Annotated in this window: 57 protein-coding genes, 1 rRNA gene, 1 other RNA gene and 4 pseudogenes (2 of these 63 running past the window's edge); 34 read left to right on the top strand and 29 right to left on the bottom strand. The window is 33.3% G+C overall.

What is annotated here, in order from left to right:
- Positions 1–217: the 3' end of a helix-turn-helix domain-containing protein gene (locus tag ACFE3K_RS05700; RefSeq protein ID WP_375358543.1), read on the top strand. It extends 284 nt beyond the left edge of the window; only the last 217 of its 501 coding nucleotides appear in the window; its start codon lies beyond the left edge, outside the window; its stop codon occupies positions 215–217.
- On the top strand, positions 211–744 hold the full coding sequence (locus tag ACFE3K_RS05705) for an IS630 family transposase (protein WP_375358603.1): 534 nt from the start codon (positions 211–213) through the stop codon (positions 742–744). Before ACFE3K_RS05700 ends, ACFE3K_RS05705 begins: the two co-directional genes overlap by 7 nt.
- Here ACFE3K_RS05705 and ACFE3K_RS05710 read toward each other — a convergent pair.
- Complete coding sequence (locus tag ACFE3K_RS05710; RefSeq protein ID WP_375358604.1) at positions 741–1,208, bottom strand: helix-turn-helix domain-containing protein; 468 nt, start codon at positions 1,206–1,208, stop codon at positions 741–743. The genes ACFE3K_RS05705 and ACFE3K_RS05710 overlap by 4 nt on opposite strands.
- Before the next feature lie 114 nt (positions 1,209–1,322).
- Between ACFE3K_RS05710 and ACFE3K_RS05715 the strand changes: the two are divergent.
- Positions 1,323–1,766, top strand: a pseudogene (locus ACFE3K_RS05715) (UbiA family prenyltransferase); the annotation flags it as partial.
- A gap of 165 nt (positions 1,767–1,931) precedes the next feature.
- On the opposite strand, the gene ACFE3K_RS05720 reads toward ACFE3K_RS05715, so the two are convergent.
- On the bottom strand, positions 1,932–3,947 hold the full coding sequence (locus ACFE3K_RS05720; RefSeq protein ID WP_375358605.1) for a hypothetical protein: 2,016 nt from the start codon (positions 3,945–3,947) through the stop codon (positions 1,932–1,934).
- Between the two features lie 666 nt (positions 3,948–4,613).
- Between ACFE3K_RS05720 and ACFE3K_RS05725 the strand changes: the two genes are divergently transcribed.
- Together ACFE3K_RS05725 and ACFE3K_RS05730 are read left to right on the top strand one after the other, a co-directional pair.
- Positions 4,614–5,063 carry a helix-turn-helix domain-containing protein gene (locus tag ACFE3K_RS05725; RefSeq protein ID WP_375358606.1) on the top strand — a complete coding sequence of 150 codons (450 nt, stop codon included), beginning with the start codon at positions 4,614–4,616 and terminating at the stop codon, positions 5,061–5,063.
- Positions 5,057–5,641 (top strand): IS630 family transposase, encoded by a 585-nt coding sequence (locus ACFE3K_RS05730; RefSeq protein WP_375358607.1) that lies wholly within the window; start codon positions 5,057–5,059, stop codon positions 5,639–5,641. Before ACFE3K_RS05725 ends, ACFE3K_RS05730 begins: the two co-directional genes overlap by 7 nt.
- A 356-nt stretch (positions 5,642–5,997) precedes the next feature.
- Here ACFE3K_RS05730 and recJ read toward each other — a convergent pair whose 3' ends face one another.
- Positions 5,998–7,806, bottom strand: coding sequence for a single-stranded-DNA-specific exonuclease RecJ (gene recJ / locus ACFE3K_RS05735; protein ID WP_375358608.1), 1,809 nt, complete (start codon positions 7,804–7,806; stop codon positions 5,998–6,000).
- Positions 7,807–7,822: 16 nt separating this feature from the next.
- Positions 7,823–10,486, bottom strand: coding sequence for a DNA mismatch repair protein MutS (gene mutS / locus ACFE3K_RS05740; protein ID WP_375358609.1), 2,664 nt, complete (start codon positions 10,484–10,486; stop codon positions 7,823–7,825).
- 456 nt (positions 10,487–10,942) lie between these two features.
- Here mutS and recF point away from each other — a divergent pair, with 456 nt between their 5' ends.
- Entirely contained in the window at positions 10,943–12,025 is a 1,083-nt protein-coding gene (gene recF, locus ACFE3K_RS05745) for a DNA replication/repair protein RecF (protein ID WP_375358610.1), read from the top strand.
- 518 nt (positions 12,026–12,543) lie between these two features.
- Here recF and ACFE3K_RS05750 read toward each other — a convergent pair.
- From ACFE3K_RS05750 to ACFE3K_RS05765, 4 genes are all read right to left on the bottom strand, one after another.
- A complete protein-coding gene (locus ACFE3K_RS05750; protein ID WP_375358611.1) occupies positions 12,544–13,104 on the bottom strand; it encodes an IS630 family transposase in 561 nt (186 codons plus the stop codon).
- Entirely contained in the window at positions 13,098–13,598 is a 501-nt protein-coding gene (locus ACFE3K_RS05755; protein WP_375358453.1) for a helix-turn-helix domain-containing protein, read from the bottom strand. The genes ACFE3K_RS05750 and ACFE3K_RS05755 overlap by 7 nt, the downstream gene beginning before the upstream one ends.
- 44 nt (positions 13,599–13,642) lie before the next feature.
- The gene (locus ACFE3K_RS05760) at positions 13,643–13,993 is read right to left on the bottom strand and encodes a hypothetical protein (RefSeq protein WP_375358612.1); all 351 of its coding nucleotides are present in this window, start codon (positions 13,991–13,993) and stop codon (positions 13,643–13,645) included.
- Positions 13,994–14,399: 406 nt separating this feature from the next.
- Positions 14,400–15,863 (bottom strand): UDP-N-acetylmuramoyl-L-alanyl-D-glutamate--2,6-diaminopimelate ligase, encoded by a 1,464-nt coding sequence (locus tag ACFE3K_RS05765; RefSeq protein WP_375358613.1) that lies wholly within the window; start codon positions 15,861–15,863, stop codon positions 14,400–14,402.
- Between the two features lie 265 nt (positions 15,864–16,128).
- Here ACFE3K_RS05765 and ACFE3K_RS05770 point away from each other — a divergent pair, with 265 nt between their 5' ends.
- The 6 genes from ACFE3K_RS05770 to ACFE3K_RS05795 all read left to right on the top strand — a co-directional run bounded on the left by ACFE3K_RS05770 (position 16,129) and on the right by ACFE3K_RS05795 (position 23,329).
- Positions 16,129–17,463, top strand: coding sequence for an MFS transporter (locus tag ACFE3K_RS05770; protein ID WP_375358614.1), 1,335 nt, complete (start codon positions 16,129–16,131; stop codon positions 17,461–17,463).
- A 22-nt stretch (positions 17,464–17,485) separates the two neighbouring features.
- Positions 17,486–18,736 (top strand): MFS transporter, encoded by a 1,251-nt coding sequence (locus tag ACFE3K_RS05775; protein WP_375358615.1) that lies wholly within the window; start codon positions 17,486–17,488, stop codon positions 18,734–18,736.
- A 99-nt stretch (positions 18,737–18,835) separates the two neighbouring features.
- Complete coding sequence (locus tag ACFE3K_RS05780; RefSeq protein ID WP_375358616.1) at positions 18,836–19,303, top strand: IS5 family transposase; 468 nt, start codon at positions 18,836–18,838, stop codon at positions 19,301–19,303.
- Positions 19,304–19,783: 480 nt separating this feature from the next.
- Complete coding sequence (gene ltrA / locus ACFE3K_RS05785) at positions 19,784–21,190, top strand: group II intron reverse transcriptase/maturase (protein ID WP_375358595.1); 1,407 nt, start codon at positions 19,784–19,786, stop codon at positions 21,188–21,190.
- 22 nt (positions 21,191–21,212) lie between these two features.
- Positions 21,213–21,578 carry a transposase gene (locus tag ACFE3K_RS05790; protein WP_375359495.1) on the top strand — a complete coding sequence of 122 codons (366 nt, stop codon included), beginning with the start codon at positions 21,213–21,215 and terminating at the stop codon, positions 21,576–21,578.
- On the top strand, positions 21,578–23,329 hold the full coding sequence (locus tag ACFE3K_RS05795; RefSeq protein WP_375359496.1) for an ABC transporter ATP-binding protein: 1,752 nt from the start codon (positions 21,578–21,580) through the stop codon (positions 23,327–23,329). The genes ACFE3K_RS05790 and ACFE3K_RS05795 overlap by 1 nt, the downstream gene beginning before the upstream one ends.
- 41 nt (positions 23,330–23,370) lie before the next feature.
- Here ACFE3K_RS05795 and ACFE3K_RS05800 read toward each other — a convergent pair whose 3' ends face one another.
- Both ACFE3K_RS05800 and ACFE3K_RS05805 read right to left on the bottom strand, forming a co-directional pair.
- Positions 23,371–23,505, bottom strand: a complete 135-nt coding sequence (locus tag ACFE3K_RS05800; protein ID WP_375358617.1) for a hypothetical protein — start codon at positions 23,503–23,505, stop codon at positions 23,371–23,373.
- Positions 23,506–23,526: 21 nt separating this feature from the next.
- Positions 23,527–23,868 (bottom strand): transposase, encoded by a 342-nt coding sequence (locus ACFE3K_RS05805; RefSeq protein ID WP_375358618.1) that lies wholly within the window; start codon positions 23,866–23,868, stop codon positions 23,527–23,529.
- A 93-nt stretch (positions 23,869–23,961) separates the two neighbouring features.
- On the opposite strand from ACFE3K_RS05805, the gene ACFE3K_RS05810 reads away from it, so the two are divergent.
- From ACFE3K_RS05810 to ACFE3K_RS05820, 3 genes are all read left to right on the top strand, one after another.
- Positions 23,962–24,411 carry a helix-turn-helix domain-containing protein gene (locus ACFE3K_RS05810; protein WP_375358619.1) on the top strand — a complete coding sequence of 150 codons (450 nt, stop codon included), beginning with the start codon at positions 23,962–23,964 and terminating at the stop codon, positions 24,409–24,411.
- Positions 24,405–24,965, top strand: coding sequence for an IS630 family transposase (locus ACFE3K_RS05815; RefSeq protein ID WP_375358620.1), 561 nt, complete (start codon positions 24,405–24,407; stop codon positions 24,963–24,965). The genes ACFE3K_RS05810 and ACFE3K_RS05815 overlap by 7 nt, the downstream gene beginning before the upstream one ends.
- 142 nt (positions 24,966–25,107) lie before the next feature.
- Positions 25,108–25,845, top strand: coding sequence for an HD domain-containing protein (locus tag ACFE3K_RS05820; protein ID WP_375358621.1), 738 nt, complete (start codon positions 25,108–25,110; stop codon positions 25,843–25,845).
- On the opposite strand, the gene ACFE3K_RS05825 is transcribed toward ACFE3K_RS05820, so the two are convergent.
- From ACFE3K_RS05825 to ACFE3K_RS05835, 3 genes are all read right to left on the bottom strand, one after another.
- Positions 25,739–27,085, bottom strand: coding sequence for an MFS transporter (locus ACFE3K_RS05825; RefSeq protein ID WP_375359497.1), 1,347 nt, complete (start codon positions 27,083–27,085; stop codon positions 25,739–25,741). The two genes, ACFE3K_RS05820 and ACFE3K_RS05825, sit on opposite strands and share 107 nt — an antisense overlap.
- A gap of 246 nt (positions 27,086–27,331) precedes the next feature.
- Positions 27,332–27,850 (bottom strand): IS630 family transposase, encoded by a 519-nt coding sequence (locus ACFE3K_RS05830; RefSeq protein ID WP_375358622.1) that lies wholly within the window; start codon positions 27,848–27,850, stop codon positions 27,332–27,334.
- A complete protein-coding gene (locus tag ACFE3K_RS05835; protein WP_375358551.1) occupies positions 27,844–28,293 on the bottom strand; it encodes a helix-turn-helix domain-containing protein in 450 nt (149 codons plus the stop codon). The genes ACFE3K_RS05830 and ACFE3K_RS05835 overlap by 7 nt, the downstream gene beginning before the upstream one ends.
- Positions 28,294–28,560: 267 nt before the next feature.
- On the opposite strand from ACFE3K_RS05835, the gene ACFE3K_RS05840 reads away from it, so the two are divergent.
- The 4 genes and pseudogenes from ACFE3K_RS05840 to ACFE3K_RS07645 all read left to right on the top strand — a co-directional run.
- The gene (locus ACFE3K_RS05840) at positions 28,561–29,823 is read left to right on the top strand and encodes a hypothetical protein (protein WP_375358623.1); all 1,263 of its coding nucleotides are present in this window, start codon (positions 28,561–28,563) and stop codon (positions 29,821–29,823) included.
- A gap of 59 nt (positions 29,824–29,882) precedes the next feature.
- On the top strand, positions 29,883–30,512 hold the full coding sequence (locus ACFE3K_RS05845) for a hypothetical protein (RefSeq protein ID WP_375358624.1): 630 nt from the start codon (positions 29,883–29,885) through the stop codon (positions 30,510–30,512).
- A gap of 112 nt (positions 30,513–30,624) precedes the next feature.
- Positions 30,625–31,989: an MFS transporter gene (locus ACFE3K_RS05850; protein WP_375358625.1), complete on the top strand. Its 1,365-nt coding sequence runs from the start codon at positions 30,625–30,627 to the stop codon at positions 31,987–31,989.
- A 128-nt stretch (positions 31,990–32,117) separates the two neighbouring features.
- Positions 32,118–32,814 (top strand): annotated as a pseudogene (locus tag ACFE3K_RS07645) (MFS transporter); the annotation flags it as partial.
- Positions 32,815–32,828: 14 nt separating this feature from the next.
- Here the strand turns inward: ACFE3K_RS07645 and ACFE3K_RS05860 are convergent.
- Positions 32,829–33,137, bottom strand: a pseudogene (locus ACFE3K_RS05860) (transposase); the annotation flags it as partial.
- A 36-nt stretch (positions 33,138–33,173) separates the two neighbouring features.
- Between ACFE3K_RS05860 and ACFE3K_RS05865 the strand changes: the two are divergent.
- From ACFE3K_RS05865 to lptB, 9 genes are all read left to right on the top strand, one after another.
- Positions 33,174–33,416: a DUF2269 family protein gene (locus ACFE3K_RS05865; protein ID WP_375358626.1), complete on the top strand. Its 243-nt coding sequence runs from the start codon at positions 33,174–33,176 to the stop codon at positions 33,414–33,416.
- Positions 33,417–33,548: 132 nt separating this feature from the next.
- Positions 33,549–34,328, top strand: coding sequence for an exodeoxyribonuclease III (xth, locus tag ACFE3K_RS05870; protein WP_375358627.1), 780 nt, complete (start codon positions 33,549–33,551; stop codon positions 34,326–34,328).
- A gap of 153 nt (positions 34,329–34,481) precedes the next feature.
- Complete coding sequence (locus ACFE3K_RS05875) at positions 34,482–34,787, top strand: RNHCP domain-containing protein (RefSeq protein ID WP_342260023.1); 306 nt, start codon at positions 34,482–34,484, stop codon at positions 34,785–34,787.
- A 334-nt stretch (positions 34,788–35,121) separates the two neighbouring features.
- Positions 35,122–35,829, top strand: coding sequence for an outer membrane protein (locus tag ACFE3K_RS05880; RefSeq protein ID WP_375358628.1), 708 nt, complete (start codon positions 35,122–35,124; stop codon positions 35,827–35,829).
- Between the two features lie 147 nt (positions 35,830–35,976).
- Positions 35,977–36,585 carry an outer membrane protein gene (locus tag ACFE3K_RS05885; protein ID WP_375358629.1) on the top strand — a complete coding sequence of 203 codons (609 nt, stop codon included), beginning with the start codon at positions 35,977–35,979 and terminating at the stop codon, positions 36,583–36,585.
- 246 nt (positions 36,586–36,831) lie between these two features.
- Entirely contained in the window at positions 36,832–37,788 is a 957-nt protein-coding gene (locus ACFE3K_RS05890; protein WP_375359499.1) for an SIS domain-containing protein, read from the top strand.
- A gap of 85 nt (positions 37,789–37,873) precedes the next feature.
- Positions 37,874–38,506, top strand: a complete 633-nt coding sequence (gene lptC / locus ACFE3K_RS05895) for an LPS export ABC transporter periplasmic protein LptC (protein ID WP_375358630.1) — start codon at positions 37,874–37,876, stop codon at positions 38,504–38,506.
- A gap of 82 nt (positions 38,507–38,588) precedes the next feature.
- Positions 38,589–38,960, top strand: a complete 372-nt coding sequence (locus ACFE3K_RS05900) for an LptA/OstA family protein (RefSeq protein ID WP_342260018.1) — start codon at positions 38,589–38,591, stop codon at positions 38,958–38,960.
- A 22-nt stretch (positions 38,961–38,982) separates the two neighbouring features.
- Positions 38,983–39,720, top strand: coding sequence for an LPS export ABC transporter ATP-binding protein (gene lptB / locus ACFE3K_RS05905; RefSeq protein WP_375331938.1), 738 nt, complete (start codon positions 38,983–38,985; stop codon positions 39,718–39,720).
- Between the two features lie 184 nt (positions 39,721–39,904).
- Here lptB and ACFE3K_RS05915 read toward each other — a convergent pair whose 3' ends face one another.
- From ACFE3K_RS05915 to ACFE3K_RS05945, 7 genes and pseudogenes are all read right to left on the bottom strand, one after another.
- A complete protein-coding gene (locus ACFE3K_RS05915) occupies positions 39,905–40,072 on the bottom strand; it encodes a hypothetical protein (protein ID WP_375358631.1) in 168 nt (55 codons plus the stop codon).
- Positions 40,073–40,205: 133 nt separating this feature from the next.
- Positions 40,206–40,817 (bottom strand): annotated as a pseudogene (locus ACFE3K_RS05920) (IS6 family transposase); the annotation flags it as partial.
- Positions 40,818–41,230: 413 nt separating this feature from the next.
- Positions 41,231–42,466 carry a tyrosine--tRNA ligase gene (tyrS, locus tag ACFE3K_RS05925; protein ID WP_375358632.1) on the bottom strand — a complete coding sequence of 412 codons (1,236 nt, stop codon included), beginning with the start codon at positions 42,464–42,466 and terminating at the stop codon, positions 41,231–41,233.
- Between the two features lie 109 nt (positions 42,467–42,575).
- On the bottom strand, positions 42,576–43,481 hold the full coding sequence (gene secF, locus ACFE3K_RS05930) for a protein translocase subunit SecF (protein ID WP_375358633.1): 906 nt from the start codon (positions 43,479–43,481) through the stop codon (positions 42,576–42,578).
- 16 nt (positions 43,482–43,497) lie between these two features.
- Complete coding sequence (locus ACFE3K_RS05935) at positions 43,498–43,734, bottom strand: DUF2312 domain-containing protein (RefSeq protein ID WP_341751598.1); 237 nt, start codon at positions 43,732–43,734, stop codon at positions 43,498–43,500.
- A gap of 123 nt (positions 43,735–43,857) precedes the next feature.
- Complete coding sequence (locus tag ACFE3K_RS05940; RefSeq protein WP_375358634.1) at positions 43,858–45,108, bottom strand: MFS transporter; 1,251 nt, start codon at positions 45,106–45,108, stop codon at positions 43,858–43,860.
- Between the two features lie 529 nt (positions 45,109–45,637).
- Positions 45,638–46,525, bottom strand: coding sequence for a DMT family transporter (locus tag ACFE3K_RS05945; RefSeq protein ID WP_375358635.1), 888 nt, complete (start codon positions 46,523–46,525; stop codon positions 45,638–45,640).
- 178 nt (positions 46,526–46,703) lie between these two features.
- On the opposite strand from ACFE3K_RS05945, the gene ACFE3K_RS05950 reads away from it, so the two are divergent.
- On the top strand, positions 46,704–47,420 hold the full coding sequence (locus ACFE3K_RS05950; RefSeq protein WP_375358636.1) for an OmpW family outer membrane protein: 717 nt from the start codon (positions 46,704–46,706) through the stop codon (positions 47,418–47,420).
- Positions 47,421–47,541: 121 nt separating this feature from the next.
- A complete protein-coding gene (locus ACFE3K_RS05955) occupies positions 47,542–48,108 on the top strand; it encodes a cell cycle transcriptional regulator TrcR (protein WP_342260013.1) in 567 nt (188 codons plus the stop codon).
- Between the two features lie 146 nt (positions 48,109–48,254).
- Here the strand turns inward: ACFE3K_RS05955 and ACFE3K_RS05960 are convergent, their stop codons facing one another.
- The 6 genes from ACFE3K_RS05960 to ACFE3K_RS05990 form a co-directional block, all read right to left on the bottom strand.
- Complete coding sequence (locus tag ACFE3K_RS05960; RefSeq protein WP_375358637.1) at positions 48,255–48,578, bottom strand: YbaB/EbfC family nucleoid-associated protein; 324 nt, start codon at positions 48,576–48,578, stop codon at positions 48,255–48,257.
- A gap of 12 nt (positions 48,579–48,590) precedes the next feature.
- A complete protein-coding gene (dnaX, locus tag ACFE3K_RS05965; RefSeq protein ID WP_375359501.1) occupies positions 48,591–50,117 on the bottom strand; it encodes a DNA polymerase III subunit gamma/tau in 1,527 nt (508 codons plus the stop codon).
- 59 nt (positions 50,118–50,176) lie between these two features.
- An RNA gene (gene ffs, locus ACFE3K_RS05970) (signal recognition particle sRNA small type) lies at positions 50,177–50,272 on the bottom strand.
- Positions 50,273–50,308: 36 nt separating this feature from the next.
- Complete coding sequence (locus ACFE3K_RS05975; protein WP_410521505.1) at positions 50,309–51,112, bottom strand: outer-membrane lipoprotein carrier protein LolA; 804 nt, start codon at positions 51,110–51,112, stop codon at positions 50,309–50,311.
- The gene (locus ACFE3K_RS05985) at positions 51,109–51,993 is read right to left on the bottom strand and encodes a bifunctional 5,10-methylenetetrahydrofolate dehydrogenase/5,10-methenyltetrahydrofolate cyclohydrolase (RefSeq protein ID WP_375358638.1); all 885 of its coding nucleotides are present in this window, start codon (positions 51,991–51,993) and stop codon (positions 51,109–51,111) included. The genes ACFE3K_RS05975 and ACFE3K_RS05985 overlap by 4 nt, the downstream gene beginning before the upstream one ends.
- Positions 51,993–52,997 (bottom strand): NAD(P)/FAD-dependent oxidoreductase, encoded by a 1,005-nt coding sequence (locus ACFE3K_RS05990; protein ID WP_375358639.1) that lies wholly within the window; start codon positions 52,995–52,997, stop codon positions 51,993–51,995. Before ACFE3K_RS05990 ends, ACFE3K_RS05985 begins: the two co-directional genes overlap by 1 nt.
- A 106-nt stretch (positions 52,998–53,103) precedes the next feature.
- Here ACFE3K_RS05990 and ACFE3K_RS05995 point away from each other — a divergent pair, with 106 nt between their 5' ends.
- The 3 genes from ACFE3K_RS05995 to ACFE3K_RS06005 all read left to right on the top strand — a co-directional run bounded on the left by ACFE3K_RS05995 (position 53,104) and on the right by ACFE3K_RS06005 (position 55,479).
- The gene (locus ACFE3K_RS05995; protein ID WP_375358640.1) at positions 53,104–53,364 is read left to right on the top strand and encodes a monovalent cation/H+ antiporter complex subunit F; all 261 of its coding nucleotides are present in this window, start codon (positions 53,104–53,106) and stop codon (positions 53,362–53,364) included.
- Positions 53,364–54,512, top strand: a complete 1,149-nt coding sequence (locus ACFE3K_RS06000; RefSeq protein ID WP_375358641.1) for an FAD-dependent monooxygenase — start codon at positions 53,364–53,366, stop codon at positions 54,510–54,512. Before ACFE3K_RS05995 ends, ACFE3K_RS06000 begins: the two co-directional genes overlap by 1 nt.
- Positions 54,513–54,690: 178 nt before the next feature.
- Positions 54,691–55,479, top strand: coding sequence for an IS5 family transposase (locus ACFE3K_RS06005; RefSeq protein ID WP_375358642.1), 789 nt, complete (start codon positions 54,691–54,693; stop codon positions 55,477–55,479).
- Here ACFE3K_RS06005 and ACFE3K_RS06010 read toward each other — a convergent pair.
- Complete coding sequence (locus ACFE3K_RS06010) at positions 55,476–56,162, bottom strand: IS630 family transposase (protein ID WP_375358643.1); 687 nt, start codon at positions 56,160–56,162, stop codon at positions 55,476–55,478. The two genes, ACFE3K_RS06005 and ACFE3K_RS06010, sit on opposite strands and share 4 nt — an antisense overlap.
- Positions 56,156–56,605 (bottom strand): helix-turn-helix domain-containing protein, encoded by a 450-nt coding sequence (locus ACFE3K_RS06015; protein WP_375358644.1) that lies wholly within the window; start codon positions 56,603–56,605, stop codon positions 56,156–56,158. Before ACFE3K_RS06015 ends, ACFE3K_RS06010 begins: the two co-directional genes overlap by 7 nt.
- Positions 56,606–57,193: 588 nt before the next feature.
- On the opposite strand from ACFE3K_RS06015, the gene ACFE3K_RS06020 reads away from it, so the two are divergent.
- Positions 57,194–57,671: ribosomal RNA gene (locus ACFE3K_RS06020) — 16S ribosomal RNA — on the top strand; it runs 1,025 nt beyond the window's last position.

Raw genomic sequence — 57,671 nt, forward strand, 5'->3', positions numbered from 1 at the left:
AATCAATACGCTCAGTGAAAGTAAAACTGGTGGGTATATAACTGGAAAGGAGCTACATATCATGTTAGTTGAGGAATATGGTGCTAAATGTGCTTTAAAAACAGTCTACAATACTATGCACCGCCTTGGTTTTAGCTGGATTACTTCTCGTTCAATGCATCCAAAATCAAATCAAGAGACTCAAAATAGATATAAAAAAACTTTCCAGACATGTTAACAAAATTATTACCAAAAAATATCGATAGATGTAAAGTTGATATATGGTCTCAGGATGAAACTAGAGTTGGGCAACAAGGTATCTTAACTCGTATATGGGCTAAGCGTGGCACTAGACCCCGTAAAGTTCGGCAACAGCAATTTATTTCAACATATATTTACGGAGCTGCTTGCCATGAGACAGGAGAAGCTTGTGCATTAATTTTACCATATGCAAACACACAGGCAATGAATAAATTCTTAGAAGAGCTTTCTCGCAGTATTCAAGGCAACCGACATATAGCTTTACTAATGGATAATGCAGGTTGGCACACAGCCAAAAAACTAACTGTGCCAAGCAATATCACTTTGATACCGCTTCCGCCCTATGCACCGGAACTTAATGCAATGGAACAAGTTTGGGAATGGATTAAAAATCATTTCTTGTCTAACCAATGTTATGGTGTATATGAAGATATCGTTACTATGGCTTGTTACGCTTGGAATCAACTTGCTCATAATAGAGATTGGATAAATACACCGTGTTAATTATTACAATTGGTATAACATGTCTGGAAAGTTTTTTTATATCTATTTTGAGTCTCTTGATTTGACTTTGGATGCATTGAACGAGAAGTAATCCAGCTAAAACCAAGGCGGTGCATAGTATTGTAGACTGTTTTTAAAGCACATTTAGCACCATATTCCTCAAGTAACATGATATGTAGCTCTTTTCCAGTTATATACCCACCAGTTTTACTTTCACTGAGCGTATTGATTTTATCAAAAATAGCAGACTCTTGTATACTGTTAATCTTCCTAGGGGCACCGCTTCTTTGTGATTCAAATAATCCTTCAAAACCATGATTCCTAAATCTTCTGAGCCATGATTGCACAGTTTTCCAGTGTGACTTCACTATTTCAGATATGGCTTTAAAAGATTTGCCTAATTGAAGGTGATACATCGCCAATAAACGTATACGATTTCGACCATGCGGCTCATGTTTCATCATTTTTATAAAATCATGACCTTCAAAACCTTGCGGTAATATTAACCTAGCTATTTGAGTACCTATTTATCAGTTAAAAACCCATTTTATAACACCGTGTTAATTATTGCAATTGGTATTATTGGAGGGGTTGCAGGTGCATTGCCTCCTATGATTGGCTGGGCAACAGTAACTAATGAGATTTCACTTTTCTCCTTTTCTTTATTTATGATTATTCTAACCTGGACACCTCCACACTCGTGGGCATTAGCAATCTTTCGCTCAGAAGACTACAAAGATTGTGGTGTCCCGATGATGCCAGTGGTAAAGGGAGAATATTATACTAAAAAGCAAATTCTTACCTATAGTATCATTATGGTTATTACTACATTTACGCCCTTTTTTTTAGGAATAAGTAATCTTGTATATTTAGTAACTGCAGTTATACTGGGGCTAATTTTTTTATACTATGCTGCCTCTCTGTTTAGTGATAAAGATCATAAACAAGCTAAAAAACTATTTGCCTATTCGATATTTTATCTTTTTAGTATTTTTTTAACATTGGACTTCTCTCGAAACTAGCCGCTTGTGGATAGCAACAGAACAATTGAAAAGCCGGGCTGTTTAAAACAGCCCAATTTTAAAATTACCCTGAGCAACTATCCCTCCTACCTCAAAAGCTGTTAATGGCTTTGAAGTAGGAGGAATAAATTATGGGACTTTTTCACTATATTATTATGAGTAGCCTTAAGAGTCGTTACTAGCACAGCTACCAAGGATATCGGCAGTATCTCCTTCATTAGGGGGATAAATATAGAGTTGATGATTCAAGCAATGAGTTCTGTATTCTGTTTGCATATCCTGACAGAATTCTGAAGATTCTTTGAAAAAAGGATAAAGCATTGAATAGAGTGCATAGACTTTGGCCTCAAACCCAGTAGGGTTTGACTCCGATATTTGCTCAATCGACTGTTGCAATTGCTCAACAATCTTTTGTCTTTTAGTAGCAGTAGCGTCTGTATGTGGGTAACAATCTAGAGCTTGTACTTTATGATGTACTTTAAGGGAAGATATACAGAACTCAGCTAAGCAATCCCTCTCTCCATCTGTATATCCATCTTGAGCAACAATCTTAGCTATTTTCATCTTCCTATTAGTATCAACTCTATACTTATTTTCTTCATATTCACAAACAAAACAAAAATTCATAACTTTACTATAAATTTGTTCAGCCTTTGGTTGATCTGAAGGTAAAAGAACTCCAGCTAAATTTAGCAAAACTATCTCTTCCACAGTAGCTTGCCATATATTTGGATCAACATCAAGAGCCTTTTTACAAACTATTCTTGCTTTCTCCATTTTATTTGAAGACAAAAGAACGTCAGCAAGAAGCACCAAAATTTTAGGATCATCTATAGTTTTATATACATCAGGATTCTCTTTAACAGCTTCACTCAAAAGACTTTTAGCCTTATCTTTATAAATCTTATACTGTTCCGCATAATGATTAAGTGACGTAATCGAGTTAGCTAACTGAATTAACTCATTTAAAACCTTCTCGTCAAGAGGCTTAACTACAGTAGCTGTAGGAGTCTTTTCAGCAACTTCCACAAATGGATAACTGACACTGCTATACGATGGTAGTAGAGATGAAGTAGGAGAAAAGTCACCGGCTTCATCCACTTTAGTATCTTTTGTAGATGAAGCTTTAGCTTTAATTGTCTCTAATTTAGTATTGTATACAGCGTTAGCTTCCTCTAATTCAGCTTTTAATTCAGTTTTGTGTTTAGCTTCAAGTTTCTCTATCTGTTCCTGATGTTCAGCACGAGTTATAGCCGTCTCTAACTTATTGGAAGCTTTTTCAAGCTTTTCTTGAAGTTTTTCAACGTCTTTTCCAGCTTTCTTTATCTCAGAGCTTACAACTGAAGCTGCAGGTGCCGTAGCAACTGTTGGATTTGGGTTGTACTTTTTGGCAGTAACTTCTTGATCATCAACTTGGTTACTAAGGTGATTTTGCCATTTTATAAGGATATCATGAATATCTTGACGTTGTGTAAGATTATTATTTGATTTGTCTTCAAAATACTTCAAAGCTTCCTTTGGATCTTTTATTGTACTAAAGTATAGATCAAATATTTGGAAATTATCGCTATTTTCATTCAAATACTTCATTTGTGCACGAGCTTGGTCATATTTTCCAAGCTTAATTAGTAACTGAACTTTTGTTGCAACCTGTTCTAATAAACTATTGTATTTTTCAGAAATGCTTGGTACTTTTGTTTGTACATCTTGATCAAAATTTGTATATATCTTTACCCATCTTTCTAGTCCTATTATAGATTCATCTATATTAGGACCATAATTTTTATATGCATGTAATAAATGTGTAATATGTTCTTTAAAATCACTTGCTCGGAAAGCACTAATAGCTTGATACTCGTATGTCTTAAATAATAATTGCTTTGTTTCCTTAGGTTTAAGGATACGATCTTTTTTGATCTCGTCATGTAAAATTTTATATTTATCCTGAGCCTCAGTATAACTGAATTCGAGAGGCGTTCTGATCTTTTGTATATCACCATATTGTTGATTTAAAGCTTCAAGCATGTCTTGGAAATATTTAGATTTGAGTGCTGCTAAAACCTGATCAGTACCAGTATCATTAACAGTACTCCTATCTAGACTAGCACTCTTATTTTGACTAGCACTCTTATTTTGACTAGCACTCTTATTTAGACTAGATTTCTTAATATTTCTAAACATAATATCCTCCTGGTATAGTTATTGTTTTATTATTTAATTATTAGCAGTTAGATTTTATATTATCTAAACCTGCTGTCCAACTGAAGTTGGACTACACATAGAGCTGTCATCCGAGTTACGGCGGGAATGACAGCATTTGTACTACTGGTACTCCAGTATTACAACTTTTAGTATGTAGAAATAGGCTCTTGCATAACTTCATTCTTGTAAGGTAATCTTATTGTCAAAATTAAGTAAGGAATTATACATATCTTGTTCCACTTATACTCCTTACTTAATTTTTTTCCAAAACTTCCTCTTTCATAATTTAGCGATACAAGATGTCTTTCAGTAGATTAAGACAGGTTTATAGCCAGTAATCAAGTAATATCAAATAACATCACGAAAATTATATTAATAACTCTAATAATAGTAACTTTTTTGTAACTTATGATATTTTTGCAAATACTTTAAGTTTTTCAGTATAGTTAACCTCAACTATTGATGTAAGACATTGGTTTAATAGCTCCGATGTCATCAACTGTTGAAAGTTAGAAGAAGAAACGGTTTTATACTAATTGCAATAATTAACACGGTGTTATAAAATGGGTTTTTAACTGATAAATAGGTACTCAAATAGCTAGGTTAATATTACCGCAAGGTTTTGAAGGTCATGATTTTATAAAAATGATGAAACATGAGCCGCATGGTCGAAATCGTATACGTTTATTGGCGATGTATCACCTTCAATTAGGCAAATCTTTTAAAGCCATATCTGAAATAGTGAAGTCACACTGGAAAACTGTGCAATCATCGCTCAGAAGATTTAGGCATCATGGTTTTGAAGGATTATTTGAATCACAAAGAAGCGGTGCCCCTAGGAAGATTAACAGTATACAAGAGTCTGCTATTTTTGATAAAATCAATACGCTCAGTGAAAGTAAAACTGGTGGGTATATAACTGGAAAGGAGCTACATATCATGTTAGTTGAGGAATATGGTGCTAAATGTGCTTTAAAAACAGTCTACAATACTATGCACCGCCTTGGTTTTAGCTGGATTACTTCTCGTTCAATGCATCCAAAATCAAATCAAGAGACTCAAAATAGATATAAGAAAACTTTCCAGACATGTTAACAACATTATTACCAAAAAATATCGATAGATGTAAAGTTGATATATGGTCTCAGGATGAAACTAGAGTTGGGCAACAAGGTAGCTTAACTCGTATATGGGCTAAGCGTGGCACTAGACCCCGTAAAGTTCGGCAACAGCAATTTATTTCAACATATATTTACGGAGCTGCTTGCCATGAGACAGGAGAAGCTTGTGCATTAATTTTACCATATGCAAACACACAGGCAATGAATAAATTCTTAGAAGAGCTTTCTCGCAGTATTCAAGGCAACCGACATATAGCTTTACTAACGGATAATGCAGGTTGGCACACAGCCAAAAAACTAACTGTGCCAAGCAATATCACTTTGATACCGCTTCCACCCTATGCACCGGAACTTAATGCAATGGAACAAGTTTGGGAATGGATTAAAAATCATTTCTTGTCTAACCAATGTTATGGTGTATATGAAGATATCGTTACTATGGCTTGTTACGCTTGGAATCAACTTGCTCATAATGTAGATTTAGTAAAATCAATTATGTATAGAGATTGGATAAATACACCGTGTTCATTATTGCAATTGGTATTAATATAAGAAAAAATGCATTCTTAAAGCGGCTAACGCGACTTATCTTCGAGATGGATAGGATCAAAATTGTGCCATAAAACGAGGTTAGTATGCGGTGTATGGAATAGAAATGGTATAGGTATTTGTAAACTTTCAACAGTTGTGCGTTAGATGCCGTGGCGATCTAGTGAAGTGAGGTGTAATACTGCATAAAGATTGCCGCTTCACCGCTTTTTCGCGACTCCTCGCAATGACGATCAGCAGCCATTTTAATAGTGGTTATATAAAAAATGTACTATGATATCCTGCACCAAAGCAGGGATGACATTTTTTTAAAGCAGAAGAGTATATCCATCCTCTTAATTTTCTATAGCTAATAAATATCATATTATCAAGTCCTTTATTTGTAATTGAATAGTATTAGACTCTTTCCAACTATTCATTTTTAATGAACCAATTACAGAAATATTATATGACTTAATATTAAGTAAAATATTTTCTATAGGACTAGATATACTATTAAACGCAATAGCATGCAGCGGTTTAGAACCAAAAGATTCCTTAGAAGGAGCAAGCAAACATCTTATATGTTTTCCTCCCACTATGTCGGCTTTCAAGACAAAAAGATTAGAGAATTTAAATATTGGCTCATGATTTCCTTGGCCAAATGGTTCGAGTTTACTTAGCTGATCCATTAGCGGTAAATTTACACTACTTGTAGTAAGTTCCGCATCATATTCTTCATAGGCAATACCATTTTGATTACTAATATCAATCTTAAAGGCGTGATTTAAGAATTCTTGTAACTCTTGTAATTTCTCTTCCAATACTGTAAATCCAGCTGCCATTGCATGTCCCCCGCCAGCTATGATTAAATCTTTAGCCTTGGCATTGATAATTTTACTACCAAAATCAACATTTTTGATAGAACGGCAAGAAGCCTTACCTATTCCATCATTTAAAGCTATAACTGCAACTGGTTTATTAAATTTTTCTTTTAATCTGCCAGCGACAATGCCGATAACACCTGGATGCCACCCTTTACCAACTATAAATAATGAACTATCATTTTCTTGGGTTAAAGCTATTTGAGTAGCTTCCTCTATCATTATCAGCTCTATTACTTTTCGCTCATTATTATGTTTCTCCAACTCCTGTGCAAGTAGATTTGCTTCTATTGCACATTCGGTAGATAAAAGACTAGCACCCAAGGATGATTTACCAACTCTTCCACCGGCATTGATCCTAGGCCCCAACACAAATCCCAAATGATAACAGTTTGGTTTTTCATTTAAACCAGCAACATCACATAAAGTCTTCATACCTAAATTTTTTCTTTGACCAAGGATTTTTAATCCTTGAGCAACAAAAGCACGATTTAAGTGAATAAGCTTCATTACATCGCATACTGTTCCAAGTGCGACTAAGTCTAAATATTGCATTAAATTTGGTAGAGTATGACATTTTGAATATACACTATTTTGTATCGAACACGAAGCTATATCGGTAAAGAAATTTTGTTTTTTTAACTCGGATAATAAGGCGGTAGCAAATAAAAATGATACTCCTACAGCTGCTAGGTACTTATATCTACTGGTCTCATCAATACGATTCGGATTAACAACTGCAACAGCTTCAGGTAATATATCGCTACTAATATGATGATCAATCACTATTACCTCAAGTCCTACTGATGATGCATATTTTAGAGCCTCATGTGCCATTGCTCCACAATCAACAGTAATAAGTAGCTCAGTAGCATTATCCTTAATTTTCTGCATAGCAGCTGGGGTCGGTCCATACCCTTCAGCAATTCTGTTTGGAACATAAATATCAGCTTCTTGCCCCAAATCTCTAAATATATTCTTAAGTAGTGATGAAGAAGTAGCTCCGTCAACGTCATAATCAGCAAATATACAGATTTTCTGTTTATTTATAATAGCTTCTATAGTCCTATCTACTGCTTTTTGCATATCAAGTAAATGAAAAGGATCTGGCAGTAAATTCTTGAGCTTAGGTGATAAAAAATCTATAGCTTGTGATAAGTTCTCTAAGCGAGGAAATAGAACCCGTGCTAGAAAATCACTGATTCCTACAGAACGACAAAGTTCTGAAACATCATCCTCGTTTACTGATCGCTGTTGCCAAATTTTTCCATTTACTGAACGTTTGGGTTCTAGTGGTACTATCATGTAAGGCAACCCTATTTTAAAAAATTAGTTTCTTTAATTTATAAACCAACTCTAAGGCTTGTTTAGGGGAGAGCTGATCAGGATCGATTTTAATAAGTTCTTCTTCTAACTTATTAAATTTTATTGCTTTTTTACTCTCTACTGGTAAGTCAAATAAACTTAAATTGTTTGATTCAGTGTTTAATATATTTTTGCTTTTGTACGTTGCGGTTTTTTCTAATTTTGTTAAAATGTCATTCGCCCTAATTATAACAGATTTTGGTAGGCCCGCTAAGTAGGCTACATGAATTCCATAAGATTTATCAGCCATCCCTGCTATAATATTATGCAAAAATAATATTTCTTTCCCTAATTCCTCAATAGCCACCGTATAATTTTGCAAGGCTGGCAAAAAATTACTCATGCTGGTTAATTCGTGATAATGCGATGCAAACAAACATCGACATTTGAGATTATCATGAATATATTCCAGCACCGCGAAAGCAATTGATACACCATCATAGGTAGAAGTTCCACGACCAACCTCATCTAATATGACTAAAGAATTTTTAGTAGATTGTGCTAAAATAGCTGATGTTTCAAGCATTTCCACCATAAAAGTTGATTGACCTGCTTGTAAATCATCCCCTGCACCTATCCTACTAAATATCTTGTCTACAATACCTATTTTGGCACTTTTAGCCGGCACAAAACTACCAATTTGAGCTAATATGGCTATTAGGGCATTTTGCCGTAAAAAAGTACTTTTACCTGACATATTAGGTCCAGTAATTAACCAAATTCTATTAGCTTCCGATAAAGTACAGTTATTGTGAATAAAGCTTTTTTTATCATTTGATAAACTTTGCTCAACGACTGGATGCCGCCCTTCAATAATCTCAAAACTCAAATCATTGCTTAATCTAGGCTTGACATAATTATATTCATCAGCAATATAAGCAAAATTACAAAATACATCAAGCTGACTCAAGGAATAGCTAAGTAATCGTAAGAATATAGCTTTATCAATAACTTGCTGGCATATTTTTTTATATAATTCTAGTTCAAGATTAATCGCTAAACTCCTAGCGTTGACCATATCACTTTCTAACTTTTGTAATTCAATAGTAGTATAGCGACTAGCATTAGAAGTTGTGTGCCGGTGAATAAATTTTGATGCGTACATTTTATCACTATGTCTTAGGGTAACTTCAATAAATAACCCAAGTACATTATTCTGAGATATTTTTAGGGTGTCAATGCCAGTATCAAGACGATATACATTCTTTAATTTTTCTACATGGGCTTTGCCATTGTTAATTAAGTCATATAATTCTTGTATTTTAGGATGATAATGATGATTTATTATCCCACCTTCATTGATAGTATTAGGTGCATCCTCTCTAATTGCTTGATCTATTAATGAATATAACTGTTCACCTCCAGATAGAGGTTTAATTAACTTCTCTATATAATCTAGCAAATTTAGCCCATAATGGGAAATAAACTCTCCTTTTATTTCCAGTGCAGCATTTAACGTATATTTCATATTTAGCAGATCTCGCCCGCAGCCACGATTCATGGTAATTCTAGCCAAGCAACGTTCTAAATCCCCAGTTTTCTTGAGTAACTTTTTAATATTTCCTACTAGTTCAATATTTGTATAAAAAAATTCTGTTATATTTTGTCGAGAATTTATTTCATCAATATCTATTAGTGGTGTTGATAAAAAGTGATATAATAAACGACTACCAGCCTTAGTAACTGTGTGATCAATAGTGGCCAGTAAACTACCCTTGGTTTTTCCTAATAAATTATTAGTAATTTCCAAATTCCGCCGAGTCGCCGAATCAATAATCATAAAATTATGGTAATTGACCAACCGAGGCAAAGGTAGCGAAGGTATATTTTGCTTTTGCGTTAGTGATAAATATTCTAAGATACTACCAATACTACTTGTTTGACATTCAGATATTTCCCCTATGGCTTTTAGATCATTGATTTTATAAAAATCTAAAATGATTTTATGGCATTTTTTAGGAGCAAAAAAACTATCAACTTGATACGAGACACGGAAATGTAATTGCTGCTGAATACTATTAGCTAATTGTCCTCCTTGCAAATTTTCGCTAAGTAAAATCTCTTTAGGCTTAAGACGTGATAGTTCGTTGATAATCTCATTCTGCGGAATCTCTATAACTGAAATTTCTGAAGTAGAGATGTCAACGTAACAAATTGATGCTCCGTTTTTTAGTAAAACTAAACTTGCCAAATAATTAGGTTCACAAACATCAATTAAAGATTCCTCAGTAACAGTACCTGGAGTGATGATACGCGTTACATCCCTATTTACTACAGCTTTATAGCCACCACGTTTCTTTGCCTCTTCCGGTGTTTCTAGTTGATCACAAATAGCAACTTTGTAATTTTCTGCAATTAATTTATTTAAATATGTCTCAAGAGCATGATGGGGTACTCCGCACATAGCAATCTCAGAGTCTCCATTAGACCCTCTTTTGGTAAGAGCAATACCTAAAACTTGGCTGGCAAGAACTGCATCATCAAAAAACATTTCATAAAAATCACCCATTCTAAACAATAGAAGACAATCAAGATTGGCAAATTTGATGTCTAAATATTGTTGCATCATCTTTGTTGATTGATCATAATTATATTTATGGCGAAATTCTTCTAAAGACATGGATAAAGTCATGGATATATTTTAGTTGTTTGAATTAGATTTGAGTATATACTCAGGTATACCCGATGAATTTCAAGAGTTGGCTAGGCGTAGTCAAACCGTTGTTCCTACGCGAAGTCCCATCGTGCCACAACGCCAACACTTAAAAGGCGAAAGGTATAGAACTTCAAGAATTAAGGTCATCGTACCCTAAATATCACAGCACAGCTAGCTCTTCTTGAAGTTATTATCGTCTACCCACTCTTGAAATTATATACTCTTCTGCTTTTAAGAATTGTTTTTTGAAAATATCATGGATTCGCATGCGTAATTATACTATATGTACACCTAGCATGCTCACCATTCATTTTCAAATCCAATTCTTCAAATCATTTGAGTATAGCAGTATATGTTTAGATTCAAAAGAGCTTTTGATTTTAATTGATTAGGTTTTTTTCTCACTATTTCAAAGAAGTTATGCATAATATTTATCTACAAAAATTAAAATTATTAAATTATCGTAATTTTCAGAATTTAGATATTAGTGCTGGTAATAATCCTGTTATACTAATAGGGGGGAATGGTAGTGGAAAAACTAACATTTTAGAATCAATATCACTATTTTCACCTGGTAAAGGTTTGAGAACAGCTAAATTAGATGATATTTGTCAAAGGGGAGAAGATCATTGTTTAGCTTATGCATTATTACACAGTAAACTTGGCTTAGTTGAAATTTCAACTAATTTAAAGCGTGAATCTAATAGACGTTTTACGGAATTTAACGGTGTTAAAATACAAAATAATGAACTAAGTAAGTTCTCTGCTATGATTTGGCTTACACCCCAAATGGAAGGTATTTTTTCTTCCAGTATTAGCGATAGGCGTAAATTCTTTGACAGGATTGTTTATAACTTTAATCCATCGCATGCAGGAATAGTTAGTCAATATGAATATTATATGTATGAACGTAGCAAAATACTAGCACAAGACCAAGTGGATACAAATTGGCTAAGAGTGGTTGAAGAAAAAATGGCGGAATTATCAATTGAGATCGCTATGAATAGGCTAAAAATTTTAGAACATATGCAAAAAGCTATCTCAGATTTGGATAATGATTTTCCTAAAGCTATTTTATCAATTAATGGGGTTATAGAAGATATAATATTAAAAAATTCTGAAATAGATATTGATTTTATAAAAAATGAGTTAGTGGTGTCTCGTGTTCGTGATAAGATATCTAATAGAACTAATTTTGGAGTACATAAAAGTGATTTTGTAGTTATTCATAAAGAAAAAAATGCCTTAGTTAAACACTGTTCCACCGGTGAACAGAAGGCTATGCTCATTGCCATAATACTTGCCCAAGTTAATTATTCTATTAAAGAAAACATTGCTATGCCTATTTTACTGTTAGATGAGGTTTTTGTACATCTTGATAACAAAAGGAGACAGTACTTAATTGATTTCTTCCTAGAATTAGGATTACAGCTATGGGTGACTGCAACTGACTTAAATGGCATAGAATCTTTAACAAAAAAAGCAGAATTAATAAAATTATAGTATGAAATTTCTTTTATTTAATTTTAAGGCAATGCCTTAAAACTTGATCACGGCGTTCTAATATAGCATTAAGGTAAGAATTATTTAAAAAATCAGAACCTTTTGCTGCTATAAAAATCTTTCTAAGAATAGATAAGTCTAATTTTTTTATAGCTTTTATAGTGTCGTCATAACATTGTGTTGGATAAAATATTATAAAACTGTTATCAAATGCATGATACTAAATCCATAGGCTATTTTGATAAATAACAAACTGCAAAGGGTGGTTATAAGACTGAAAATTTTTGTAAAAGGTAGGAGGTATTTGTTTTTTAAATCTTTGTTTTAGCTTTTCTTCATTAGGGAGATCAATAACCTCTGCTTTATCAACAGGAAATGGTTTGTCATAATCATTGGTATTTAATTTATCACTATACAGTACTCTAACAAAAGGAAGTTCACCAAATTTAACATGTTGGCGATTGCGAATGCCTGAATTATCTATGGCAATAAAATATGTTTTATACCAATTGTAATAATTAACACGGTGTATTTATCCAATCTCTATACATAATTGATTTTACTAAATCTACATTATGAGCAAGTTGATTCCAAGCGTAACAAGCCATAGTAACGATATCTTCATATACACCATAACATTGGTTAGACAAGAAATGATTTTTAATCCATTCCCAAACTTGTTCCATTGCATTAAGTTCCGGTGCATAGGGCGGAAGCGGTATCAAAGTGATATTGCTTGGCACAGTTAGTTTTTTGGCTGTGTGCCAACCTGCATTATCCATTAGTAAAGCTATATGTCGGTTGCCTTGAATACTGCGAGAAAGCTCTTCTAAGAATTTATTCATTGCCTGTGTGTTTGCATATGGTAAAATTAATGCACAAGCTTCTCCTGTCTCATGGCAAGCAGCTCCGTAAATATATGTTGAAATAAATTGCTGTTGCCGAACTTTACGGGGTCTAGTGCCACGCTTAGCCCATATACGAGTTAAGCTACCTTGTTGCCCAACTCTAGTTTCATCCTGAGACCATATATCAACTTTACATCTATCGATATTTTTTGGTAATAATTTTGTTAACATGTCTGGAAAGTTTTTTTATATCTATTTTGAGTCTCTTGATTTGATTTTGGATGCATTGAACGAGAAGTAATCCAGCTAAAACCAAGGCGGTGCATAGTATTGTAGACTGTTTTTAAAGCACATTTAGCACCATATTCCTCAAGTAACATGATATGTAGCTCTTTTCCAGTTATATACCCACCAGTTTTACTTTTACTGAGCGTATTGATTTTATCAAAAAGAGCAGATTCTTGTATAGTGTTAATCTTCCTAGGGGCACCGCTTCTTTGTGATTCAAATAATCCTTCAAAACCATGATTCCTAAATCTTCTGAGCCATGATTGCACGGTTTTCCAGTGTGACTTCACTATTTCAGATATGGCTTTAAAAGATTTGCCTAATTGAAGGTGATACATCGCCAATAAACGTATACGATTTCGACCATGCGGCTCATGTTTCATCATTTTTATAAAATCATGACCATGAAAACCTTGTGGTAATATTAACCTAGCCATTTGAGTACCTTTTATCAGTTAAAAACCCATCTTAGACCACTGCGTTAATTATTGCAATTGGTATTATTAATATCTTTAAATATTAATAAATTATGTGATCCAGAGTCCCAATGCCCAAAAATAAAGTAAAAAGTTCGTAGGTTCATTTGATCTTCTATGGAAACCTCTTGAAGAGCTTTTTCATGCTCTTCAGGTACTAAAGGATCAATCTTAGTATCAATGTAGAGTTGCAATGATCCTGTCATTCCATTAATTTTACGCATTACTGTTGGAGGAATATGAGGGAAACCTAGAATTAGAGAAGCTTGATACGCTGCTACTTCAGCTTGTGCATCTCCTAAATCATCTGCAGGTAATTTTTTAAAGACAGCTTTTACCTGATCATCTAATACCAATTATAATAATTAACATGGTGTATATGAAGAATCGTCACTATAGCTTGTTACGCTTGGAATCAACTTATTCAGAATGTAGATTTAGTCAAATCAATTATGTATAGAGACTGGATAAATACACCATGTTAATTATTATAATTGGTATAAAGTAACTAAAAAAACTTCTCCATTGAATTCCGCTTTTTTACATTTCTCTGTGAGAAACTTTCTCATAGGTTCTATATGGTGTATTGTAGATGTTTTAAGTAATTTTGAGATATCAACTTTTTTCCATGTTTCTGGATGGTTAAATGGAGTGGCATATACAGAATGCATAGTTAATAAGGATGGTAGAATTATATAGAAGGAGACTAAGAATATTCTAAAAATTAGCATATCATTTTATTATTAGTTGATATTTTTTAATTCAAAATCTTTTTCTGCTTTGTAGAGCTTCCTTGGCTATATCGAAGTCGCTAAATGGTAGTTTTTTATTACCGATTATTTGATAATTTTCGTGACCTTTGCCGGCAATCAGCAAAATATCATCTTCTTGTAGATTATTTATTGTTTCAATAATTGCAATTTTTCTATTTTGTATTTCTATAAAACTATTAGTGATAGCTATAATACCTTGTATAATTTGCTGCCGTATTGATTTTGGGTCTTCATTCCTCGGATTATCGTCAGTGATAATAACCTCATCAGCAATTTTCGCCGCAATTTCCCCCATTAATGCTCTTTTACCACTATCTCTATTCCCGCCACAACCAAAAATTACTTTCAATAACCCCTTATTTGATTTTATTTTTTTTAGTTCTAGCAAGCTTTTTTCTAAGGCATCTGGAGTGTGAGCATAGTCAATAAAAATATTGCTATTAGCTACTCTCTCTAAACGCCCTTTAACTGCTTTAATTTGTGGTAATTTCGATATGACTTGTTCAAAAGGAAAGCCAGTCAAATGCACCATCATAACGGCAATCAGCAAGTTGGTTGCTTGAAAACTAGCAACTATATCGGTAGTAAAATTATATTTCTGCCCGTTATAAGTACAAATTGTCCTGTCGATAATTTTTAGATCACCATTCTTACCAACGGTTAAAAATTTTATATTACGTTCCTGTAAATAACTTTTGATATAATCTAATTGTTCTATTTCCGAGTTTAATACAGCAACTCCTGTCTGCGATAAATTATCTGTAAATAATTTTAGCTTGGCTAAAAGATAATTAGCCATATTCTTATGATAGTCAAGATGATCTTGACTAAAACTAGTAAAGCAGGCAGCATCTACTTTTATACCAAGTAATCTTTGTTGTTCTAGACCATGGCTAGAAGCCTCAAAAGCTAGATATTTTGTGCCATTCTCAGCTAGCTTATGTAGAATATGCCTCAAAGTTACAGGATCAGGAGTAGTAAGAGCCGGGGATTCGTCTAAAATTTCTTGGATGCTTGTTAAATCCAAACCACCCGAACATTCTACGCCAATGGTCCCGATAGAACAGCTGGGTACTCCTAGTAATGTGTATAGTTGCCTACAATATGATACTACCGAGGTTTTACCGTTAGTACCAGTAGCAGCTACCATATATTGTGGTAATAAAGGGTAGAGAATATTAGCAGCTTGGCTTAGTGCCACCCGTGCACCACTCATAAGCGTTATATGTACACCATTAGCGATAATGTTAGGGTTTTTTAAACTTTCAGCATCATCGGTAATAATGAATTTTACTCCTTTGTTTATTACATCATCAATAAACTGATTACCATCCGAACTTGCTCCTTTAATGGCGAAGAATATGTCACCAGCTTTAGCTAATCTAGAGTCAAAACACAAACTTTGAGAGTTCAGCTGAGAGGTAATTTTTAAATAGTCAAATAATTTTTGCATAATTTCTACAATTTAAATGTAGCCTAATTAATTCTTAATCTATATAAGTGTGTTTATCAGGTGTAAGAGCCTATGTAAAGAGTTATAGTGCAATCTATGAATTAGCTAATACAAACTTTGTGCCATACCTGCGAAATCAGGTATTTAGATTCCCACCTATACGGGAATGACAATTTACAATCGTTATGTTCTTTATCACCTAATCCTATGGGTTTAACTATAGGATTAATAGATAATTTTTTGATAAGAATTTTAAGGATTCCTCATGAAAAAGAAAGATTTATCAATTTTAATAGGTAATAGTCTAGATCATTTTGATACGGCTATTTATAGTTTTCTTGCTCCAATTTTATCAATAATCTTTTTCCCCAAAGACGATCCTATAGTTGCTTTGATCTTAACTTATAGCGTACTAGCAACTTCAATAATTACTAGACCAATTGGGGCAATAATTTTTAGTATAATTGTAAGAAAACGAGGAGCAGTTTTGGCTCTATCCTATTCATTAATAGGCGTTGCTGTTACTACTATGTTAATAGGAGTTATACCAACTTATCAAATGATTGGCTGGTTCTCACCATTGATGCTGCTCATTATTCGAATGATGTTAGCAATTTTTGGTGAAGGAGAACATTGTATTGCCAAATTGTATATTGTAGAAAATAAGACGCAAACTCAAGGAGTGAAAGCATCCTATCTATACGAGTTATCAACAATGTTTGGACTTATTATTGCCTCTTTTGTAAGTACAATTCTAATTAGTTCTAATCATCATGAATATTGGCGTTTATGTTTCATATTAGGAGGGAGTACAGGGATTGTAGGGGTTTATCTTAGACGTTATTCCAATATATCTCAAAGAGCAATAGAACAAGAATCTTATATAGCTAACTTGACTAACATTATGTCAAATTCACAAACGTCATTGCAAGAAGCTACTTTAGTAGCAATGAAAAAATCCAGAAAAATGAGGAATGGATTGCTTCATGGGCTTACTATTGCTTGCAATGACTTTGTTAGCTATATATCAAATGTGATATTGAATAATAAGTGCAATATTCTGCGTGTGTCTATAGTTAGTGGCTTTTCCTATATGACATATGTGATACCTTTTGTCGTGATGAATAGTTTTATACCTCTTATTACCTCTATATCTTTGGAGAGGATGATGACGTTTAATACAATCTTATTAATTATGGATGCAGCAATGATTCCAATAATAGGGTCTTTGGTTAAGAAATATCGTCCTACAAATGTAATGATCATCAGTACTAGCATTTTATTTATTAGCATAGTACCATTATGGTTATATATGTCTGACGCTTCCTTATGGTATATTAATTTTGTCCGTTTGTGGATTATTACATTAGGGGTAACTTTCTTATGCCCACTAAATTATTGGCTTAATAGTCTATTCCATGGTTCAGATAAATATATGCTGGTTAGTATTGGTGATGCTATAGGTACTTCAATATTTGGAAGATTTACTCCCTCAATATGTATAGCTCTCTGGCATTTTACTGGTTCTTCTATATCTATAGGAATTTATATTGCAATGATTACTTTAGCTACTATATGGGCAATGAGGAGTATACCATGAAAAACATAATAGATATAGATGTATGACAAGACCGGCATTCCTAATTGCTTTTTTTACAACAATTGTGCGTTATTATGATTATGCTCTTTTTGGTCTCTCGGCAGCAGTTCTATCCAAGAATTTTTTACCTCTAGGATCAAATGATAGGCAGATATTATTATTTTTTGCTATATTCAGCATAGCTGTAATAGCTCGTCCCATAGGCTCGATCATTTTTGGTTTTATCAGTGATAAATATGGTAGAGTTGTATCAGTTAAAATCTCAGTATTTTTGGCTACTATCTCTACAATTCTTATAGGATTAACCCCTAATTTTGATAGAATTAGCATAGTGGCTACAATAATCTTAATATTTTGTCGTATGACATTTTTAATGAGCTTAGCAGGAGAAAGTGATGCTATAAAAATTTACGTTGTAGAAAAAGTAGGTAAGACTAGCAAAAATTGTGCTAGTGGTATCGTGTCATTTTGTAGTCAGGTTGGAGCATTGCTTGCTGCAACAATTTATCATTTTTCTACAGAATTTGACTCAGCAGCTTATTTATGGCGGGCAAATTTTATTATTGGTGGAATTTTTGGCTTATTTATAATATTTCTAAGGCACTATTTTCATGAAAGTGAGGAGTTCTTAAATTCTAAAAAGGATCATAAATCTCCAGATTATAACTTTTTTTATTTAACAAAGATTATCAAAGATTCATTTAAAAAATTTATTATAGCAATATTAATAAGTGGTTGCATAGGAGGTATTTACCATTTTCTAATTTATTTTTGGGGAGTATTTGCTGTAAAAAGTGCATTAATTATGGATAGCAATCAAGCTCAAATTATCAATATAGCTTTAATAAGCATTTACGCTATTATGTCAGTATTGTCTGGTTTTTTAGCTGATAGATTTTACCCTAAAAAACAAATTATCATCGCATTATCATTAAGTTTGTTAGTGATAATTATTGTACAATTTTTACTATATAAAGAAATCTCGGTAATTTATTTCCCAGTAATGCTTATCGGACTTGCCCCATTTTACGTAGTGCCATTACAAATTATTGTCCAATCTATGTTTATAACTAATATTAGGGCAAGAATGTGTAGTCTATCCCATTCACTTGGCGGTATGATACTTTCATCAACAACACCATTTTTTTGTATGTTATTATGGCAATATTTTAATGCAATATACTTAGTGCTAGGATTTTTTATGCTATTATTACTAATATTGTTCAGTACAGTAATTTTTCTGTATAGTACAAACGTTATAACAAACTACTAGGTTCTGTTGACAAAAATTATAGTTAGGCAAGAGGAATAAAAAGTTGCCATAGTAAGAAGAAATGGTAGTTTCTAGTTATCAAAAAAAGGAACTACCAATATGAAGTATTACATAGAAGAACAAGCATGGGAAGTAATTTTATCATTTTTTAAGGAAAGAAATGGTATACACAACAAGAATGAAGAAAAAATGAGATATTTTATTGAAGCAATATGGTTTATTGTTAGAACAGGTTGCCAATGGCGTCTTCTAGCGGATGATTATGGTTGTTGGTACAGTATTTATCGCAGATTTAAGAGATGGGTTGACAAAGGTATATGGGAGGATTTAATGGATTATGTTAAAGTAGATGCAGATATGGAATCAATTATGATTGATGCAACTATTGTGAGAGCACATGCTTGCTCATCTGGATATATCAAAGGTAATCAAGAAGAAGCGGCTTTAGGTAGAAGCAGAGGTGGTGTTAGTACTAAAATTCATACCCTTGTTGATGTCCTTGGTAATCCATTAAAGTTTATACTAACTGCTGGGCAAAGAAATGATGGCGTTAGGCAAAGCGGGTAAATTACAGTTGGTGAAAATCCAACCTACGTAAAGTTTAGCCAACAGCGTAGAACCAAATTTCACATATATGGAGGTAACGAATTATGTGAAGCTGAGAGGAGGGATGTAGTGGGTTGTAACGTAAGTGAAGGATATAAGCTCCGAAATATGCGATATCATAGAGGTTGACATGCTTCATTTCATGGAAAACAGGATGTGTAGTTGCGATAAGGCGAGCAACTATTGCTCTACCGGAGTCACAGACCATGACACGCTACAAGATGGAATTTACCTGAACCTAGGAGATCCATTGTATTCTTACGCAAGTGAGTACTTTAAAACAAGCTGTTAAGAGCAAGAATTAAAGTATGATACAATGGAAGTCGGACTGACTCATAGTATTCTGAGCATGGGAAAGCCATGTACATGGGGAAGGGGTCAGCAATATAGCGTTAGTGTAAGTACGCTTAATTCACTAATACACGGAGGTTAGAGAGTAGAATGGAAAGTAAACTTAAACTTATATCTGCTAAAGCTAAGGAAGATAAGAAGCTAAAATTTACAGCACTTGTGCATCATATAAATAAGGAGAATCTTATTAAATGTTACAAAGAGCTGAAAAGGAACAGAGCTTATGGCATAGATGAAGTAACGGTTGAAGAATATGGCAAGAATCTAGAGGAGCATGTAGAAAAGCTTGTGCAGAGACTAAAAGATAGAAGCTACAGGGCTAGTGCAGTTAGAATGGTATATATACCTAAAACTAACAGCAAAGAAAAGCGAGGGCTTGGTATTTCAACAGTTGAAGATAAAATAGTGCAATTAGCAGTAAAGAAATTGTTAGAAGCAATATATGAGCAAGATTTTCTAAAATGCTCTTACGGATTTCGACCTAACTTAAGCTGTCATTCAGCAATAAAAGCCTTAAATGAAGTGGTAATGAAAAAGCCAATTAATTATGTTGTAGAAGTAGATATTAGGAAATTTTTCGATAACATAAATCATTATTGGTTGCAAAGGTGTTTAGAAGAAAGAATATTAGACAAGAATTTTATGTGGCTAATAAGAAGACTTTTAAAAGCTGGAGCAACTAAGGATGGTGTTGTTAGTAGCAGTGATCAAGGTATACTGCAAGGCTCAGTAGCAAGTCCAATACTTGCAAATATTTACTTACATTATGTCTTAGATCTATGGTTTGAGAAAGTCTTTAAGTCAAAAGCTAAAGGCTATGTTGAGTTAATAAGATACTGTGATGATTATGTGGTGTGTTGTGAAAGTGCTAAAGATGCAGAAGAATTTTTAAACTTACTACAAGATAGGCTAAAAGGTTTTGGATTAAGCATATCAGAAGAGAAAACAAGGAAGGTTAAGTTTGGTAGACGACCTTGGCAACTAGCAAGTAAAAGGAAAGAGAAAGTGGAGACATTTAACTTTCTTGGTTTTACTCACTATTGTGGAAAAAGTAGGCAAGGATACTTTGTAATGGGTCATAAGACAATGAAGAGTAGCTTTGCAAGAAAACTAAAAGAAACTCAAGAATGGTTAAAGTCAATAAGATCGCAAATAGCTTTGAAAGAATGGTGGCCAACACTAAAATCAAAACTAACAGGACATTATAATTATGTTGGTATTAGCGGTAATTTTCAATCGATCTCTAAGTTTTACTATAGAACTGTACAAATGGTACATAAGTGGATAAACCGAAGAGGTAGTAGAAAAGTAAGCTATAAATGGTTTAAAAACTATTTGCAGTGGAATCCGCTACCAATGCCAAAAATAAAGTTTTCTTTATATGGTACTACTTCAAAGCAGAATAGCTATATTGAAGAGCCGTGTGTGGGAAAACCACAAGCACGGTTCTGTGAGGGCTATCATAGCAATGAAACTTTATTAATTAAAGGATGGTAAGAGCTATGATTTCTACTCGGCTATAACTCAAGCGGGAAATCTTACTCAAGATGTTCAGAATACGACTGTGATAGCCGATAAAGGATACGATAGTAGTGCATTTGTAGAAAGTTTAGAAAATAAGGGGTGTGAGATTGTTATACCACCAAAATCTAACCGTAAAGTACAACGTGAATATGATAAACATACTTATAAGGAACGATATTTAATTGAGTGCTTATTTGGTAAAATCAAACATTTTAGGCGTATATTTTCTAGATTTGATAAGGCTCCAGCCACTTTCTTAGCTTTTTTAAATTTTGTTGGAACTTTAATATGGTTACGTTATAATTTTTGTCAACAGAACCTAGATCTAAGGAGAGAATTTTGCAAAAAAAACATAACCTAATAAATTATGACTATAGTGCCTATAATACTTTAAGAAGGTTAATAGTTGATCATGTAAGACCTTATCTAAAACAGATCGGCATGGCAGTATTTTGTATGGTAATTACGGCTGTGTGTACCGCTTGTATCGTTGATTTAGTGCGACCAACTATTGATCAAATATTTTTAATCGGCAATCGTCAAATGTTATTATTTTTGCCGTTAATGGTAGTGATCACATTTACTATTAAAGGGATAGCTGAATATTATTCAAGTTATTTAGTTAAATTTATCGGTCAGAGAATTCTAACTGATTTACAAATTAAAATGTATGAACATCTATTATTTGCCGATACTCTCTTTATTCAATCTCAATCATCAGGGCGTTTAATATCACGCTTTACTAACGATATTGCCATGATGCGTGGTGCTGTGTCAAATTTACTAGTAGGATGTGCGAAATATTTTTTGACAGTAGTAGGCCTTATCATAGTGATGTTTAAGTTAGAACCTAGGTTATCTTGTATAGTATTTCTAGCATTTCCCCTAGCAATTTATCCAATACAGAAATTAGGGAGAAAAATTCGTAGAATATCAGGACAAGCTCAAGAGGAATTAGCTAATTATACTTCTAGGTTAGATGAAACTTTTCAGTCAATTAAAATTGTTAAGTCTTTCTTAGGAGAGAAAATTGAAAGCAATCGAGCTTTATTGTTCTCTAGTAATATTTTACATTTTTTTAAGAAAACTGCAAAATTGGATGCATTGGTCTCACCAATCATGGAAGTGTTAAGTGGTATTACAGTTGGAGGGCTTATTTGGTACGGTGGATTGTTAGTCATAAAAGGAGAAACTACACCAGGAGCATTTTTTGCTTTTATTACTGCCTTTCTTGCAGCTTATAGACCTTTTAAAAGCTTGGTTTCTTTAAATGTAAATTTACAAGAGGGTATTGCTGCAACAAAAAGAGTTTTTAACGTTCTAGATACTGAGCCTATTATTAAAGATAGTGTAAATGCTCAAAATGTTCAATTAGTTAATCCGCAAATAATTTTTCACAATGTCGAGCTAAAATTTAATGATAAAGTAGCTTTAAAGCTCGTTAATCTAAAAATAATGCCAGGGAAAACTACAGCTTTTGTTGGGCGTTCTGGTAGCGGCAAAACTTCATTATCTAATTTATTAGTAAGATTTTATAATCCAACTAGTGGACAAATTGTAATTGATGATTACGATATTAAAGACATAAAAATTGACTCTTTAAGACGGCAAATCTCTTTAGTAACGCAAGATACTACATTATTTGACACTAGTGTTGCAGAAAATATTGCTTATGGTAATCCAAATGCTACTCACAGTGAAATTATTACCGCGGCAAAATATGCTGATGCTGATGAATTTATTTCGCACCTTCCATTTGGCTATGATACGATGATTGGCAATCAAGGTACAACACTTTCAGGTGGGCAGCGTCAACGTTTAGCGATAGCTAGAGCATTTTTGAAGCCGGCAGCAATTTTAGTTTGGGATGAGGCAACAAGTTCGTTAGATCAAAATTCTGAGCGATTAATTTTAAATTCTTTAGTAAATCTTCACAAAGGTAAGACTACCTTAATTATAACCCATCGTTTATCGAGCATTAAGGATGTTGATCATATAGTTGTTATGAAATCTGGTATGATATTTGAACAAGGAACTCACTCACAACTTATGAACAATAAAGCTGAATATTATAAATTATATCATAAGGAATTAGAGGAGGGTGATAAGTGAACATAAAGGGAGTAATTGTCTATTTATACCAATTGCAATAATTAACAAATCGGTGTATTTATCCAATCTCTATACATAATTGATTTTACTAAATCTACATTATGAGCAAGTTGATTCCAAGCGTAACAAGCCATAGTAACGATATCTTCATATACACCATAACATTGGTTAGACAAGAAATGATTTTTAATCCATTCCTAAACTTGTTCCATTGCATTAAGTTCCGGTGCATAGGGCGGAAGCGGTATCAAAGTGATATTGCTTGGCACAGTTAGTTTTTTGGCTGTGTGCCAACCTGCATTATCCGTTAGTAAAGCTATATGTCGGTTGCCTTGAATACTGCGAGAAAGCTCTTCTAAGAATTTATTCATTGCCTGTGTGTTTGCATATGGTAAAATTAATGCACAAGCTTCTCCTGTCTCATGGCAAGCAGCTCCGTAAATATATGTTGAAATAAATTGCTGTTGCCGAACTTTACGGGGTCTAGTGCCACGCTTAGCCCATATACGAGTTATTATACTAATTGCAATAATGAACACGGTGTTATAAAATGGGTTTTTAACTGATAAATAGGTACTCAAATAGCTAGGTTAATATTACCACAAGGTTTTCATGGTCATGATTTTATAAAAATGATGAAACATGAGCCGCATGGTCGAAACCATATACGTTTATTGGCGATGTATCACCTTCAATTAGGCAAATCTTTTAAAGCCATATCTGAAATAGTGAAGTCACACTGGAAAACTGTGCAATCATCGCTCAGAAGATTTAGGAATCATGGTTTTGAAGGATTATTTGAATCACAAAGAAGCGGTGCCCCTAGGAAGATTAACACTATACAAGAATCTGCTCTTTTTGATAAAATCAATACGCTCAGTAAAAGTAAAACTGGTGGGTATATAACTGGAAAAGAGCTACATATCATGTTACTTGAGGAATATGGTGCTAAATGTGCTTTAAAAACAGTCTACAATACTATGCACCGCCTTGGTTTTAGCTGGATTACTTCTCGTTCAATGCATCCAAAGTCAAATCAAGAGACTCAAAATAGATATAAAAAAACTTTCCAGACATGTTAACAAAATTATTAGCACAAAATATCGATAGATGTAAAGTTGATATATGGTCTCAGGATGAAACTAGAGTTGGGCAACAAGGTAGCTTAACTCGTATATGGGCTAAGCGTGGCACTAGACCCCGTAAAGTTCGGCAACAGCAATTTATTTCAACATATATTTACGGAGCTGCTTGCCATGAGACAGGAGAAGCTTGTGCATTAATTTTACCATATGCAAACACACAGGCAATGAATAAATTCTTAGAAGAGCTTTCTCGCAGTATTCAAGGCAACCGACATATAGCTTTACTAACGGATAATGCAGGTTGGCACACAGCCAAAAAACTAACTGTGCCAAGCAATATCACTTTGATACCGCTTCCGCCCTATGCACCGGAACTTAATGCAATGGAACAAGTTTGGGAATGGATTAAAAATCATTTCTTGTCTAACCAATGTTATGGTGTATATGAAGATATCGTTACTATGGCTTGTTACGCTTGGAATCAACTTGCTCATAATGTAGATTTAGTAAAATCAATTATGTATAGAGATTGGATAAATACACCGTGTTAATTATTGCGATTAGTATAAACTGTAATTTATACAACAAGATTAGAAAATATTGCATCCTTTTAAAAATAAAAAGCAATAAATGCTTTAAATAGTCAAAATTTTAGTTTATTATAACTTTATGATTAAAATATCATGGTTTCTTATGGAAGATGTTAATAACTATTGGGATAATTCAAAATACCAGTATTGTGTATATGCTGAGAGGTTGCTTAAGGAGTTAATTTTGCTAAATGAAAAAGTAAAGCAACCAATAAACATGTATGAAGTCAAAAAAGGCATCTACTATGCTAAAAAATATCATGGCAGCCAAATGAGGCAGTCCGGCGAGCCGTATTATTCCCATCCGATTGAAGTGGCTTATATGCTTGCCCAGTACACAGCCTTAGAAATTCCACGATTGTTTAGAACAGACATGATTGTGACTGCATTGCTACACGACACCATTGAGGATACACAACTGACCGAAAAGATGATTGCTTACATCTTTGGCAGTCAAGTGGCTAGTCAAGTAGAAGACCTGACCAGGGTCAAGCCTCATGGCAAGATTAGCTCAGCGGAAACACTAGATTTATTAATTCAGCAAAAAAAACATGATGTAGCACTGATTAAACTTTTTGATCGGATTCATAATTTAGAAACTCTAGGAGCGAAATCACTAGAAAAAGCTAAAAAGATAGTAGAAGAAACTGTAATACATTTTTTAACTTTATCTATGTATTTAAAAATACCAACAGTAACAAAACGAATTATTACATTATGTTGTCAACATTTATCTATACCTCTACATAAGGCTTTTGTAGATAATTCCCAGCCTCTTTCTCCAACTTTTCAAAATGAAATAGTCCGAATGCAAAACCTATGCAAACTGGAAGCAATATAATCATTATTCCCCAATGATGCCAATATTCAGTTAAGTAAACAGTTGCAAAAGAGGTAACTACATACATCAAGGCACGCGATATGGCAAAGGTAAGACTAGCACAGCTAAACCGTTTAAATACAGGAAAATGTTTATAATAGATTGGCTCTCCTAGACCAGGACCGATAGGCACAAATAACACAATGAATAATTGCATTAAAAATACGTCAAATGAGCTATTAATATTATTAAATAAATAAGGGCAAGCTAAAGCAAATAGACAAAATATCAATAATAAGGTTTTTACAATTTTTAATGGATATATTATATAACTTAAATATGCTAATACTAAAGTGGCTAAGAAAGAAAACATTGAGACAATAAAATTTTGATGAATGACTTGTTCAGCAGTGTAGCCAAAAGAAGTTTTTAACATATTTCCGCAATAAATATAAGGAAAATAAAAACATACGGGACACATACATTCTATTAAAAACAATGCTATTATTGTTACTTTATTAGCTTTTTCCTTCCATATAGGGTTGTATTCCAGTTTTTTGAGATCTATTCTACCAACACTTGAAGCCTTCTCAAAAGTTTCTTTTAGTTGATGTTTGGCATCAGCAAATACCGGTGTTTCTCTAAGACTCCTTCGAGCTGCTGTACCAACCAGTGCTACGCCAGCTCCTATCCAAAATGCTATACGCCAATTAAATCCATAGGAGGTTACTAACGATGCTATCCCTAAAGCAGTGACTCCTCCTAAAGTAGCAAAAATTGCAACTGATGAAACAGCTGGATATTGGATTGGTGGATTTATAGATTCAGTTAAATAAAGTTTTGCTCCTACTGCCTCTCCCATAGAGGACATTCCTTGTAGTATACGACATATGGTGATCAACCAAGAGGCTGTAATACCTATTTGGGCATAAGTAGGTAGATTAGCCATGGTAATACATGATACAGCCATGATAAAAGTCGTGATGATAACGGTAGTCTTACGCCCTATATTATCACCTAACCATCCAAATATTACTGCACCAATAGGTCTAAAAACAAAGGTAGCACAAAAAGCTGTAGCTGAATAAAGAGCGGTAGTATGAGGGTCAGATTTTGGAAAAAACAACTCATTTAACAATACCGCCATGTGGACATAAAGCATCATATCAAAATATTCTAAAAAAGTCCCAATCGATAATAACCCAACAGCTGATTTTTGCTCTTTAGTTAGGCTTCTTTGTTCCTGCTGATATCCTATCATTGTATTCACCTTAATATATTTATTATTAATACTAAATATATAGTATGATTTGGTTGAACGATAGCAAGAAAAAATAATATAGAAAATTAAAATAATAAATCTTGGTTGTAACAATATCACAATTCTATAAACAAATTAGAAGGGGGAAAAGAGAGAGTGGTAAAAATATAGGCTTAAGATCAAAGAATGTTAAATATCAGAACTAATACCAATTGCAATAATTAACACGGTGTATTTATCCAATCTCTATACATCTACATTATGAGCAAGTTGATTCCAAGCGTAACAAGCCATAGTAACGATATCTTCATATACACCATAACATTGGTTAGACAAGAAATGATTTTTAATCCATTCCCAAACTTGTTCCATTGCATTAAGTTCCGGTGCATAGGGCGGAAGCGGTATCAAAGTGATATTGCTTGGCACAGTTAGTTTTTTGGCTGTGTGCCAACCTGCATTATCCGTTAGTAAAGCTATATGTCGGTTGCCTTGAATACTGCGAGAAAGCTCTTCTAAGAATTTATTCATTGCCTGTGTGTTTGCATATGGTAAAATTAATGCACAAGCTTCTCCTGTCTCATGGCAAGCAGCTCCGTAAATATATGTTGAAATAAATTGCTGTTGCCGAACTTTACGGGGTCTAGTGCCACGCTTAGCCCATATACGAGTTAAGCTACCTTGTTGCCCAACTCTAGTTTCATCCTGAGACCATATATCAACTTTACATCTATCGATATTTTTTGCTAATAATTTTGTTAACATGTCTGGAAAGTTTTTTTATATCTATTTTGAGTCTCTTGATTTGATTTTGGATGCATTGAACGAGAAGTAATCCAGCTAAAACCAAGGCGGTGCATAGTATTGTAGACTGTTTTTAAAGCACATTTAGCACCATATTCCTCAACTAACATGATATGTAGCTCCTTTCCAGTTATATACCCACCAGTTTTACTTTCACTGAGCGTATTGATTTTATCAAAAATAGCAGACTCTTGTATACTGTTAATCTTCCTAGGGGCACCGCTTCTTTGTGATTCAAATAATCCTTCAAAACCATGATTCCTAAATCTTCTGAGCGATGATTGCACAGTTTTCCAGTGTGACTTCACTATTTCAGATATGGCTTTAAAAGATTTGCCTAATTGAAGGTGATACATCGCCAATAAACGTATACGATTTCGACCATGCGGCTCATGTTTCATCATTTTTATAAAATCATGACCTTCAAAACCTTGCGGTAATATTAACCTAGCTATTTGAGTACCTATTTATCAGTTAAAAACCCATTTTATAACACCGTGTTCATTATTGCAATTAGTATAATATAGTTATGTAAGTAGAATATTAGATATTGTTTATATTATAAAAAATAATTAATTTTCATTAAAAATAAGTTGACTAATATTTTAGAATTGCTTCATAATGAAATTATGATAATATAAATAAACTTATTAATACAAATGAAAAATAACATGGCTGATGATTCTGATGATGGGGATATGGGCAAAGAAGACTCTGCTTATTTTACTCAGTTTGAGAATGTTATTAATGATATCAAATCTCAGCTGCATACTACTAACCCAGCTGAGCTAGCGAGACTCAATAGTGCTATAAGTAGTTTGTTAGCTAGTAATCTTCCAGAAAAAATACTAAAAAGTTTGGAAGCTTTACAAGCTGCTGTTGCCAAAGAAGAGCAGCGTGCTGAACAAAATATTACTTATAGGCAAGAAGCGGAAGCCGCAACTAAGATGCAAGAACAAATAGAGTTTCTAGAGAGGGAAGCTGAAAGGCTAGAAGCTGAGCGGTTATTAGCACAGTTTCATCAAGAAGGCTCTAGTGTAAAAAAACAACGTGAAAAATTTAAAGTAGATATAGCTAAGCGTATAGAGGAAACTAAGGAAGAAACTATAAAACACAATGAGTTGTTTGATTATCTTAGTGATGAAAATCTGAAAGGTAAAGATATTGATGAAAGTAAATTAAGACTTCTCATCAAAAATGAAGAACAAATAGAGAGAGATAGAGAATTATATAGACATCAGAAAACAGCACATAAACATTACGATGGATTATGTGCTTATGATGCAAAATTAAAAGCACAGAAAGAAGAATTAAAAGAGGCTGTTAAAAAAGAACAGCAAAAACTGAAAGCACTACAATCGTCAGTTTTGCTTGAAACAGCAAAGCAAAGAATAAAACATAAGGACGAAAGAAGGGAAGAACTTAAGCCTGCTATAGCAGAAGCTAAAGCAGCGGTGGTTGAAGCTGATAAGCAAATTCAGGATTTGGAAGATGCAAGGGGTCAGAAATCTTATAAAGAATTAGCTGATAAGTATAAACATACAGATACTGAAAAATATCAAATGTTGACTAAATTTGATAGTTTGATAAAAAACCAAGAGAATGCTATTAAAAATGATGAGCCGGTCGCAGATATTGGACAGCGTGATGCATTTTTAAATGGTGGTAGTCTTCTGCAAGAAGATAAACTACCTAAAAATGTTAAACATGAGCAAGCTCTTGCTGCACGAATTTCTCCTAATGATGTAAATATTCCTCAAAATCTAGAACAAGATAAATTGCAGAAAGAAGCTAAAGATATTGTGAATATAGCAAATAAAAAACTCCTCTCTCTAAAAAGAGCTCTTGCTAAACCACCAAAAAAAGTTACTAATTCTACTTGTATAAATAATACCAATAATCTAAAGAAAGACCCTAAAGGTCAGACTAGATAAGTCCTAATATGCAACTAATTGTATATACTTTAGTAATAAATAAAAAAAATAGGTAATATATGGCAAAAAAATTTGATGGTACTCATCGTTATATAGACTCAGAAAAGACGTTATTGAAAACAGCAAATAATTTGTATGATGATGCTTTAACCCAAATGGGTAGGGCGGAAACTATACAAAAGGAGTGTGGGTTACCAAAAGCTGTAGGATTTTACCAAATAATAAATAGAAATCTACACGAGGCTTTATTATTTGATAAGGCAGAAGCTGCTGCTGCTATTGCTTATCTTTATCGGGAAGGTCTAGGAGTAGAAAAGAGTGAATATAAGGATAAATTGTTAGTTGCTGTAGGGGCTAAGTTAGGTGACCCTACTTGTTTAAACATATTTAAGAAGGATGCTACACGAGTCTATACCGATGTTTTTTCAGAGGCAAAGCAATGGGTTGAGGCTATCAAGGAAATCAGTACAAGATATCCTAATAAGGATGCAGAAATTTCTGTGTCTGCTGTAGTTTGGGCTGATAAACAATTAGAATCTCATTGTCCACAATCTCACTCATATCAGGGACCATCTTCTTCCCATCTTAATGATTCGTATGAAGCTCCTAATACATCGTTTGGCTCGGAGCCGGAGGATGATGTAGGACTAGCAGGTAGTCATCTAGCAGGTGGTCATCCTCCTATGTAAGTTATGTTGCATTAAAGACCATAAATTACCCCCATGCCAATTGGTATAGGGGGGTTTTTAACACAATTATATACAACTCTAGACAATATAACTTAAGGGTTTAAACACTAATATGAGCAAATTTGTACGAGAAGATGGCAGGATTATCCATTCCCAAACCAGTCTCACTAGAGAACAAAAACAAGCTGTTGGGTTGCTGTCGATCGGGACATTCCTAGAATATTTTAACTTGATGTTATATGTGCATATGACGGCGTTTCTTAATGAGTTATTTTTTGAACCTACTGATTCTCACTCCACCTCTTTAATGATGTCTTTTGCCTTTTGCACTACATTTGTTTTTCGGCCAGTTGGTGCGTTAATATTTGGTTGGTTAGGCGATAATATAGGACGTAAATTTACTGTTATTATCACAACTTTTATGATGTCTGCATCCTGTCTTGTTATAGCTAATCTCCCTACCTATGCTCAGATAGGCAGTGTGGCAGCTTGGATATTGACCATCTGCCGTATCGTGCAAGGCATATCTTCTATGGGAGAAATAACAGGAGCACAGCTTTATATAACTGAAACGATTAACCCACCAGTGCAATATGTAGGTGTGGGATTGATGTGGGCTTTCTCTTCTTTAGGAGAGATAGGGGCTTTAGGAGTTGCCTCACTTGTTACTTCTTATGGTTTTAATTGGCGTATAGCATTTTGGCTAGGTGCAGTAATTGCACTGATTGGTTCTGGTGCAAGAACGAAGCTACGAGAAACACCAGAATTTGTTGATGCTAAACGTCAACTAAAAAAAGTTTTTGCAAAAACTAATACAGATACCAGTACTTTAGAAAAAAATCCTATTTGGACAGAAAAGGTTAATAAAAAAACAGTACTATCTTTCTTCTTATTACAATGTGTTCCCCCGGTATGTTTTTATTTTGTCTATGTATATTGTGGTAATATTTTACAAGCTAGCTTTGGTTATACAATATCCGAGGTTATTCATCATAATTTTATTATCTGTATAATAGAGTTTTTGATAGTATTAATATTATCTCGTTTAAGTTTAAAAGTGTATCCGTTATTAACCGTGAGAATTATACTCATAATATGTTCTGTTTTTATAGTATTTTGTCCGTATTGGCTGAATAATCTTCATTCTTCTTACGAGTTATTTTTGATTCAATTTATTATAATTTTATTTGAGGACTGTTTAGGTCCTGCTATGCCAATTTTTTACAAAAACTTTCCGGTATTTAAACGTTTTACCTATGCTAGTATGATATGCGCTATATCTCGAGTTTTGATGTATGTTATTACTGCTTTTGGCTTTACTTATCTTGTTAACCATTTTGGCTATTGGGGATTATGGGTTATTATGATCCCTACAATTATAGGGTTCGCATACGGGCTATTGCATTTTGAAAAGTTGGAGAAGAAGAGAGAAAATTATTTTCAACCAAAAACTGATTTGGTAATAAAGGCTGGATAATATATAGGTAAATATTGATAATATAAAGTAAAGGTTTAAACACTAATATGAGCAAATTTGTACGAAAAGATGGCAGGGTTATCTATCCCCAAACCAGTCTCACTAGAGAATAAAAACAAGCTGTTGGGTTGCTGTCGATCGGGACATTCCTAGAATATTTTGACTTGATGTTATATGTTCATATGGCTGTATTGTTGAATGAGCTGTTTTTTCCTAAAACTGATCCTGATACGGCAGCTTTTGTATCTGCTGCTGCTTTTTGTTCTACCTATCTATTTAGACCTCCTGGTGCTTTTATTTTTGGTTGGCTGGGGCGATCATATAGGGCGAAAATCTACGGTTATCATCACCACCGTGTTAATGTCACTCTCTTGTGTAATTATGGCTAGTATACCAACTTATGAAGAAATATTGCAGGGTATTAGCTTAATGGGAGAGAAAGTAGGAGCTAGTATTTTATGTTACTGAGATAACCAAACCACCGATACAATATCCAGCTGTAACCTTAATTGGGTGTTTATCTGCTGCAGGAGGAACTTTTGCTTTAGCTATTGCGTCATTGGTTACTTCACAAGGTTTTAATTGGCGTGTGGCATTTTGGATCGGTGCTGGTATAGCAATGATTGGCGTTCTTGCAAGAACAGCTCTTCGAGAAACCCCAGAATTTGCGGATGCCAAACGTCAAATAAAATATATTTTAGAAAAAAATAAATTAGATGGTTCTTTAAAAACTAATACTCTTGTACAAGAAAGAGTTAACATACGAACTGCTCTTGCTAATTTTTTACACTATGTGGATGGTCAATATGTTGTTATTTTTCTTATACCAATTACAATAATTAACACGGTGTATTTATCCAATCTCTATACATAATTGATTTTACTAAATCTACATTATGAGCAAGTTGATTCCAAGCGTAACAAGCCATAGTAACGATATCTTCATATACACCATAACATTGGTTAGACAAGAAATGATTTTTAATCCATTCCCAAACTTGTTCCATTGCATTAAGTTCCGGTGCATAGGGCGGAAGCGGTATCAAAGTGATATTGCTTGGCACAGTTAGTTTTTTGGCTGTGTGCCAACCTGCATTATCCGTTAGTAAAGCTATATGTCGGTTGCCTTGAATACTGCGAGAAAGCTCTTCTAAGAATTTATACTAATTGCAATAATTAACACCGTGTTAATTATTGCAATTAGTATAATTAGCGGCATAATATTAATCAATATAGTTGGATATGATTTCTTTGATTTATGGCTTGTTCTAAGTTATTTAGGATATGCTATTACAGGAGCATGTTGGCTACCAGTAGTATGGATTCAAATACAATTACGGAATATTGCAGTCAGAACATTAAAAAATAATGAGCAATTACCAGCACAGTATTATAAATTATTTAATTTATGGTTTTATCTTGGCTGACCAGCATTTATCAGCCTAGTTATTATTTTCTTTTTAATGGTTTTTAAGCCGATGTAAAATACGCGAATTCGGGATAAGAATTGACAAATTCTTATCCCAAATTCGCATATAAACGTACACTAGGAATTAGAAATGAAAATAGCTACTTGGAATATTAATTCTATAAGAATAAGACTACAACATTTACGGGACTTTTTAACAGAAGTAGCTCCAGACATTGTTTTGTTACAAGAAATCAAGTGTGAGACTGATAAGTTTCCTTTTGATGAACTATCAGATCTAGCATATAATTTCTATGTGTATGGTCAGAAATCCTATAATGGTGTAGCTATCTTATCAAAGTTTCCAGCTGATGAAGTGGTAAAAGACTTTCCAGGTATTAATTGTACTAATCAAGCACGGATTATAGAAATATCTCTACAAACTCCTATAGGTTTTTGTAGTATCACTTCATTATATGCACCTAACGGTTCATTGGTAGGTAGTGATAAATTTAAAATGAAATTAGAATTTTATGATAATTTAATTAATTACTTCGAATCCAAAAGAACTCTTGATACTAAGGTGATAGTTGGAGGAGATTTTAATATTGCTCCTTTTGATATTGACGTATACTCAGCAAAAGAGTTACAAAATACTACTTGTTTTACTAATGAAGAAAAACAACGATTGAGAATTATTTTAAATTCTAGTTTTGAGGATTTATATAGATTATCAAATCCTACTAAGCAAGAATTTTCTTGGTGGGATTATAGAGCAGGTTGCTTTGAACAAAATAAAGGTATGCGTATTGATATGATACTTGCATCAAGCAATGTTGCAGATTATCTAAATGATTGCTACATGCATTATAATCTACGAACTAAAATTAAGCCTTCTGATCATATACCCGTTGTTGCTATCATTAGTTAACCTCAAATATCGATGTACGCGAATTCGGGATAAGAATTTGTCAATTCTTATGCCAAATTGGGGTGTGAAGACATCGGTTTAATAGCCTAGGGTGTTCCTTGCGTAGATAGGGGGCTAAAAAAATAGCATGTATTGCCAAAAAAAAGTTAAAAAATGGTTACAAAAAAGTTTTATAGAAATAAAGAAGATTTTATTTGTGATATATGTAGTGAATCGGTACAAGGAAATGGCTATACTAACCATTGTTCAGCATGTTTCTACAGCAAACATGTGGATATTAACCCTGGGGATAGAGCCTCTAGATGTAACGGACTAATGCAGCCAGTTTCCTATAAACTCGATAGTAAAAAGGGCATAATTCTAACTCATAAATGTCTTAAATGTGGAGAATATAAAAACAACAAGCTTGCAAGCACAGATAGCGTAGAGAATTTGCTAGATGCTTTCAGTTATGCCTGAATATATCCCAATTAGGGATAAGAATTTGTCAATTCTTATCATGAATTCGCGTAATATCAGGGCAATGGCATAAATTCTATCACCATTACGATGGCTCAAACATTTTCGGGTTAGCTACAGATTCAGTCTATTGTGTTTTTATTGCCACAAAGTATCTCTATAACACTATTGATGAATGCTCATAATAGTTTTTTAGTTTGTCCTAAAGAAAATAGTATGCTATATATACCGAGCTAGGTAGCCTAAGTGGAATTTGGAGAGATTTGTGTTTCACGGGCATTATTTGAGAATCTAATAAGGGAATTCTTGTCTATATAATTTAAGGAGAAATATTATGAAAAAGTTGTTTTTAATCGCTGCTACAAGTACGGCTCTTTTAACTTCTGTTACATCTTTTGCTGAAACAGGAGGGTTTTATCTTAAAGCTGAAGGTGGTGCGACTAAGTTGAATAATATGAAAATGGAATTTGAAGATAAAAAAGAGAGCTTGCAATTTAAATCTAAAACTAATGCGATTTTGGGTCTTGGTGCTGGTTATTATGCCATGGATAATGTTAGAGCAGAATTGACACTTGATTTCCTAGTCAATCCAGAATTTACTAATAATACTACTAAAGATTTGGGTTCAAAGCGTCAAGAAGTTAGCAAAATAACAGCTAAAGGACAAGTGGTGTCATTGTTGCTCAGTGGTTATGTAGATTTGTATGATGCAGGTTTTGCTAAATTCTTTGCTGGAGCAGGTGTTGGTATGGCTCAAATAAAAGAAAAACTAACTGTGCATGATACTACAACCTTTGAGGGAAAGGTTCAAAGTACTGAAAGATATTCTGACACTAGGAAACCCGCTAATAATTTTGCTTATCAGTTGACTGTTGGTGCTTCTGCTAATGTGGCTGATGGTGTGAATGTTGATCTTGCCTATAGCTGGAGAGATTATGGAGAAACAAATTCTAAAAATAAAGATAAGAAGGATACTGACAAAATATCTAAAACCGCTTACAGAGGTCATAATTTAATGGCTGGCTTAAGATTTGATATTTAATAAAAATTAATAGATTTATTATTTTTGTGCTACAAAAGAAGAGGGCTTTTACTAACCCTCTTCTTTTGTTATTTGTAGGGTTATCTTGAAAATAAGCTAGCGTATTAGTTTAATTTATAGTAAAATGTAAATTAAAAAAATAGAATTATGAAAAATTTACTCTTAGTAACGATTATAGCTATTTCACTTTTAGTCTCTTTTTCCTCTTTGGCTATTGAAAATCAATTTTATTTAAAAGCAGAGGTTGGGGCGAATAAAATGGCTAATATTAAGTTAAATGATAAAAAACTAAAGCAAAATACCGCTATGTTTCTTGGCGGAGGTTTGGGTTATTATATTCTAGATAATGTTAGAGCTGATCTCATACTTGCTTGGATTGCTAATCATCAATCTAAGCATTCTTTTGCCGGTACAGACTCAAAAACTAAGCCTCAAATTGCTACTTTAATGCTTAATGGTTATGTGGATATTGTTGATATAAGTATTTGTGAATTTTTTGTCGGTGCTGGTGCTGGAGTTGGTCAACTAAAAAACCAAATTACTAAGAATAATGGTGTATCAGTTTCTAGTGGTAAAAAAAATAACCTAGTCTACCAGCTTACTCTTGGAGTTGCTACAAAGTTAGCTCCAGGAGTAAAAGTTGAAGCAGCTTACAGTTGGAAAGATTTTGGTAGCACAAAAGAAATAAAAAATCATATTAAGTCATTAGCATATAAAGGTCATAATGTATCACTTGCCGTTAGGTTTGATGTGTAATATCATAGTACCCTACATTTTTCTATAATCGTCATAGTAAGGCTCTTTAGATGCCGTAGCGATCTAGGTAAACAGCGAGGCTGTTTTTTTAGAGTAACGCTTCGCGTACTTGGATTGCCGCGTCATCGCTTTTTCGCGACTCCTCGCTAATAGACGGTTTAAGACTTACAACAGCACTTCGCTAATAGATGATTTTTTAACTTTCAACAGTTGTGGAATAACATCATTGAACAATTTGGACACTATATGAAAATACCATACCATTGTGATGTTGCCAAAAGGGTTATATTACAAGAATCTGCTGCATTAGTTGAATTATCTAATAATATTCCTAGTAATTTTAACAATATAGTAGATTATATAATTAATTATAAAGGTAGGGTTATTTTAACCGGTATAGGAAAGAGTGGTTATATAGCTCATAAAATAGCAGCAAGTTTTGCTTCTACCGGTACGGCTGCTTTTTATCTGCACCCAGCTGAGGCTAGCCATGGTGATCTTGGTATGGTAACTGACAATGATGTAGTATTCATGTTGTCTAATTCAGGAGAGACTAGAGAACTATTTGATATAATGAAGTATTGTAAGAGATTTTCTATAAAAATAATTGCCATGACTATGAATGCCAACTCTACTATAGCAATCAATAGTGATTTCCTATTATTAATACCAAGAATCAATGAAGCATCTTATATTGCCGCTCCAACAACTTCTTCAGTAATGATGTTATCTCTTGGAGATGCACTTACCACTTCTGTACATGAAGCACGAGGCTTTTCTGAAGATGATTTTCGGCTGTATCATCCTGGGGGGAAGATTGGAGCGAATCTTATAAAAGTAGAGAGCTTAATGCGGGTGAAGGATCAATTGCCTTTAGTATATGTTGATACCTCATTTACCGATACTATATTGGTTATGAATCAAAAGAGTCTTGGATGTGCTATAGTGGTAGATAAAGATTTGAGTTTGGTTGGTATTATAACAGATGGAGATTTGCGTAGACATATTAATGATAAAATAGATATGAAGTATGCATGCGATGTAATGACTTCTAATCCAAAACAAATTTCTCCTTTAAAATTAGCGGGAGAGGCTTTAGGTATAATGAATAGTAAATCGATTACTAGCATACCAGTAACTGAAAATAATATGGTGATTGGTATTGTTCATATCCATGACTTACTTAGGGCAGGAATTAGTTGATGAATGTCCATGATAATGTTACCCCAATTCTAGATAAGAATTAATTAATTCTTATCCAAAATTCGCGTATAATGTTGGCAATATTATGGTTAAGATTCCCTTCATAGATAAAGGTAGTAGTGCTATCATTTCATCTTATAGACGTTCAATTAGTCTATCAAAGATCTTATCTTGTTTAGGAATAATATTAACCTTATGTTTAATTTATATAAATTTAAATCCTATCAGTAATAATTCAAAATCAACGGAGGATAATAGTAGCAATAGTGCTTTTAATCCAAATGATAAAGATCATGAAATAAAAATTTCAAATTCAATTTTTAAGGGGTTCAATAAAAACTTAAATCCTTACCAGATTCAGACTGTGCAAGCAGTTAGGACTTTAGGTAAGCAATATAAACTAGAAGAAATTCATGCTACATATAAAATAAATGACAACAAAGACTTAGTGATCAGTGCAAAAAATGGTATATTGAATGAGAGTAGTCACATATTAAAATTAGAAAATGATGTACAGTTTTTTTTAGGAGAAAGCACATTAAAAGCACAAGAAGCCCAACTGAATCTACTAAATAAAGAAACATATAGTAACACAGGGGTGGTATTATCTTATAAAAATTGTAAAATCACTTCTAATAATTTTAGTGCTACACATGATAATGATATTATAAATTTCAAAGGTAATGTATCGACGGTTATTGATGTATCGGATTTTTAGCATAATTTGCTGTGTATTGTTCTTTCTAATCATGAGTTTATCCGTAGCTTATGGGAAATATCCGTACTCAAAGCATTCGAGTATGGATAGATTATATATTCATTCTGACAATTTAGTAATTGATCAAACTAAGAATCAAGCTTGTTTTACAGGAGAGGTGATTTTGTGGTTTGATGATATGATGGTAAAAACAACTAATTTAGAAATTTTTTATAAAACAGTTGATAATAAAAAAACTATTGATTACATCTCCATACCGTCAAGATTGATTGCTAAGAGGAGTAATGGTCAAGAGTTACTAACTGCTACTTCTGCAAAATATTTTGTAGAAAGAAAAGAACTAGTACTGCTTGGTGATGTAATAGTACAGAATAAGGATGGTATTATAAAAACTGACAAACTAGTATATTATACGGAACTCAATAATATAGATTATAGCAAATCAAAAAATTAGTTATGTAAGAAATTTTGAAAGTATGCCGCATTTAATAATAGAGAAATTACAAGTAAGTAGTATTTCAAAATCTTATAATAAGAGAGTGATCCTAAACGACGTATCTCTTCAATTAAAAACAGGAGAAATAGTTGGTCTTTTTGGTCCAAACGGTGCAGGTAAAACTACCTGTTTTAGTATTATTATAGGACTTACCAAACCAGATAGTGGAGCATTATTTTATAATGATCATGATATTACTCATTTACCAATTTATTTAAGAGCTAGGTTTGGCTTTAGCTATCTTCCTCAAGAACCATCAATTTTTCGTGGGCTATCTGTAGGAGATAATATTAGATTAATGCTAGAGATTTTAGAAAATGACCAAGAAATTATCGAACAAAAAACATTAGATTTGCTTAAAGAATTTTCTATTCTTCATCTAAAAGACATGCCAGCAATAGGATTATCCGGCGGAGAAAGACGTAGGCTAGAAATCGCAAGAACAATAGCACTAGATCCCAAATTTATTATGCTTGACGAACCACTTGCAGGCATTGATCCGTTAGCAATTGAGGATCTTAAAAATTTAATTGTTCACTTACGTAACCGCAATATCGGCATCCTAATTACCGATCACAATGTTAGAGATACTCTTAATATAGTTGACAGAGCCTATGTTATTTACGAAGGAAAAGTCCTATTAGAAGGAACTCCACAAGAAATAGCCACAAGCTATCAAGTAAAGGAAGTATATCTAGGGCAATCTTTTTGTTTGTAATAATAGACCTCTTTCGAAACTATACTTCTGCTGGTGATTTGGACAATGATGCGGTACTCGAATCCGTAACGGAATTAGAGTACGCTGCGGTTTGAGGTGAAGCGTCTCCTTCAAATCCCTCAGCATAAGCGAGTTTCGAAAGAGCAATTATCTTTTATCTAAATTTTATAAAAATAGATAAATATTATTTAATAACAAAAACGTGTTTTTGTTGAATAAGTTTATGGTACACTTCAAGTAACTTACGCATACAAGCAACTATCGCAACTTTCTTAGGTTTTAAATTATTAACAAGCCTATCATATAAAATTTTTAAATATTGGAAACCATTCTTACCAGCTAATACTGCCATGTATAAAGCATCTCTAGGTATTTTCCTGCCTCCTCGAATAAATCTTCGTCCTTGCTTATTACCACTATCACAAGCATATGGGATACCGTCAAGTTAAGTAACATAGTGTCAAAATGAGCTATATTTTTAGATTTCAGTCAGCAAGAAGTCTTTGAGTAGCTTCATCCCAAATGGATTTAGCGGATGCAAAGTTAATTCTTTGTTCAGGTGCTGTTTTAGTATATCTTCCAACATTTACGGCAAATATATTTCTGACTTTTCCCATCAGTGATAATGTACATTGTGCTGAATTAGGATGCTTAAATTTTATCAATATCTTCTCTTTTCGTCGAGTTGGCTGATGTGCATTCTCAACACGATTATTTAATTTCTTATTAGTTCGATGTTTAGTCTTAGGACACATAAGCTTAACAGGTTTAATGTAACTCCTGAGCTTATCAGTAACAATTACTCTTGGAGCTGGATAATTACCCAGTAATCTTGATAGAAACCTAATAGCTGATTTCTTATCACGACGCTTCTGCAGCAATACTTCTAATTCATATCCCTCAGAGTCAACAGCTCTCCATAATATAAATACTTCGCCTTTAATCTTAATGTGCATTTCATCTAAATGCCATTTATCAGTTGGCTTCCGCTCTCTCTTCCTGATGACATCTTGAAAATAAACTGCAAATTTATTGCACCAAAATCTTACAGTCTCATGACTCAACATAACACCTCGATATGCCATCTGTTCTTGAACATCTCGGTACCTACATTAAAACGATGATATTTAGGTTTATCTCTTGTATTATATACACATATATCAAGCCAGTTTTTACTTACGTCTAGACCTATTATTTTATTCATGATATAATCTCCTTCTTCTTATTGTGCAAGGCTGCTCTTTTTAAGACCACCTTCTGCAATTTGTTCAAGGTAAACTACCAAAAAGAGGGTACTTATTCTCTTAGCGACTATTTTAGTCAAGGTCTATTCAAGTCACCCTCTTTAATTACTTATAACACATTTTTAAGATATAAGGTCTATTATCTCTCTCTTTGGTACTCTGCTCCTTACGTACATCATTGTCCGCTGCGGGTCAAGGTTTCGTGGCTGCTTTAAATCCTCGCACATAAACGAGTTTGCCAAAGAGATATATTTTTTCGTTCACTATTATGTCAACCTGATCAATACATGTTTTTTCTTACCTGCGGATATCTTAATAACCTGGTTGTCCTGCATAAAAGTTAAATCAACAACCATATTTTCATCTTGGATTAGTTGATTATTGATTTTTGCTCCAGCCCCTCTAATCAACCGACGTCCTTCGGATTTTGATTTAGCAAGACCTGCTTCATAAAGTAATTCATATGCTGAAATACCTAGAGCTAACCTCCCCTGTTCTAGATAAATAGTTGGTAAATTGCAATCAATTTCTCCTTGTTCAAAAAGCTTGGTAGCTGTTTCTAAAGCTGTCATAGCTGCCTCTTTACCATGACAAAGTTTAGTTAAATTAAAGGCTAATTGCTTTTTGGCACTATTAATATCAGATGCACTAAGTAAGATAAACTCTTGCATGGCATCTTCTCCTAACTCACTATATAATTTTGCGAACTTGACCACATCTTGATCTTCACAATTCCGCCAATATTGATAATAATCGTACGGGCTTAACATATCCTCATTTAGCCACACAGCTCCACCAACAGACTTGCCCATTTTGTTGCCAGAGGCAGTTGTTAATAAGGGCGTAGTCATACCAAATACTTCATTACCTGTTAGTTTCCTTGTAAAATCAACACCCATTACTATATTACCCCACTGGTCACTACCACCTATTTGTAAAGAACAACCATATAGTTTATTTAAATGATAAAAGTCGTAGACTTGTAGTAACATATAATTAAATTCCAAGAAACTCATATGTTGCTCTCTCTCTAAACGTAATTTTACAGAGTCCATAGATAACATACGATTCACAGAAAAAAAACTACCAAAATTGCGAAGAAATTCTAAGTAATTTAACGATTCTAGCCAATTTGAATTATCAACTAATATTGCATCATTTTCCCCAGTACCAAATTTAATAAATTTTGATAATGATTTTTTTATACCTTCAGCATTTTGGGCAATTTCTTCTTTTGTTAAAGATTTCCTTGCCTCATCTTTACCAGTAGGATCACCAATTTTACTAGTTGCTCCTCCTAGGAGTACTATTGGTTTATGACCATATTGTTGCAATAAACGCAGTATCATAATTTGCATCAGACTACCTACATGTAAAGATTGTGCTGTACAATCAAAACCAATATAAGCAGATATTTTACTGTTTTTCATTAGCTCTGTTAGTTTTTCTAAATCAGTACATTGATATAGAAAACCTTTACTATCAAAATTTTTAATAAACATTTTTTAAACTAATTTTTTTTAATATTTATTATTATTTTGTAGCAGGATTGAAGGCCTCTACTTCAATTCTGCCACTCAACTTTTATCCAAAAACTTGAAAATTGATTTATCAATTCTTCAAGTTTTTGAAGTAGGTCAATATAGGAGCAGATATAAAAATAGATGAATATGTACCAACTATTATACCAAAAAACACTAATACACTAAAACTATAAATAGCTTCCCCACCAAATATTACCAAAGCTAGGTTTGCGAGTAAGGTTGTAACAACTGTTAGAATAGTCCTAGACAGAGTTTCATTAATACTCAGATTAATAATTTGTGGCATTACTTTCTTATGTGATTTGCGTAAATTTTCTCTGATTCTATCATAGATAACTACTGAATCATTCACAGAATAACCTATTATGGTAAGAATAGCAGCTATGGAGCTTAAATTGAAGTCTAGCCTCATTACACTCATAAAACCTAAGCTTAATATGGTATCATGTAACAAAGCTACAAGTATACCAAGCCCAAAATACCACTCAAATCTAACCCAAATGTAAACCATTATGGCAAGAAACGAAAGAATTAGTGCTGTTATTCCTGATTTTATCAATTGAGTACCAACTTGTGGACCGACAAAATCTACTTTACGATACTCAAATTTATAAGGCAATTGGTTTTTTAAAGTTGATTTGATAAGCTCAATATTTTGCATTAAAGTATCTTCACTATTGCTGCCAACTCGTATTGACAAATCATGCTGATTACCAAAATTTTGCAATACTACTTCACCAATCTTAAGGTTATTAAGCACTTCACGCATTTTGGTTAAATCAGGGTCTTGATCAAGCCGCACTTCTATAACAATCCCACCAGCAAAATCAATACCAAAATTAAATTTGTAAATCCCTATCCAAATAATACTTACAAGAGATAAAATAATGGATATCGTATAACTTACTTTTTTAAATCTGATAAAATCAAAGTTGATTTGATCAGGTAAAAGCCTTAATGGATATAATTGCATTATTGAATTCTTTAATTTATATACCGAGAGCTTGTCTATACAATTCTAAGATCGCATCTTGTTCAGCTAGCTTATTTCTATCAAGTTTTTTTAGTTTTAACACCGACTTCATGGCCTTGGTATCAAAGCCACTAGAGCTGGCTGCATCAAATATATCTTTTATTGCTTCAGATAATTCAGCTTTTTCTTGTTCAAGCCCTTCTATTTGATTTATATATTGTTCTAATTGTTCTTTAGCTATCACTTCTGTCATAAAATTAAAGTTTATTGTTTATCAAAAATTGTAATATGGCTAGTATATATTATTTTTATCAAGCCACTAAGTAGTGTATAGATAATTTTGCTATAAATACTAGAAAAATTTTTAGATTAGTTGTTACCCTCTTGAACGATCCTTATAAAAACAAAGAGCTATTAGGCTTGAAATAGCACAAGCAATTACATAATAAATAGATGAAGTAATAGTACCAGTTTTTTGTACAAGATATTCTAGTATTAAAGGTGTTGTACCACCAAAAATACTGGTTGCTGTATTATAAGACAATGATAAAGCAGTATTTCTGATATTGGTTGGATAGAATTCAGCTTGCAGTGCAGGTTCAGGACCAATATAACAAGCAGCTAAAATTGATAATACGATTTGAGATATAATTATAAAATAAAATTCTCCAGTTTCAATTACATTCATCAAAAAAGGAATAACTAAAATAATTACCAGTAAATTAATCACAAAAATTTTCTTTCGACCAATTACATCAGATAAATAGCCAGAACATAAAGTAACAATAGCCATGATTATATAACAATAATTAGCTAAATTGCTAACTTGGTCATCGGTAAAACCACGATTTATCCTCAAAAATGACATTAGATAAGTAGCTTGTAGATAGAATATTACTGAACCTGTAGAATTGATGAAGATTGATATTAACATATCAATCCAATATACAGAGATAACTTTTTTCAGAGGAGATTTTAAAATCCCACCATTTTCTTTTATACTTTGAAAACTAGGGGTTTCACTGGTATATTTTTTTATATAAAGTCCAGCAAATAAAATAAAAATTCCTAATAAAAATGGTATTCTCCACCCCCAATCATTAAATTGTTGTCCTGATAAAAGGCTTTGTATAAGCTGTGAAATGAGTGATCCAAATAATAGACCAATACAAATACTGGACATTGGTATACTGCCAGTAAAGCCACGATGTACCTTACCTGTATGTTCAATAGCAAATGCAATTGAGCCAGTAAGTACTCCGCCCATTGATAAACCTTGCAGCATCCGAAGTAGAATCATTAATATAGTTGCGGTAACACCTATATTGTCATAAGTTGGTAATATGCCAATTAGTGCCGTTGGCAGAGACATACAAAATATAGATGTACTTAAAGCAGTTTTTCTACCAAAACGATCTCCCAGTATCCCAAAAAATACCCCACCTATTGGTCTCATTAAATAACCGATAGCAAATACCAAAAAAGCATGCAATAAAGACGAGCTAGGACTTGATCCAGGAAAGAACTTTGCTCCTATTATAGGAGCAAAGTAACCAAATAGTGCGTAATCATACCACTCAAATGCATTTGCTACACCGCTTGCAAAAAACAACTTACGTTTATTCATATTTTTTATTATTTCATTTGTGTCAAGGGTTAGAATGCTTATTAACCTCAATTTCGGATTAATTTCATTAATCCAAAATTGGAATGAGAGATGTTATTCCCTACAAACGATGTCATTTCTACTAGCCACTATGTCACCCCTACGAAAGCAGGGGTCTAAAAATGCTCAACAATACTTCGAACTACTTTTTTTAGATACCAGCTTACGCTGGGATAACATCGAGGTTGCTTAAGTTGATACTTATGTGCTGTAGCTCGGATGACATCGTTATAGAATTTTCTCTTCTAAATTCTTCAATTTTTTGCAGTATATATCAAAAATTTATTCCACTAATATGTTTGTACAGAAAATGTAAACAATCAAGCTTAAAGCAGTTTGACGCCTGATTGTTAAATATTTCATTTGCTAATAGATAGATCAGAATGCATTCGTGCCAGCCGCTTCAAGAATGCATTTTTCCTTATAACAAGCCTATTCGATATAAGAATTAACAATTCTTATATCGAATAGAGGTATTGCGAGTGCTTCTTCATGCAGTAGCTTTATCATTTTGTGTTATATTTCCTTTCTCAGAATATATTATAAACAATGTTGCAGGTATTATTATCAATGCTCCGTATAAAGTACTGTTTTCAGGGATTTCATTAAACACAAGATATCCAGCTGATGCTGAAATTATTAACTCTAAATATCTATAAGGGACTGTGGCTGTGGCATCAACTAGAGAGAAAGCCTTTAATAAGAAAAATAAGATTAAACTACCCCCAGCTCCTAAGGTAAATAGCAAAATAAATTCTGAACTGGTAGGTGTTTGCCAATACATTATTGATGGTGGTATTGATACTAAAGATGTTACTAAAGCAGAATAAAATAGCATACTAATCATTGATTCTTTTACTACAAATTTCTTATTGATAATATCTAACATTGCAAAAATTATAGCAGCTAATACAAAAATTAATATCTGTGGATTAAAATCGCTAGCATGAGGTTTCAAGGTAATAACAATGCCAATAAAACCAAATAAAGTTGCTGCCCATCTTTGCCAAATAATATTCTCATTTAAGAAAAAAACTGCTAGAACTAGAGTAAATAAAGGTGTAGCAAGACTAATAACTGTAGCAGTAGTCACGGGGGCAATACTGAGACCATAAATCCAACACGTCATAGCAAAAAACAATAAAACCCCTCTTGCAATATGTATAAAAGGACGATTAGTTTTAAGAGTCTGTTTCCCATAATATAAAATAAAAGGGACAAGAATTAAAGCACTAAAGAAAAAGCGAAAACAAGTCACCTCAAAACTATGTAGCCTAAGTCCAAGATATTTTGCTGTTATGTCATTAGTTGCACTACTTATCAAGCTTAATATAAACCAACCAATACCAACAAAATAAGTGTTTAATTTATTATTCATTGTATAGACCTTAATTCGTTATTTTTTTATATTTTTTGTATTAGTGTTTTCTATATTTAGTGTTATAGTGTCACTAATGTTAAACAAATTTAAAAATCTTATTATCAATTTGATTTCCAAATAAGAAAGAATATATATAATACAGCAATATATTTAAAGCAAGAAAAGGTTTATAGTTATGATAAAAGTCACAAAAAAATTTGGAATATTGCTATTAGTAAGTTGTGTAAGTATCTCTAGCTTTGCTAATTCTGATTTAACTAATAATGACTATGATGCCGATTATTATGAAAATGCAGGTAATCTTGTGTTTAAAATAAGAGGGGGGGGGATAAAATCTAGTGCAAAGCAACAAGGCTTTCCTAAGGCTACCTCCGCAAGCCCAGTATCGATTGGTAATTTTGTTGAAAATGGTTACGGTTTTGATGCTTCTACATCAATATTCTTTGCTAGTAATGTTGCTGCAGAGTTATCTTTAGGTTTTAATGTATTACGTCCTAAAAATAATAGTTTAAAGAATGTGGCTTATAATTATGGTGGTAATCCAGCAGATGTTGGTAAGAGAAAAGAGCTTTATATGATACCCCTGACTGTTACGGGACAATATCATATAGCTCCCTTTGGTGCTATTAGACCTTATGTTGGCGTTGGTTATCATGGAGCTTATATGTTCAGTAAATCTAAAGGATATACCGTCAAAAATGGTCACGGTGCTGTATTACAGATCGGGGTTGACTTATATGCTAAGGATGATACATTGATTAACTTAGATGTAAGGCAGTATTTTCTTAAGACCAAAGTTGATGATAAAAATAGTTTAGTAAAACAACCTATATCATCTAAAGTAAGGTTTAATACGTTAATGATTGCAGTAGGTATTGGTTTTAGGTTTTAGGCTTGCCTGACCTAATTAAACGAGAAATTGAAATAGTCTAAGATGTCTATTGTTGACTTATTAGTTAGAAGAGACTATATCTTTTCTAGACATATCAATATTATATTATTAGTTTTTTACTATGAGTTCACAACAAAAATTACCTATACTGCCTAAAGCAACTGCTATTTGGTTGATTGATAATACTGCTTTAACGTTTAAGCAGATAGCTGATTTTTGTGGGGTTCATGAGCTTGAAATTAAAGGTATTGCTGATGGTGAAGTGTCTCAAGGTATTATGGGGTTAGATCCTATTGCTGGAGGACAATTAACTCAAGAAGAAATAATGCGTTGCACGAAAGATCCAAGTAGTAGTTTAAGACTTTTTGTGAGTAGTGCCTATGATTTGGTAAGTACAAAGAAAAAACAACAATCTAGATATACTCCTATTGCTAGACGTCAGGATAAACCAGACGCGATATATTGGTTACTTAAAAATTGTCCAGAAATTTTAGATAATCAAATTATAAAACTCGTTGGTACTACTAAGTCAACCATAGAAGCTATCCGTGATCGTAGTCACTGGAACATGAAAAACATTCGCCCACGTGATCCAGTTTTACTTGGAATTTGTAGTCAAGTAGAATTAGACAAGAGTATTGAGCAAGTACAGCTTTTATCTAAGCAAGAAAAAACTGTTAAAGAGTAAGTCTCTCAGGGCAATTTAAAAGCCGCGATCGGTAGTTGCTATAGACATGCCTGCAAAGGCTATGAGATATTATAGATTCCCGCCTATGCGGGAATGACCTACTCATGTTCCATGTAACAAATTCTCTATGCGGAAGTTGGGAGGATTTAAAATGGCATCTTTAGTCCAGGTGGCAAACCAATATTACCTAAAGCATCAGACATAGAGTTTTGTGAATCTTCATCGACCTTGCTTTTAGCATCGTTGAAAGCAGCAACAATTAAATCTTCCAATAATTCCTTCTCTGTTTCTTTCAGCAAAGAGGAATCAATAGAGACCTTTCGAATCTCTCCACGACCACTAATGGTAATATTTACTAACCCACCACCTGCTTTTCCAAAATATTCAGCATTTGCCATTTTTTCCTGCATTGTTTGCATTTTTTTCTGCATTGACTGAGCTTGTTTTAAAAATTGATTAAAATTTGTCATACTATGTACCTTTTAATTTTCTAACAAAATATCTGAGATTGTAACATTTGGAAAGTGTTGTGTTAAAATTTTCCAATCTTGACTTGATTTTACTTTATTTAGCAATTGTTCTTTAAGAGTAATTATTTTTAACTGTTTTGTAATGATAACATTCCAAGTTTTTCCTGACCAAGCAAATAATAAATTAGCAATTTGTTCTTTTATTTTTGTGTTGAGATCGCTTCCAGCAATTTCTATAGTTTGAAGAACAAAAGATTTTAACTCCACTTGGTTTAGTAATCTGTAATAAACTTCCATCTCATTATGCAAATGTAAAAACTCAAGAAAACTGGTAATTTGATAGTTCTTAGTTGATTGTTGTAATACCGGTTGTTCTAGTTGCTCCCCATCATTATATTCCACTAATTCTTCTAGCGATGGTAACATCTGGGAGTAAATAGATTTTATCACCAGCATTTCAGCTTCTATCAATTGATTATATGAAGTTTTCATCTCTATAATTCCTTTACTATATATTTGCCAAATAATAGATAATTGAGAAAGAGTAATTTTTGTTAGAATATTTGTAACATTATCATTAAAAGATACATATATAGGATTTTGATAATTAGGTAATATCTTTATTTTACTAAGATAGGCAGTAAAATCAGCAACTAATGCTACAAAAGTTTCTAAATTTGCTGAAGACATATAGAGATTATTTACTAAATCAATAGATTTAGCAGCATCTTTTTGAATAATATATTCAAAAAACTTAACTATACTAGCTGTATCCACCAAACCAAGTATTTGATAAACTATTTCAGGAGTGATCAAATCTCCTGCTGCCAAGCTTGTTGCTTGGTCTAGTACTGAAACTGCATCTCTAGCTGAACCATCAGATCTAGATGCAATTATTCTAAGAGCCTCTATCTCAACGTTTAACTGTTCTTTTTTAGCAATGGACTGAAGCAATTGAAAAATCTCATCAAATGTTAGCCTCCTTAAATCATATCGCTGACATCTAGAAATTACGGTTAATGGAATTTTTTGTGGTTCAGTAGTAGCAAATATAAATATTACATGTGCTGGTGGTTCTTCAAGGATTTTAAGTAGAGCATTGAATGCACCTTTAGATAGCATATGAACTTCATCAATTATGAAGATACTGTACCTAGCGATTAGCGGCTTATATTCACTACTTTCTATTATTTTACGGATATCATCAACACTTGTCTTGCTAGCAGCATCAATTTCAATTATATCGGGATGGTTATTTTTATTACAACTGCTACAATTCTGACAACTCTCACAAGGTTTAATACTATCACCTTCAACTATCAGATTGGTACAATTAATAGTTTTAGCGATAATACGTGCTGAAGTAGTTTTGCCAACACCCCTAATACCAGTAAGAAGATAACCTTGAGATATACGATTTTTTAGAATAGTATAGCTTAAAATTTTTGTTAAAACTTCTTGTCCGTATAGCTCAGAGAAATTAGTAGGGCGATATTTTCTAGCAAAATTAATATATTGGTCAGTTGTTTTTGTCACTATGGTATATTCACAAAAATATGATCTACTCAAATGATTTCAAATCCAATTCTTGAAAACAGAAGAGTATGCTAGTAATGACCCACTAGAGACTATTTTGGCTGCTTCCTTTCGAACCTGACCACCTGAACAGCACCAATGCCCACTACTAGCACATGATAAAATAGTTCTTTTATCATCTAGAGGCAAGTTATTTAAGTGGCTAAATTATATTTTTTTTCTATATCGTTTTTTGTCAGTCTACTTGGTGTTCCGAATATGTCTGGATTCTTAAGCTTAAATAAATCATCATCAAATTTTTGTACTTTTGCAATATGATTAAATATCATCGTAATAACATTTTCATCTTCAAGTATTTCTAGCTTTTTTATTTGTTTAGTTTTTTTATCAAAGGTAATCTGACTACGCCGCTCTGATAAAGTATGATAAATAGTAATTTTAAACATATTATCTTGATCTATTACTGACTCAATTTTGAAATATTTATCAAAATCTATACTATCTTCTAATAAAAAATTAAATACATTCTCCTCTGCCTTAATACGACTTACATGTTTCATATCATAATCATACACGGAAACATAATTAGTATTACCAATAACTACCAAAGGGAATGGTGGGTAATAATTACATCGAAACTTAGAAGGCTTATTTATTAATAACTTACCTTCAGCTTTATTCCCTGCTGAATCCTCTTGGCTAAAGTCCACAGCCATGGATTTTATTTCACGTAAATATATTTTAAGTTGATCAATAGCTTTGTTATCAAAAGGTCTATTCTCTAATATTAGAGCTCTAGCAGAATTCGCTTCTACTAGGGAATTTGTAGGAGGATCGGAACGCAGAACCGTAGCGTACTCTAGTGTACGTGAGGATTCGAGTCTAGTCCCGACGCCCAAATTACCAGTAGAAGTAGAGTTATGCAAGAACTCTACTTCAGCATAGGCTATGGTTAGAAACCAATAAATGGCAATAATACCTTTACAAAGCCAGCTCATCTTTTATACCTAATATGTGTTATATTTTGTTTTGCTGCTTTAAGTGTATTCTTTAGCAAATAAGCGACAGTCATTGGTCCGACACCACCTGGAACTGGGGATATATATCTCACTTTATCAACAACATTGGTAAAATCAACGTCTCCTACCATCTTGTTGCTATTAGGAAGTTTACTAATACCAACGTCAATCACTATAGATTGAGGGTTAAAATATTCTTCTGTTAATGTCAAAGGGGATCCGGTAGCTGATATTACTATGTCAGCACGGGAAGTTATAGAACTTAAATTTTGAGTTCTTGAATGGCATATCGTCACAGTACAATCTTCTCTAAGTAATAAAGCTGATAATGGTTTACCTACAATATTAGAACGCCCTATAACTACAGCATTTTGTCCAGCTAAATTTTTCTCAATGTGTTTAAGTAATTCAATGCAACCAAGAGCCGTGCAAGGTATAAAGCCATTGCCTGAGTTACTATGTAGATAACCAACATTTATAGGATGGAAACCATCGACATCTTTGCTAGGATCGATGCCAGATACGATTAAATTTTTATTGATATGTTCAGGTAGAGGAAGTTGTACGATAATTCCAGAAATATTTGAATCATTGTTGAGCATGCTGATTTCATGCAGCATATGGTCAATATCAATTTCACTGGGCAAATTTATTTGCAAAGCGTTCATACCAATTGCTCCTGCTGCTTTGATCTTATTTCTTACATATATACTACTAGCTGGGTTATCACCCACTAGTATAATAGCAAGAGTTGGTACTAACTTATGTTGCTCCTTGATTAAATTAATCTCTGCCCTTAACTTAGATAATATTTGTTCTGCAACATATTTACCATTGATTATATTACTACGTTCATTCACTATTTATGTACTCCTTTGGTAGTTGAATATTCGAAGTGTAAGGCCTTACCCTCAAATACCCTGCCATAGGCGTGATGTAGGCTGCTAGCTGCTTCGGCAAAACCAGTAAGAATTAATTTTAATTTTGCCGGATAACTAGCAATATCGCCAATTGCATAAATGCATGAAATATTTGTTTCAAAATATGAAGGTTCTACAATTATATGATTAGTTTTGAGATTTAATCCCCAATTTTTTATCGGACCAAGTTCTTGGCTAAGTCCAAAAAATGGCAATAATATATTTGCTGGTAAGGTGCGAATATTCCCCCCTTCAAAATCCTTTACTCCGATTGCTTCTAGGATACCATCTTTTCCTACTAAATGCTCTAGTTGATAATTAATTACCAACTCAATTTTGCCACTATTTGCTAGTTCTTTGAGTTGCCTTATACTTTCATTCGCTGCCCGAAATCTCTCACGCCTATGCACTAAATATATTTTTTTAGCAATTTCAGATAGTGATATTGCCCAGTCTACAGCCGAATCGCCTCCACCAGCTATTACAATTTCTTTGTTGGCAAAACTATTGCGGTTATTGATAAAATAAAATACTGATTTTCCCTCAAATGCTTCTATATTAGGTAATGGAGGTCTATTAGGTCCAAAAGAACCGCATCCAGCAGCTATAATAATAACTTTAGCAGTAATTATGGTGTCTTTAGAAGTGGTAATTTGGAATTGCCCCTCTTCTTTTTCCAACTGCACTACTTGCTGATTTAGATGATAAACCGGATTAAACGGTTGTGCTTGCAGTGCCAATTGTGCTATCAACTCTTCTGCCATAATTTTAGGATATGCTGGTATGTCATATATAGGTTTCTCTGGGTAAAGTTGGCTACATTGCCCTCCTATTATCTCCTGCGAGTCAACAACATGGCAACGCATACCAAGCATCCCAGCTTGGAAAATAGCAAATAGACCAACTGGACCTGCACCAATTATTATAATATCAGTGTTGTGCATAAAATAAAATTTTTATAAAAAAAAATAGTCAAACTCTTAACGATACCGGGATTTTATGTTAGAATGGATAAATAATCAACTAATCAGTTTAAATTAATTTTGTATCATGATAAATTTTTATTTAGTTATCAATATTTTGTTTATTGGTTTAATGATCTATTTATTACTTAAAAATGTAAATATTTTTGTCAAACTCTTAGTGCTAAATAGTTTAACTAGTATAATAACCTTATTCATTTGTTTTCTTGGTTCATTTAAAATGAATAATTGTTATCTAGACATTGCTATAATTTATTTTCTCTTAAGTTTTATAGCAAGTGGAGCATATTTACAGTATTTTATCAATCAATCTAATAATGTGATGTGATGGAAAAACAAATAATAATATTGGGTTGTGGTTTCAGTGGTATGCTTACGGCATTATCGTTTGCGAAAGAGGATATTAAGACTACCATCCTTGAGTATCAATCGATAAATTCTGATAATTTTTGTACTGATATAAGAACGACCGCCTTAACCCCTGCTTCTATGCAGTTTCTAAGAGGCCTTAATGTATGGTTTGAGATTGAGAAGATAGCTAGCAAAATGTTGGACGTCTATGTTGTTGATAATAAAGCACCAGAGATGCTATGTATGTCAAATATTAAGGGAAATGATGCATTAGGTTATATAGTAAAAAATAGTGAATTTAAAAAAATATTACTAGCAAATGTTAGAAAAAACCCTTTGATTAAGGTAATTGATCAGTGTGATTATAAAAAAGTTGATAGTAAACCTAATCATTCAACCATATATCTAGATGACAATAAGACTATGAATAGTGACTTATTGATTGTTTGTGATGGACGTAATTCTAAAGTTCGTCAATATTATTTTTTTAATAAAATAGAGAAAACCTATAACCAAATCGCCTTAACGTTTGATATTAAGCATGAGAAAGATCATGAAAATTGTGCTATTGAACATTTTATGCCATCTGGTCCTTTTGCCATTTTACCTCTCAGAGACCAAAAGGCCTCATCTATAATATGGACTACTGGGCAAGAGCAGGCTGCATTATTGATGAGCTTACCAAAGGAAGAATTTGAGTATTTAGTAAGTAAAAATTGTGGGAATTCTTTAGGGTCTATTGCTTTAGATAGTACTATTAGCTCTTTTCCTTTAAAGGCTCGTATAGCTAGTAAATATTTTTATAATAAAATAGCAGTTGTGGCAGATAGTGCCCATACAATTCATCCTCTAGCTGGTCAGGCTTTGAATCAAGGAATAAAGGATATTGAAACTTTAACTCAATTAGTGGCTAGTAGTGGTATAAGTACAGGAATGCTAGAACGATATCAAAAATTAAGACAAAATGATAATTTTCATATGTATATGATTACTGAAAGCTTAAATAGTATTTTCTCAAACCATTCAAAACCCTTGTGGTATCTAAGACGTTTGGGGCTTAAAGCTATTGATAATATACAGCCTATTAAGAATTTGTTAGTAGAGTATGCCATGGGTCGTAGATAAAATGAAAAATATCTTACTATTTTGCCAAATAAATACTCTAGGGGGATTGAAATGAATTTTTTTGATGACAGAGAACTAGGTTCTGTTGACAAAAATTATAGTTAGGCAAGAGGAATAAAAAGTTGCCATAGTAAGAAGAAATGGTAGTTTCTAGTTATTAAAAAAAGGAACTACCAATATGAAGTATTACATAGAAGAACAAGCATGGGAAGTAATTTTATCATTTTTTAAGGAAAGAAATGGTATACACAACAAGAATGAAGAAAAAATGAGACATTTTATTGAAGCAATATGGTTTATTGTTAGAACAGGTTGCCAATGGCGTTTTCTAGCTGATGATTATGGTTGTTGGTACAGTATTTATCGCAGATTTAAGAGATGGGTTGACAAAGGTATATGGGATGATTTAATGGATTATGTTAAAGTAGATGCAGATATGGAATCAATTATGATTGATTCAACTATTGTGAGAGCACATGCTTGCTCATCTGGATATATCAAAGGTAATCAAGAAGAAGAGGCTTTAGGTAGAAGCAGAGGTGGTTTTAGTACTAAAATTCATGCCCTTGTTGATGCCCTTGGTAATCCATTAAAGTTTATACTAACTGCTGGGCAAAGAAATGATATAACTCAAGCGGGAAATCTTACTCAAGATGTTCAGAATACGACTGTGATAGCCGATAAAGGATACGATAGTAGTGCATTTGTAGAAAGTTTAGAAACTAAGGGGTGTGAGATTGTTATACCACCAAAATCTAACCGTAAAGTACAACGTGAATATGATAAACATACTGATAAGGAACGATATTTAATTGAGTGCTTATTTGGTAAAATCAAACATTTTAGGCGTATATTTTCTAGATTTGATAAGGCTCCAGCCACTTTCTTAGCTTTTCTAAATTTTGTTGGAACTTTAATATGGTTACGTTATAATTTTTGTCAACAGAACCTAGTATTGCGATTTTAAAATAATGCTGTTAGTTCTAAAGAACGGTTTTGGTATTTTATGATAAGGTTGATAATTGGGATAGTAATATTTAAATTACCATTAAATGTACAAGTGGATGTATATAATACCAATTGCAATAATGAACACGGTGTATTTATCCAATCTCTATACATAATTGATTTTACTAAATCTACATTATGAGCAAGTTGATTCCAAGCGTAACAAGCCATAGTAACGATATCTTCATATACACCATAACATTGGTTAGACAAGAAATGATTTTTAATCCATTCCCAAACTTGTTCCATTGCATTAAGTTCCGGTGCATAGGGCGGAAGCGGTATCAAAGTGATATTGCTTGGCACAGTTAGTTTTTTGGCTGTGTGCCAACCTGCATTATCCGTTAGTAAAGCTATATGTCGGTTGCCTTGAATACTGCGAGAAAGCTCTTCTAAGAATTTATTCATTGCCTGTGTGTTTGCATATGGTAAAATTAATGCACAAGCTTCTCCTGTCTCATGGCAAGCAGCTCCGTAAATATATGTTGAAATAAATTGCTGTTGCCGAACTTTACGGGGTCTAGTGCCACGCTTAGCCCATATACGAGTTAAGATACCTTGTTGCCCAACTCTAGTTTCATCCTGAGACCATATATCAACTTTACATCTATCGATATTTTTTGCTAATAATTTTGTTAACATGTCTGGAAAGTTTTCTTATATCTATTTTGAGTCTCTTGATTTGACTTTGGATGCATTGAACGAGAAGTAATCCAGCTAAAACCAAGGCGGTGCATAGTATTGTAGACTGTTTTTAAAGCACATTTAGCACCATATTCCTCAAGTAACATGATATGTAGCTCTTTTCCAGTTATATACCCACCAGTTTTACTTTCACTGAGCGTATTGATTTTATCAAAAATAGCAGACTCTTGTATACTGTTAATCTTCCTAGGGGCACCGCTTCTTTGTGATTCAAATAATCCTTCAAAACCATGATTCCTAAATCTTCTGAGCGATGATTGCACAGTTTTCCAGTGTGACTTCACTATTTCAGATATGGCTTTAAAAGATTTGCCTAATTGAAGGTGATACATCGCCAATAAACGTATACGATTTCGACCATGCGGCTCATGTTTCATCATTTTTATAAAATCATGACCTTCAAAACCTTGCGGTAATATTAACCTAGCTATTTGAGTACCTATTTATCAGTTAAAAACCCATTTTTTAACACCGTGTTCATTATTGCAATTAGTATTATAATACTAATAAAGCTGGTGATAACAAAGAGTTTATAGAAAGATGTATTTGTATTGGATTTCCAGTAATGATACGAACGTTAGTTTATTTAACACCTGCATTAATTATCTTCTTGGTATTATTATTACCTAGAGAAGTATTTATTTTTAAAGAGATGATAATTGAGGTCATATGGGAACTCGTTTGGTCGTTCTGTTATTATTGGAGGCTAAATTCGGCCATCAGGATAGCAGCAAATTAGGTTGAGGATTAAAAGTGGCTCTAATATAATTATAAAAAAAGTTCAAAATACCAGTTGACAGGATGGTAGATTTTGCATATAATTACTCCTACGAAAAGACGAACATTAATTGTTCGTAGCTGTTTTTAAAAGTAAATAATCAGATATAGGTAGTGACAGCAAAATGTACTTATCACTAAAAGTGATAAATTAAACCTGTCAATTTTTTGAAGAAAAAGTAGACAGAATCAAACTTGAGAGTTTGATCCTGGCTCAGAACGAACGCTTTCGGTATGCTTAACACATGCAAGTTGAACGGATTAATTTAGGGCTTGCTCTGAATTAGTTAGTAGCAAACGGGTGAGTAACACGTGGGAATCTGCCCATCAGTACGGAATAACACTTAGAAATAAATGCTAATACCGTATATTCTCTTCGGAGGAAAGATTTATCGCTGATGGATGAGCCCGCGTCAGATTAGGTAGTTGGTAGGGTAATGGCCTACCAAGCCAACGATCTGTAGCTGGTCTGAGAGGATGATCAGCCACACTGGGACTGAGACACGGCCCAGACTCCTACGGGAGGCAGCAGTGGGGAATATTGGACAATGGGCGAAAGCCTGATCCAGCAATACCGAGTGGGTGACGAAGGCCTTAGGGTTGTAAAGCCCTTTTCAGCAGGGAAGATAATGACGATACCTGACCAAGAAAGCCCCGGCTAACTCCGTG

The organism is Candidatus Tisiphia endosymbiont of Neophilaenus lineatus, from assembly GCF_964264975.1.
Taxonomy (GTDB): domain Bacteria; phylum Pseudomonadota; class Alphaproteobacteria; order Rickettsiales; family Rickettsiaceae; genus Tisiphia.

What these genes read in the sequence shown, in the direction of transcription:
- ACFE3K_RS05940 (WP_375358634.1), bottom strand. Translation starts at nt 45,108, where the DNA reads ATGAATAAACGTAAGTTGTTTTTTGCAAGCGGTGTAGCAAATGCATTT.
- ACFE3K_RS05815 (WP_375358620.1), top strand. Translation starts at nt 24,405, where the DNA reads ATGTTAACAAAATTATTAGCACAAAATATCGATAGATGTAAAGTTGAT.
- ACFE3K_RS05835 (WP_375358551.1), bottom strand. Translation starts at nt 28,293, where the DNA reads ATGATGAAACATGAGCCGCATGGTCGAAATCGTATACGTTTATTGGCG.
- ACFE3K_RS05780 (WP_375358616.1), top strand. Translation starts at nt 18,836, where the DNA reads ATGAAGTATTACATAGAAGAACAAGCATGGGAAGTAATTTTATCATTT.
- ACFE3K_RS05975 (WP_410521505.1), bottom strand. Translation starts at nt 51,112, where the DNA reads ATGAGCTGGCTTTGTAAAGGTATTATTGCCATTTATTGGTTTCTAACC.
- ACFE3K_RS05830 (WP_375358622.1), bottom strand. Translation starts at nt 27,850, where the DNA reads ATGTTAACAAAATTATTAGCAAAAAATATCGATAGATGTAAAGTTGAT.
- lptB (WP_375331938.1), top strand. Translation starts at nt 38,983, where the DNA reads ATGCCGCATTTAATAATAGAGAAATTACAAGTAAGTAGTATTTCAAAA.
- ACFE3K_RS05820 (WP_375358621.1), top strand. Translation starts at nt 25,108, where the DNA reads ATGGAAGATGTTAATAACTATTGGGATAATTCAAAATACCAGTATTGT.
- ACFE3K_RS05990 (WP_375358639.1), bottom strand. Translation starts at nt 52,997, where the DNA reads ATGCACAACACTGATATTATAATAATTGGTGCAGGTCCAGTTGGTCTA.
- ACFE3K_RS05730 (WP_375358607.1), top strand. Translation starts at nt 5,057, where the DNA reads ATGTTAACAACATTATTACCAAAAAATATCGATAGATGTAAAGTTGAT.
- ACFE3K_RS05880 (WP_375358628.1), top strand. Translation starts at nt 35,122, where the DNA reads ATGAAAAAGTTGTTTTTAATCGCTGCTACAAGTACGGCTCTTTTAACT.
- ACFE3K_RS05955 (WP_342260013.1), top strand. Translation starts at nt 47,542, where the DNA reads ATGAGTTCACAACAAAAATTACCTATACTGCCTAAAGCAACTGCTATT.
- ACFE3K_RS05755 (WP_375358453.1), bottom strand. Translation starts at nt 13,598, where the DNA reads ATGGCTAGGTTAATATTACCACAAGGTTTTCATGGTCATGATTTTATA.
- ACFE3K_RS05900 (WP_342260018.1), top strand. Translation starts at nt 38,589, where the DNA reads ATGGATAGATTATATATTCATTCTGACAATTTAGTAATTGATCAAACT.
- ltrA (WP_375358595.1), top strand. Translation starts at nt 19,784, where the DNA reads ATGGAAAGTAAACTTAAACTTATATCTGCTAAAGCTAAGGAAGATAAG.
- ACFE3K_RS05750 (WP_375358611.1), bottom strand. Translation starts at nt 13,104, where the DNA reads ATGTTAACAAAATTATTACCAAAAAATATCGATAGATGTAAAGTTGAT.
- ACFE3K_RS05705 (WP_375358603.1), top strand. Translation starts at nt 211, where the DNA reads ATGTTAACAAAATTATTACCAAAAAATATCGATAGATGTAAAGTTGAT.
- ACFE3K_RS05875 (WP_342260023.1), top strand. Translation starts at nt 34,482, where the DNA reads ATGGTTACAAAAAAGTTTTATAGAAATAAAGAAGATTTTATTTGTGAT.
- mutS (WP_375358609.1), bottom strand. Translation starts at nt 10,486, where the DNA reads ATGTCTTTAGAAGAATTTCGCCATAAATATAATTATGATCAATCAACA.
- ACFE3K_RS05765 (WP_375358613.1), bottom strand. Translation starts at nt 15,863, where the DNA reads ATGCAAAAATTATTTGACTATTTAAAAATTACCTCTCAGCTGAACTCT.
- secF (WP_375358633.1), bottom strand. Translation starts at nt 43,481, where the DNA reads ATGCAATTATATCCATTAAGGCTTTTACCTGATCAAATCAACTTTGAT.
- ACFE3K_RS05850 (WP_375358625.1), top strand. Translation starts at nt 30,625, where the DNA reads ATGAGCAAATTTGTACGAGAAGATGGCAGGATTATCCATTCCCAAACC.
- recJ (WP_375358608.1), bottom strand. Translation starts at nt 7,806, where the DNA reads ATGATAGTACCACTAGAACCCAAACGTTCAGTAAATGGAAAAATTTGG.
- recF (WP_375358610.1), top strand. Translation starts at nt 10,943, where the DNA reads ATGCATAATATTTATCTACAAAAATTAAAATTATTAAATTATCGTAAT.
- ACFE3K_RS06000 (WP_375358641.1), top strand. Translation starts at nt 53,364, where the DNA reads ATGGAAAAACAAATAATAATATTGGGTTGTGGTTTCAGTGGTATGCTT.
- ACFE3K_RS05995 (WP_375358640.1), top strand. Translation starts at nt 53,104, where the DNA reads ATGATAAATTTTTATTTAGTTATCAATATTTTGTTTATTGGTTTAATG.
- ACFE3K_RS05720 (WP_375358605.1), bottom strand. Translation starts at nt 3,947, where the DNA reads ATGTTTAGAAATATTAAGAAATCTAGTCTAAATAAGAGTGCTAGTCAA.
- ACFE3K_RS05950 (WP_375358636.1), top strand. Translation starts at nt 46,704, where the DNA reads ATGATAAAAGTCACAAAAAAATTTGGAATATTGCTATTAGTAAGTTGT.
- ACFE3K_RS05770 (WP_375358614.1), top strand. Translation starts at nt 16,129, where the DNA reads ATGAAAAAGAAAGATTTATCAATTTTAATAGGTAATAGTCTAGATCAT.
- ACFE3K_RS05775 (WP_375358615.1), top strand. Translation starts at nt 17,486, where the DNA reads ATGACAAGACCGGCATTCCTAATTGCTTTTTTTACAACAATTGTGCGT.
- ACFE3K_RS06010 (WP_375358643.1), bottom strand. Translation starts at nt 56,162, where the DNA reads ATGTTAACAAAATTATTAGCAAAAAATATCGATAGATGTAAAGTTGAT.
- ACFE3K_RS05960 (WP_375358637.1), bottom strand. Translation starts at nt 48,578, where the DNA reads ATGACAAATTTTAATCAATTTTTAAAACAAGCTCAGTCAATGCAGAAA.
- ACFE3K_RS05710 (WP_375358604.1), bottom strand. Translation starts at nt 1,208, where the DNA reads ATGATGAAACATGAGCCGCATGGTCGAAATCGTATACGTTTATTGGCG.
- ACFE3K_RS05945 (WP_375358635.1), bottom strand. Translation starts at nt 46,525, where the DNA reads ATGAATAATAAATTAAACACTTATTTTGTTGGTATTGGTTGGTTTATA.
- ACFE3K_RS05885 (WP_375358629.1), top strand. Translation starts at nt 35,977, where the DNA reads ATGAAAAATTTACTCTTAGTAACGATTATAGCTATTTCACTTTTAGTC.
- ACFE3K_RS05810 (WP_375358619.1), top strand. Translation starts at nt 23,962, where the DNA reads ATGATGAAACATGAGCCGCATGGTCGAAACCATATACGTTTATTGGCG.
- ACFE3K_RS05840 (WP_375358623.1), top strand. Translation starts at nt 28,561, where the DNA reads ATGGCTGATGATTCTGATGATGGGGATATGGGCAAAGAAGACTCTGCT.
- ACFE3K_RS05845 (WP_375358624.1), top strand. Translation starts at nt 29,883, where the DNA reads ATGGCAAAAAAATTTGATGGTACTCATCGTTATATAGACTCAGAAAAG.
- ACFE3K_RS05935 (WP_341751598.1), bottom strand. Translation starts at nt 43,734, where the DNA reads ATGACAGAAGTGATAGCTAAAGAACAATTAGAACAATATATAAATCAA.
- ACFE3K_RS05725 (WP_375358606.1), top strand. Translation starts at nt 4,614, where the DNA reads ATGATGAAACATGAGCCGCATGGTCGAAATCGTATACGTTTATTGGCG.
- ACFE3K_RS05825 (WP_375359497.1), bottom strand. Translation starts at nt 27,085, where the DNA reads ATGATAGGATATCAGCAGGAACAAAGAAGCCTAACTAAAGAGCAAAAA.
- xth (WP_375358627.1), top strand. Translation starts at nt 33,549, where the DNA reads ATGAAAATAGCTACTTGGAATATTAATTCTATAAGAATAAGACTACAA.
- lptC (WP_375358630.1), top strand. Translation starts at nt 37,874, where the DNA reads ATGGTTAAGATTCCCTTCATAGATAAAGGTAGTAGTGCTATCATTTCA.
- ACFE3K_RS06015 (WP_375358644.1), bottom strand. Translation starts at nt 56,605, where the DNA reads ATGATGAAACATGAGCCGCATGGTCGAAATCGTATACGTTTATTGGCG.
- ACFE3K_RS06005 (WP_375358642.1), top strand. Translation starts at nt 54,691, where the DNA reads ATGAAGTATTACATAGAAGAACAAGCATGGGAAGTAATTTTATCATTT.
- tyrS (WP_375358632.1), bottom strand. Translation starts at nt 42,466, where the DNA reads ATGTTTATTAAAAATTTTGATAGTAAAGGTTTTCTATATCAATGTACT.
- ACFE3K_RS05890 (WP_375359499.1), top strand. Translation starts at nt 36,832, where the DNA reads ATGAAAATACCATACCATTGTGATGTTGCCAAAAGGGTTATATTACAA.
- ACFE3K_RS05915 (WP_375358631.1), bottom strand. Translation starts at nt 40,072, where the DNA reads ATGGCAGTATTAGCTGGTAAGAATGGTTTCCAATATTTAAAAATTTTA.